The 42,744-nt window shown below is 30.4% G+C and carries 46 protein-coding genes; 22 read left to right on the top strand and 24 right to left on the bottom strand.

Annotated elements, in window-relative coordinates:
* The 6 genes from B4E95_RS03375 to B4E95_RS03350 all read right to left on the bottom strand — a co-directional run.
* Positions 1–886, bottom strand: an 886-nt coding sequence (locus B4E95_RS03375) for a mannose-1-phosphate guanylyltransferase (protein ID WP_291089934.1), incomplete at its 3' end; no start/stop codon positions are given.
* Between the two features lie 129 nt (positions 887–1,015).
* The gene (gene pyk, locus B4E95_RS03370; RefSeq protein ID WP_114998511.1) at positions 1,016–2,458 is read right to left on the bottom strand and encodes a pyruvate kinase; all 1,443 of its coding nucleotides are present in this window, start codon (positions 2,456–2,458) and stop codon (positions 1,016–1,018) included.
* 32 nt (positions 2,459–2,490) lie between these two features.
* The gene (locus tag B4E95_RS03365) at positions 2,491–2,949 is read right to left on the bottom strand and encodes an IPExxxVDY family protein (RefSeq protein WP_114998513.1); all 459 of its coding nucleotides are present in this window, start codon (positions 2,947–2,949) and stop codon (positions 2,491–2,493) included.
* 4 nt (positions 2,950–2,953) lie between these two features.
* Positions 2,954–3,706 carry a ribonuclease III gene (gene rnc, locus B4E95_RS03360; RefSeq protein WP_221854049.1) on the bottom strand — a complete coding sequence of 251 codons (753 nt, stop codon included), beginning with the start codon at positions 3,704–3,706 and terminating at the stop codon, positions 2,954–2,956.
* On the bottom strand, positions 3,706–4,959 hold the full coding sequence (gene fabF, locus B4E95_RS03355) for a beta-ketoacyl-ACP synthase II (protein ID WP_114998517.1): 1,254 nt from the start codon (positions 4,957–4,959) through the stop codon (positions 3,706–3,708). The genes rnc and fabF overlap by 1 nt, the downstream gene beginning before the upstream one ends.
* A gap of 13 nt (positions 4,960–4,972) precedes the next feature.
* On the bottom strand, positions 4,973–5,209 hold the full coding sequence (locus B4E95_RS03350) for an acyl carrier protein (protein ID WP_038336002.1): 237 nt from the start codon (positions 5,207–5,209) through the stop codon (positions 4,973–4,975).
* 228 nt (positions 5,210–5,437) lie between these two features.
* Between B4E95_RS03350 and pckA the strand changes: the two genes are divergently transcribed.
* Entirely contained in the window at positions 5,438–7,009 is a 1,572-nt protein-coding gene (pckA, locus tag B4E95_RS03345) for a phosphoenolpyruvate carboxykinase (ATP) (RefSeq protein WP_291089931.1), read from the top strand.
* A gap of 50 nt (positions 7,010–7,059) precedes the next feature.
* On the opposite strand, the gene B4E95_RS03340 is transcribed toward pckA, so the two are convergent.
* The 7 genes from B4E95_RS03340 to B4E95_RS03310 all read right to left on the bottom strand — a co-directional run bounded on the left by B4E95_RS03340 (position 7,060) and on the right by B4E95_RS03310 (position 15,243).
* Positions 7,060–8,067: a class I SAM-dependent methyltransferase gene (locus B4E95_RS03340; protein ID WP_188319451.1), complete on the bottom strand. Its 1,008-nt coding sequence runs from the start codon at positions 8,065–8,067 to the stop codon at positions 7,060–7,062.
* Position 8,068: 1 nt separating this feature from the next.
* Positions 8,069–8,776 carry a tRNA1(Val) (adenine(37)-N6)-methyltransferase gene (locus tag B4E95_RS03335; protein ID WP_291073153.1) on the bottom strand — a complete coding sequence of 236 codons (708 nt, stop codon included), beginning with the start codon at positions 8,774–8,776 and terminating at the stop codon, positions 8,069–8,071.
* Positions 8,769–10,217 carry a sensor histidine kinase gene (locus B4E95_RS03330; RefSeq protein ID WP_291089928.1) on the bottom strand — a complete coding sequence of 483 codons (1,449 nt, stop codon included), beginning with the start codon at positions 10,215–10,217 and terminating at the stop codon, positions 8,769–8,771. Before B4E95_RS03330 ends, B4E95_RS03335 begins: the two co-directional genes overlap by 8 nt.
* Before the next feature lie 2 nt (positions 10,218–10,219).
* The gene (locus B4E95_RS03325) at positions 10,220–10,807 is read right to left on the bottom strand and encodes a riboflavin synthase (RefSeq protein ID WP_291062665.1); all 588 of its coding nucleotides are present in this window, start codon (positions 10,805–10,807) and stop codon (positions 10,220–10,222) included.
* A 104-nt stretch (positions 10,808–10,911) separates the two neighbouring features.
* Entirely contained in the window at positions 10,912–12,759 is a 1,848-nt protein-coding gene (glmS, locus tag B4E95_RS03320; protein ID WP_291062667.1) for a glutamine--fructose-6-phosphate transaminase (isomerizing), read from the bottom strand.
* A gap of 45 nt (positions 12,760–12,804) precedes the next feature.
* On the bottom strand, positions 12,805–14,415 hold the full coding sequence (locus B4E95_RS03315; protein ID WP_291089925.1) for a DUF4270 family protein: 1,611 nt from the start codon (positions 14,413–14,415) through the stop codon (positions 12,805–12,807).
* Positions 14,416–14,430: 15 nt separating this feature from the next.
* The gene (locus B4E95_RS03310) at positions 14,431–15,243 is read right to left on the bottom strand and encodes a glycogen/starch synthase (protein ID WP_291062671.1); all 813 of its coding nucleotides are present in this window, start codon (positions 15,241–15,243) and stop codon (positions 14,431–14,433) included.
* Between the two features lie 118 nt (positions 15,244–15,361).
* Here B4E95_RS03310 and panC point away from each other — a divergent pair, with 118 nt between their 5' ends.
* The 3 genes from panC to B4E95_RS03295 all read left to right on the top strand — a co-directional run bounded on the left by panC (position 15,362) and on the right by B4E95_RS03295 (position 17,680).
* Entirely contained in the window at positions 15,362–16,204 is an 843-nt protein-coding gene (gene panC, locus B4E95_RS03305) for a pantoate--beta-alanine ligase (protein WP_291089922.1), read from the top strand.
* An 85-nt stretch (positions 16,205–16,289) separates the two neighbouring features.
* Positions 16,290–16,637, top strand: a complete 348-nt coding sequence (gene panD / locus B4E95_RS03300; RefSeq protein WP_180905565.1) for an aspartate 1-decarboxylase — start codon at positions 16,290–16,292, stop codon at positions 16,635–16,637.
* Between the two features lie 23 nt (positions 16,638–16,660).
* Positions 16,661–17,680, top strand: a complete 1,020-nt coding sequence (locus B4E95_RS03295; RefSeq protein WP_291089918.1) for a lysylphosphatidylglycerol synthase transmembrane domain-containing protein — start codon at positions 16,661–16,663, stop codon at positions 17,678–17,680.
* A gap of 158 nt (positions 17,681–17,838) precedes the next feature.
* On the opposite strand, the gene B4E95_RS03290 is transcribed toward B4E95_RS03295, so the two are convergent.
* From B4E95_RS03290 to B4E95_RS03270, 5 genes are all read right to left on the bottom strand, one after another.
* Positions 17,839–18,615 (bottom strand): hypothetical protein, encoded by a 777-nt coding sequence (locus B4E95_RS03290; RefSeq protein WP_291089915.1) that lies wholly within the window; start codon positions 18,613–18,615, stop codon positions 17,839–17,841.
* A complete protein-coding gene (locus tag B4E95_RS03285; RefSeq protein ID WP_291089913.1) occupies positions 18,608–19,390 on the bottom strand; it encodes a hypothetical protein in 783 nt (260 codons plus the stop codon). Before B4E95_RS03285 ends, B4E95_RS03290 begins: the two co-directional genes overlap by 8 nt.
* Positions 19,383–20,171, bottom strand: coding sequence for a hypothetical protein (locus tag B4E95_RS03280; RefSeq protein ID WP_291089910.1), 789 nt, complete (start codon positions 20,169–20,171; stop codon positions 19,383–19,385). Before B4E95_RS03280 ends, B4E95_RS03285 begins: the two co-directional genes overlap by 8 nt.
* Complete coding sequence (locus B4E95_RS03275) at positions 20,164–20,538, bottom strand: hypothetical protein (protein ID WP_291089907.1); 375 nt, start codon at positions 20,536–20,538, stop codon at positions 20,164–20,166. The genes B4E95_RS03280 and B4E95_RS03275 overlap by 8 nt, the downstream gene beginning before the upstream one ends.
* Positions 20,539–20,605: 67 nt before the next feature.
* The gene (locus B4E95_RS03270; RefSeq protein ID WP_291089904.1) at positions 20,606–20,971 is read right to left on the bottom strand and encodes a hypothetical protein; all 366 of its coding nucleotides are present in this window, start codon (positions 20,969–20,971) and stop codon (positions 20,606–20,608) included.
* Between the two features lie 198 nt (positions 20,972–21,169).
* Here B4E95_RS03270 and radA point away from each other — a divergent pair, with 198 nt between their 5' ends.
* From radA to B4E95_RS03245, 5 genes are read left to right on the top strand one after another with little or no spacing between them, the layout of a single operon-like run.
* Positions 21,170–22,534: a DNA repair protein RadA gene (gene radA / locus B4E95_RS03265; protein ID WP_291089901.1), complete on the top strand. Its 1,365-nt coding sequence runs from the start codon at positions 21,170–21,172 to the stop codon at positions 22,532–22,534.
* Positions 22,535–22,539: 5 nt separating this feature from the next.
* Positions 22,540–23,196 carry an acyltransferase gene (locus B4E95_RS03260; protein ID WP_291089899.1) on the top strand — a complete coding sequence of 219 codons (657 nt, stop codon included), beginning with the start codon at positions 22,540–22,542 and terminating at the stop codon, positions 23,194–23,196.
* A gap of 54 nt (positions 23,197–23,250) precedes the next feature.
* Entirely contained in the window at positions 23,251–23,628 is a 378-nt protein-coding gene (locus B4E95_RS03255; protein ID WP_291062690.1) for a CD225/dispanin family protein, read from the top strand.
* Between the two features lie 4 nt (positions 23,629–23,632).
* A complete protein-coding gene (locus B4E95_RS03250) occupies positions 23,633–24,043 on the top strand; it encodes a DUF2752 domain-containing protein (RefSeq protein WP_291089896.1) in 411 nt (136 codons plus the stop codon).
* A gap of 5 nt (positions 24,044–24,048) precedes the next feature.
* Positions 24,049–24,579: a hypothetical protein gene (locus tag B4E95_RS03245; protein ID WP_291089894.1), complete on the top strand. Its 531-nt coding sequence runs from the start codon at positions 24,049–24,051 to the stop codon at positions 24,577–24,579.
* A gap of 18 nt (positions 24,580–24,597) precedes the next feature.
* Here the strand turns inward: B4E95_RS03245 and B4E95_RS03240 are convergent, their stop codons facing one another.
* Together B4E95_RS03240 and B4E95_RS03235 are read right to left on the bottom strand one after the other, a co-directional pair.
* Positions 24,598–26,355, bottom strand: coding sequence for an Ig-like domain-containing protein (locus B4E95_RS03240; RefSeq protein WP_291089891.1), 1,758 nt, complete (start codon positions 26,353–26,355; stop codon positions 24,598–24,600).
* 27 nt (positions 26,356–26,382) lie between these two features.
* A complete protein-coding gene (locus B4E95_RS03235; RefSeq protein ID WP_286495686.1) occupies positions 26,383–27,048 on the bottom strand; it encodes a ComF family protein in 666 nt (221 codons plus the stop codon).
* 34 nt (positions 27,049–27,082) lie between these two features.
* On the opposite strand from B4E95_RS03235, the gene queD reads away from it, so the two are divergent.
* Both queD and B4E95_RS03225 read left to right on the top strand, forming a co-directional pair.
* Positions 27,083–27,535 carry a 6-carboxytetrahydropterin synthase QueD gene (gene queD, locus B4E95_RS03230; protein ID WP_291065407.1) on the top strand — a complete coding sequence of 151 codons (453 nt, stop codon included), beginning with the start codon at positions 27,083–27,085 and terminating at the stop codon, positions 27,533–27,535.
* On the top strand, positions 27,511–28,338 hold the full coding sequence (locus tag B4E95_RS03225) for a UDP-2,3-diacylglucosamine diphosphatase (RefSeq protein ID WP_291062699.1): 828 nt from the start codon (positions 27,511–27,513) through the stop codon (positions 28,336–28,338). Before queD ends, B4E95_RS03225 begins: the two co-directional genes overlap by 25 nt.
* Here B4E95_RS03225 and B4E95_RS03220 read toward each other — a convergent pair.
* A complete protein-coding gene (locus B4E95_RS03220; RefSeq protein ID WP_291089887.1) occupies positions 28,273–29,163 on the bottom strand; it encodes a DUF6427 family protein in 891 nt (296 codons plus the stop codon). The two genes, B4E95_RS03225 and B4E95_RS03220, sit on opposite strands and share 66 nt — an antisense overlap.
* A gap of 93 nt (positions 29,164–29,256) precedes the next feature.
* Between B4E95_RS03220 and B4E95_RS03215 the strand changes: the two genes are divergently transcribed.
* The 9 genes from B4E95_RS03215 to B4E95_RS03175 all read left to right on the top strand — a co-directional run bounded on the left by B4E95_RS03215 (position 29,257) and on the right by B4E95_RS03175 (position 37,063).
* The gene (locus tag B4E95_RS03215; RefSeq protein ID WP_286486631.1) at positions 29,257–29,445 is read left to right on the top strand and encodes a hypothetical protein; all 189 of its coding nucleotides are present in this window, start codon (positions 29,257–29,259) and stop codon (positions 29,443–29,445) included.
* 139 nt (positions 29,446–29,584) lie between these two features.
* Entirely contained in the window at positions 29,585–30,514 is a 930-nt protein-coding gene (locus tag B4E95_RS03210) for a hypothetical protein (RefSeq protein ID WP_291062702.1), read from the top strand.
* An 11-nt stretch (positions 30,515–30,525) separates the two neighbouring features.
* Positions 30,526–31,074: a hypothetical protein gene (locus B4E95_RS03205; protein ID WP_159154756.1), complete on the top strand. Its 549-nt coding sequence runs from the start codon at positions 30,526–30,528 to the stop codon at positions 31,072–31,074.
* A gap of 29 nt (positions 31,075–31,103) precedes the next feature.
* Positions 31,104–32,426: a flippase gene (locus tag B4E95_RS03200; protein WP_159154757.1), complete on the top strand. Its 1,323-nt coding sequence runs from the start codon at positions 31,104–31,106 to the stop codon at positions 32,424–32,426.
* An 11-nt stretch (positions 32,427–32,437) separates the two neighbouring features.
* A complete protein-coding gene (gene glf, locus B4E95_RS03195; RefSeq protein ID WP_159154758.1) occupies positions 32,438–33,550 on the top strand; it encodes a UDP-galactopyranose mutase in 1,113 nt (370 codons plus the stop codon).
* Positions 33,543–34,319, top strand: coding sequence for a DUF4422 domain-containing protein (locus B4E95_RS03190; RefSeq protein WP_159154759.1), 777 nt, complete (start codon positions 33,543–33,545; stop codon positions 34,317–34,319). The genes glf and B4E95_RS03190 overlap by 8 nt, the downstream gene beginning before the upstream one ends.
* A gap of 7 nt (positions 34,320–34,326) precedes the next feature.
* Positions 34,327–35,127, top strand: coding sequence for a glycosyltransferase family 2 protein (locus B4E95_RS03185; protein ID WP_291089882.1), 801 nt, complete (start codon positions 34,327–34,329; stop codon positions 35,125–35,127).
* 7 nt (positions 35,128–35,134) lie between these two features.
* Positions 35,135–35,812 carry an acyltransferase gene (locus B4E95_RS03180; protein WP_291089879.1) on the top strand — a complete coding sequence of 226 codons (678 nt, stop codon included), beginning with the start codon at positions 35,135–35,137 and terminating at the stop codon, positions 35,810–35,812.
* 3 nt (positions 35,813–35,815) lie between these two features.
* Positions 35,816–37,063, top strand: a complete 1,248-nt coding sequence (locus B4E95_RS03175) for an O-antigen ligase family protein (protein ID WP_159154762.1) — start codon at positions 35,816–35,818, stop codon at positions 37,061–37,063.
* Between the two features lie 71 nt (positions 37,064–37,134).
* Here B4E95_RS03175 and B4E95_RS03170 read toward each other — a convergent pair whose 3' ends face one another.
* Complete coding sequence (locus tag B4E95_RS03170) at positions 37,135–38,259, bottom strand: glycosyltransferase family 4 protein (protein ID WP_291089876.1); 1,125 nt, start codon at positions 38,257–38,259, stop codon at positions 37,135–37,137.
* A 107-nt stretch (positions 38,260–38,366) separates the two neighbouring features.
* Here B4E95_RS03170 and B4E95_RS03165 point away from each other — a divergent pair, with 107 nt between their 5' ends.
* Together B4E95_RS03165 and B4E95_RS03160 are read left to right on the top strand one after the other, a co-directional pair.
* Positions 38,367–39,449 carry a DUF1972 domain-containing protein gene (locus B4E95_RS03165; protein WP_159154764.1) on the top strand — a complete coding sequence of 361 codons (1,083 nt, stop codon included), beginning with the start codon at positions 38,367–38,369 and terminating at the stop codon, positions 39,447–39,449.
* Positions 39,430–40,704 carry an O-antigen ligase family protein gene (locus tag B4E95_RS03160; protein ID WP_171622939.1) on the top strand — a complete coding sequence of 425 codons (1,275 nt, stop codon included), beginning with the start codon at positions 39,430–39,432 and terminating at the stop codon, positions 40,702–40,704. The genes B4E95_RS03165 and B4E95_RS03160 overlap by 20 nt, the downstream gene beginning before the upstream one ends.
* Here the strand turns inward: B4E95_RS03160 and B4E95_RS03155 are convergent.
* Entirely contained in the window at positions 40,697–42,124 is a 1,428-nt protein-coding gene (locus B4E95_RS03155) for an exopolysaccharide biosynthesis polyprenyl glycosylphosphotransferase (RefSeq protein ID WP_291089873.1), read from the bottom strand. The genes B4E95_RS03160 and B4E95_RS03155 overlap by 8 nt on opposite strands.
* Before the next feature lie 327 nt (positions 42,125–42,451).
* The coding region (locus B4E95_RS03150; RefSeq protein WP_291062717.1) for a hypothetical protein at positions 42,452–42,744 on the bottom strand (293 nt) is incomplete at its 5' end.

Raw genomic sequence — 42,744 nt, 5'->3', positions numbered from 1 at the left:
TAGTATTTTGCAAACCTACAAAAGAAGTATACACATCTGTTCCAATCACCATGTTTCCATTACGATCGACATAATGGCCGTTCATCACAAAATAATCATACAAGGATTCGAAAGAACCTAAATCATTCCAAACAAATTTTGCTGGAACTACTTTTATCTTCTTGCTTCGTTCCATTACGGCATAATCGATACTATTTGATGGAATATTCATTGAAAGTTCTTCGTTCAATTCTCCGTTGATATTTTCAGACCAAGCAATTTTTGAAGCTTCGTAAATTTCTTTTTCAAATTTCTTTAGTTCTTTCAATAAAACACGTGCTTTGAAACAAAACATTCCACTGTTCCACAAAAAATTCCCTTGCTCGATAAAATCTTGCGCCGTAATATGATTGGGCTTTTCGCGGAAAGAGAGCACATTATCTCCTTTGTGCTCAATATAACCATAACCTGTTTCTGGACGAGTTGGATGCACTCCAAATGTGACGATATAGTCATTTTGTGCTAATTCGATTGCTCTATTCATCGCTTCTTGATAGGCTTCCATATCTTCAATCAAATGATCAGATGGTGTCACAATTAGAATATCATCATCCTCAACTGCTAAAGCTGCAAATGCAATTGCCGCTGCAGTATTACGTGGAACAGCCTCTACAATTTTCGTGTATTCAACATTCATTTTATCAAGTACTTCTTGACTTAAATGGTCATTATCTTTATTCCCAATCACCATTAATTTATCAGCAATTGGACGATTACGTTGAATCGTTAACTCAAATAAAGATTGCCCATTAAACAAAGGTAAATATTGTTTGGGATGACTTTTTCGTGAAAGTGGCCATAAACGACTTCCTACTCCTCCAGATAAGATCACATTATAAATACACATAAATTCTTCTAATTCGAACTTGTAAAGTTATTAAAAACTACTATATCATAGCATTCTATTATGATTTTTCTTTTAAATACAAAAAAAGCGTTCAAAAATGAACGCTTTAAAGTATTAGTATTGATTTTATTAAATCATCGAAATACGTAATGTATTGGTAATTCCTTTCTCAAATGCTGGCATTGCATTCAGATTGATGATATAATCACCATATTCTACATAACCCGCATTTTTCGCTAAGATATTGACCTCTGTAACCGTTTGATCCGTAGATGTATCGCGAGGATCGTAATTAATTGCTTTTACTCCCCATAATAGGTTCAACATACGGTTAATACGTTTACTTGGATTGAAAACCAAAATAAATGAATTTGGACGATGTGATGAAATTTGGAAAGCGGTATAACCAGAATACGTCAACGTGGCAATTGCTTTCGCTCCTGTATCTTCTGCCATTTTAGCTGCATTGTAACAAACCATATCAGTTACGAAACGTTCGTTTTTGATCTTTGGTTTGTGTTCTGGTACATGTACGTGCTCATCATCTTCGACTGTTTGAAGAATCTTCGTCATTTTCTCGATAACTTGTACAGGATATTGTCCTACAGAAGTTTCTCCAGATAACATTACTGCATCTGCTCCATCAAAAACTGCATTTGCAACGTCAGAAACTTCCGCACGAGTTGGTGTTAAACTCGAAATCATAGTTTCCATCATTTGTGTTGCAACAATAACTGGCTTACGCGCTAATTTCGCTTTGTCAATTAATTGTTTTTGCGCTTTTGGAACGATTTCAAACGGAACCTCAACACCTAAATCTCCACGAGCAACCATTAATCCATCCGAAAATTCTAAAATATCATCGATATTTTCTAATGCTTCAGGTTTTTCAATTTTAGAGATAATTGGAATTTTTACTGTTCCATGTTCTTTGATAAAATCAGATAAATCTTTTACATCTTGTCCAGAACGAACGAAAGATAGTGCAAACCAATCGACACGATTTTCGATTGCGAATTTTGCATCTTCTTTATCTTTATCTGTTAGAGCAGGTAAAGAAATATTGGTATTTGGTAAGTTAACTCCTTTTTTAGAACGTAGCGGACCTCCTTGAATCGTTTCTGCTTTTACAGTATCTGTTCCGTTTGTCTCGATTACTTTGAAGATTAATTTTCCGTCATCAATCAAAATATTTTCTCCCACTTGCACATCTTGCGCAAACTTTTTGTACGTCATAAAAACTTTTTCTTTCGTTCCTACAACATCCTCGTTTGTAAATGTTAAAATATCTCCTGGATTGATGATAAAATCTTCGTGTTCCATTTTTCCAATACGCAACTTAGGTCCTTGTAAATCCGCTAAAATTGCTGTATTGTAGCCATGATCGTTATTTAATTGATGAATTGTTTCAATCTTACGTTTCACATCCGCATAGTCTGCGTGCGAAAAGTTGATACGGAACACATCTGTTCCTTTTCTCATCATTTCTAATAAAATCTCTGGACTATCGGTTGCCGGACCTAAAGTCGCGACAATTTTTGTCTTTTTAAGATATTGTCTATCGTAAATCATAATTTTTCCCTTTTTTTATGCACAATATTTTGTTAGAAAACCAATTGATCTGCATTGCTAATCAAATCGATATCTATTTTTTTGATCGTTTTTATAAAATCTTTTTCTACAAATGGTAGTTGAAGATATTGTAGTTCATCTTCCCAACCAGAGATTTTTACAACATAATTGCAATCCTTGTAATTTGGCACAAGAATAACGCTCCCTTTGAAAAGATTTGATAAATCTACTTCATTTTTTTTAAAATCGTATTGATTTGGCGTATTTTTAATGATATGATAATCTATTTTATTTGCTTCATCTAACCATTGATAGGTTTCGAAAAAATAAGTATGCTCATCTAACCGAATATCCAAATCCTGAATACGCTGAAAACGCGTATCAAAAGTAGAGTTGAGATGGAAAATAAATTGTGTAGAAGTGTTAAAACTAGAATTTACGCCTATGAGATGAAAATCTATCCAATCATCATATAAGAGTAATTCTGCCATGTTTCTAAACTTTTTCTATTTTCTTTTGTAGCGAATAGTACGCACGTTTTGCTGCGCTTTCTTCGGCTTTCTTTTTAGAAGTTCCTCTCCCTTTCGAGATGACTTTATCATTGAGACGGATTACTGACACAAAAACCTGCAAATCTTCTGCGTTTTGCTCCTCAAATGTATTGAATCTTATCGTATTTCTCGTTTTTTGACTCCATTCCAAAATCAACGATTTGTGACTTGTAATCGTGTGCTCCAAACGATCTAAATCCGCATAAGGGTCAATAATTTTGACTTGAATAAATTTTTGTACTGCAGCTATACCTCCATCGACATAAATTGCACCAACCAAAGCTTCCAACATATCACCATTCACGTCTTCACCCAAATTGTTGTGATTGTTCATTGGATCCAAATAATCCAACAAGCCAAGTTGTTTCGAAACAGCATTCAATTGTTTACGCGAAACAATTTTAGAACGCATTTTTGTTAAATAACCTTCTTGTTGATCGGGCGCTTTGTAGTATAAGTGCATTGCTGCAGAAGCACCAAGTAATGCATCTCCTAAAAACTCTAATCTTTCAAAGTTTATACTGTTTCCATTTTCATCTTTTTTCTGTGCAGATCTGTGGGTAAATGCTTCTTTAAAAACCTCAACATTGCGAGGAGTATAACCCAAAATCGACTTCAAAAATTTCAAAAAAGGATCAGATGAATTTGAATCATCACGATGATTTTTAAAAGAAAATAATTTTTTTAAGAAAGACATTACTTATACTTCTTAAATATCACACAAGCATTGTGACCACCGAAACCAAAAGTATTACTCAATGCATAATCTACATTTTTCTCTTTTGCTTTGTTAAATGTATAATCGATTTTAGGATCAAGATTCTCATCATCCGTAAAATGATTAATTGTTGGTGGAACGATACTGTTATTGATTGCTCCAATAGCCGAAATCGCTTCAACAATCCCTGCACCACCTAATAAGTGACCAGTCATAGATTTTGTTGAATTGATTTGAATATTATAAGCGTGTTCTCCAAATAATTTTTGAATTGCTTTAGATTCTGCAATATCACCTAATGGTGTAGATGTTCCGTGCATATTGATATGATCCACGTCTTCTACGCTGATATTGGCATCTAATAAAGCCTCTCTCATCACATTTAATGCGCCTAATCCTTCGGGATGTGGAGCTGTAATATGGTGAGCATCTGCTGTCATTCCTGTTCCTACTAATTCTGCATAAATGGTAGCTCCACGCGCAATAGCATGTTCGTACTCTTCTAACACAATACATCCAGCTCCTTCTCCCATTACAAAACCGTCACGGTCTTTGTCGAATGGTCTTGAAGCAGTTTGTGGATCATCATTTCGTGTAGATAACGCATGTAATGCATTGAAACCTCCAATACTTGATGCTGTAATCGCAGCTTCTGAACCTCCTGTTACAATTGCTTCTGCTTTTCCAAGTCTTAATAACATATAAGCGTCAATAATTGCATTTGTTGAAGAGGCACATGCCGAAACAGTTGTATAATTAGGTCCCATAAGACCAAATTCCATTGAAATATGACCAGGCGTGATATCTGCAATCATCTTAGGGATAAAGAAAGGATTGAATCGTGGTGTTCCATTTCCTGTCGCGTAATTCGAAACTTCTTCTTCAAACGTTTTAATTCCACCGATACCAGATCCCCATATAACGCCGATACGCTCTTTGTTTACATTTGTATCTTCTAAGATTCCACTGTGTTTTATTGCCTCTCTAGCTGCAATAATTCCCAATTGGGCACAACGGTCAATTTTTCTTGCCTCTTTACGATCAAAATGATCTTCGATATTGAAGTTTTTGATCTCACAAGCAAATTGTGTCTTAAAAAGAGTTGCGTCAAAAAGCGTAATAGGCGCAGCGCCACTTACACCATTCACTAATCCATTCCAGTATTCTTGGTATGTATTTCCGATTGGTGTTAGCGCGCCTAAACCTGTTACTACTACTCTTTTTAATTCCATAAAATAGGAACTATTACTTGTTTAAGTCTTCGATGTATGTTACAGCTTGACCTACAGTTGAAATTTTTTCTGCTTGATCGTCTGGAATTTGGATATCAAATTCTTTTTCGAATTCCATGATTAATTCTACTGTGTCTAATGAATCAGCTCCTAAATCGTTAGTGAAACTTGCTTCTAGCGTAACTTCGCTTTCGTCAACTCCTAATTTATCTACGATAATCGCTTTCACTCTTGATGTAATGTCAGACATAATTTTCTAATTTTAATTGTTGTAAACTAGTGCAAAAATATAAAACTTATATTAAATACAAGCTTTTTTTTATATGCACGCATAAGAACTTGGAAATATATGGTGAAAAAACATGCACGAAAACGTTTAAGTGAATGACATAAGTCAAATTTTTTACGCTTCTTTTTATTGTAACTTTGTGCAAAGTTTTTACCTTTAATATTTTAAAATACTTTAAAAATCACAAAAATGAGCATAGAATTGGCATCTTACGGAATAAAAAATTCCAAAATTAACTATCAATTATATCCTGAAGAGCTTACAGAGAAAATGATAGAATTAGCACAGGGAGAAATTACATCTTCTGGAGCAGTAAATATGTTAACCGGAGAATTTACAGGACGTTCTCCTAAAGATCGTTTTATTGTTAAAGACGAAATCACTGCAGAAAACGTTTGGTGGGATGGAAACATCAATATTCCTTTCGATTCTGATAAATTTGACGCTTTATACGATAAAGTTGTTGAGCATTTAAGCAACCGCGAAATTTATGTACGTGATGCTTTTGCTTGTGCTGACGATGCATACAAAACAAAAATTAGAGCAATTACAGAAACTCCTGCTGCTAATTTATTTATTTATAACATGTTTATTCGTCCAACAGAAGAAGAATTAAAAAACTTTGGTGATGCTGAATGGACAATTATTAATGCACCAACTTTTGTTGCAGATGCAGACGAAGATGGTACAAGACAACACAATTTCTCTATCTTAAATTTTAAACGTAAAATCGTTTTAAACGGAGGAACTGGTTATACAGGGGAAATGAAAAAAGGTATTTTTTCTGCCTTGAACTTCATCATGCCCGTATTTAGAAATACTTTACCAATGCACTGTTCTGCTAACTCAGGTGAAAACGGAGATACAGCAATGTTCTTTGGATTATCTGGTACAGGAAAAACAACTTTATCGGCAGACAAAAACAGACGTTTAATTGGTGATGATGAACACGGATGGACAGAAGACAATACAGTTTTCAATTTTGAAGGTGGTTGTTACGCAAAAGTTATCAACTTATCTCCAGAAGGTGAACCAGAAATTTTTGCAGCGATCAAAGACGGAGCTTTATTAGAAAACTGTAAATTAATTCCAGGTACTAACGAGGTTGATTTTACAGATACATCTATCACAGAAAATACACGTGTTTCTTATCCAATTGATTATATCGAAAATATTGCAGTTCCATCTGTAGGAAAAAATCCTAAAAATATTTTCTTCTTATCGTTTGATGCTTACGGAGTTTTCCCTCCAATTGCAAAATTAAACCCAGATCAAGCAGCTTACTTGTTTATCTCTGGATATACATCTAAAGTTGCTGGTACAGAAGCTGGTGTTACAGAGCCTCAAACTACATTTTCTACATGTTTTGGTGCACCATTTATGCCATTACATCCAACAAAATATGCTGAAATGTTGAGCGATAAAGTTGAGAAAACTGGTGTAAATGTTTGGTTAATCAACACAGGTTGGAATGGTAAAAAAGAGCGCATGTCTTTAAAAGACACTCGCGCCGTTATCAATGCAGCATTAAATGGAGATTTGGATAACGCAGCGTTTAAAAAGGATCCATACTTCGGATTTGAAGTTCCAGTTGCAATAGATGGTGTTTCATCAGAAAAATTAAATCCTGCAACTTCATTTGCAACAGAAGAAGCGTATGAAGAAAATGCGAAAGTATTGGCAGCTAAATTCAAAGAAAACTTCAAAAAGTTCGAAGAATTTGCGAATGCTGATTTATTAGCTGGAGGACCAACAATTTAAGATTAAAATTAAATCATATAAATTCTGGATTGCAATTGTAATCCAGAATTTTATTTTGGAGCAAACTTTAATGTTATAAACGGAGATAAAATCAACCCTAATTGACTCGTTTTTAAAGCGCTGAAATTAACTAAAGAAACCACTTTTTTCTTAAAGCCTTTTTTATCAACATCGCAATAAAAACCGTTTTCTATCGTACAGCTAAAATTATATTTTTTTGCCAATTGATGGTAATCAGACAATGGTAATATACGTTCCATCCAACTACCAAAATCGGGTTCACAACAATTATATTGATCAACATCAACCTGCATCACAGCTTGGTTTTGTCGGTAATATTCCAAAAAATCAATCAAGTCCACATAACGCAAACCACGAGATTTAGTTGCTAATAATTCTAATTCCTTTTCTGTTAATTCTGGACCTATTTTCTTTAGATATTCCTTTCTCTTTGGACAGTACTCTTCAATTTCATCTTTCTCCATTAATTTTCTTAATCTTTTCGCTTTAATGAAATTTTTAGGATTAGAAGCTGTTGTAAATAACATTTTTATTGAAGAATTAAGCTGACTGAAATAATTAAACATTTCATCCAAATCATGAATATGTTCTATTGTATCTGTCGAAATCAAATAATCTACTTTGATATTTCTATCCTTGATAAATTGTAACAATTCTTGATAAGATCCTTCAATATAATAATCGGGACCAAAACCTATTTTTTGACTTATTTTCTGAATTGTTGAAACAGAACTCGGATTAAAATCGCAATAAATCACTTTAAATCCTTTTTGTTTTAAATACAGACTTAAAAAACCATGACCACCACCAAAGTCAACAATGTATTCACCTTTAATAGGTGCAAAATTGATCAGTTTTTGCAAAGAATAATCAAACATTTGAAAGTAATAAAATAACGTAGGTTGCATATTTTCGATATAATCTATATTATATTCATTAATTCCTAAATCCTTAAAATTAATCTGATTTATTAATTTTACTACTGATTTTATTTCTTCTGAACAAAAAGTATTTTGATATTGTTGATAAGCATTCATATTACATTTTCAAATAAAATTCTTTTGTTAAATTAATGTAATCTTCGGTATATTGATGACGTTCGACTTCGATGATTAACTCATTTTCAAGGCATTTCTTGTCATGAAAACTAAATTCTAATAAAACACGTTTGGTTGCAGTAGTTGCATTTCCTTTTACATAGACTGTTTTTGATCGTTTTAAGTTGTTTTGCGAAGCAATTTTACAAAAAGCACCCATTTGATCGTATGGAATTATAAAACTCGCTAATCCGTCTTTGTGTAGTAATTCAGCAGTTTTTTTGATTAATTCTTCAAATGTTAAGGTTTCTTGCTGCCGTGCTTGTTTACGCGCGTCAAAATCAACCGTATCATTCACCACAAAAAAAGGTGGATTACTGACAATCAAATCATATTTTTTATTGGTTGAATAATCTTGAAGCGATGAATTAAAAATGGTTAATCGATCTGAAAAAGGTGCATTCTCGTAATTTTCTTTTGCTTGTAAAAAAGCATCGTTATCAATTTCTATTGCATCAATCATAGAATGAGGAAAACGTTGCGCTAACATCAACGAAAGTAATCCAGTTCCTGTACCAATATCTAAAATAGTATTTCCACTTTTTAAAGTAGCCCATGCACCAAGTAAAACACCATCTGTGCCTACTTTCATTGCGGTTTTGTCTTGAAAAATTTCGAATTGTTTGAATCGAAAAGGTTTTCTATTCATTGCAAGGAATCAAAATGTAGAATGTTGTACCAACAGAAATTTCAGTTTCAAAACGAATTGTTCCATCATAATCGTCAATAATTTTTTTCACCATTGGCAAACCAATTCCCATTCCACTATTCTTTGTTGTAAACTTTGGAATAAAAATAGAATCTTGTGATTCGACAGGAATTCCATTCCCGTTATCTTGAATGGTTATATGCAAAAAACCATCCACTAAAAACACATCTACTTTAACTTTCGCAATACGAGATTTCGGAATAGATTGAAACGCATTCTTTGTAATATTGGTGATAATTCGATTCAAATATTGTTTATCAAAAGTCATCATGATGATGTTGGGAGAATAATTAAATTCGATAAACTCCAATGGAAAAACATATAGCGCATTTTTTATGACGTCTACCACATCAATTTTTGCATCTTTACGAGAAGGCATTTTAGCAAAATCTGAAAAAGCTTCAGCAATCGCAGAGATGGTATCAATTTGTTGCAATAAAATATTAGTTGTTCGCATCGTCTTTTCTTCAAGATTTGGATCATTTACATCAAATTTTCGCATATAATTCTGTAGCATTAATCGCATTGGTGTTAATGGATTCTTGACTTCATGCGCAACTTGTTTCGCAAAATCTCGCCATGCTTCTTCACGTTCTTGCTTAGCTAATAAATCTGATTGTTCCCGCAATCGGTACAACATATCATTATAAGAATCTACCAGAACTTTTATTTCATCGTTACCATCATAGCGAATAGGCATATTGTTCGCAATAACTTCTGTTTCACGAATACGATCTGCAAACGACCAAAGTTTATTCAATGTACGTTTAGTAACAAAATAGACCGCAAATGTTCCGAATAAAAGAATAACACCAAAAGCTAATCCATAACTCCCAATTAAGGTAAACATGTCTTGTTGTAAAAAATCTTGGTTAGATTGATAAGGTAGACAGAGAATAGCAATGTTTTCATTGTAATAATTTTTGATATGACTATAAGACGAATAAAGATTGTTATCATCAGCGGTATCTTTATTCGTTACAATAAAATCATTTGACTTTTGTAGTTTGTCTAATATTTTTTGAGGCAAAACATTATAAGTCGTTGAAACCGGCTGAGTGGTTAAAATTTTATTACCACGTAAATCATAAATTACAATATCGGTTTTATTGATATCACCGATGCGAAGAAAACCATCTTCTAAAATCTCGTGAATATTATCTTTGGTTGCAATTCCAGGATAATTATCCATTTCATAATCTATCGCAGACTCTACCGCTCTAACTTTTCGTTTGAGAATATCTTCGTGATATTGTTTAGTTTGTTCATTGAAATGATTGGCAGTAATCAGCAAGATAGCACCTGCTGTAAATAACAAAATCGTTACCATATAAATGATAATACGAACGGGTAGCGATAGGTTATTTTTTTTTCTAATCATTTTTATTGTTGGAATAATCTTTTGACGTATTTTCCTAAGATATCAAATTCTAAATTCATTGTATCGCCCACTTTCACTTGATTAAGGTTTGTAAACTCCCAAGTGTAGGGAATAATTGCAACCGAAAACTGTCCAACTTTACTGTCTACAACTGTTAAACTAATTCCGTTAAGACAAATCGAACCTTTTTCTACTGTAACATTTCCAGACGATACTTCATCATATTCTACAGTAACAAAAAAGCTACCATTTTGGTTTTCTATCGAAACAACTTTTCCGGTTTGATCTACATGTCCTTGCACAATGTGACCATCGATACGCCCATTGTATTGCAAACATCGTTCTAAATTAATTAAATCTCCGTTTTTTAATGTGTTAAAATTTGTTTTTCGCAAAGTTTCCTCTATAGCAGTAACTTTATAAAGCCCATCTTTGAAATCAACAACTGTTAAACAAACTCCATTATGTGCAACACTTTGATCAATTTTTAATTCATCACAAAAATCAGCCTCAATCCATAAATGTAAATTAGATTGATCTTTTTCCGCTTTAATAAGCTTTCCTACTCCCTCTACTATTCCTGTAAACATGATGTTATTTTTTGTGAAATTAATAATTAAATTAAACTTATAAAATGAAAAAGGGATGATTTTAAAACATCATCCCTTAATTATATAAACGCTGTAATAATTTTTTACTCTACAGTAACAGATTTTGCCAAATTACGAGGCTGATCTACATTCTTACCTAATTTAACGGCAATCCAGTACGATAATAATTGTAATGGAATAGCTGTTAGGATTGGAGAGAATTCTTCTGCTGTTTCTGGAATTACTACGTAATCATCTGCCATAGCAGTTACTTGCTCATCACCATCATTCACAATTGCAATTACTTTGGCGCTACGTGATTTAATTTCTTGAATATTAGAAACTACTTTTTCGTAATAACCTTTTTTCGTTGCAATAACAATAACTGGCATATTTTCGTCCAATAAGGCAATTGGTCCGTGCTTCATTTCTGCTGCTGGATAACCTTCTGCATGGATATATGAAATTTCTTTCAATTTTAATGCTCCTTCTAAAGCCGATGGATAGTTGTATCCACGTCCTAAATAAATTGCATTTCTGTTGTCTTTGTATTTTTCTGCGATTTGATCAACAACACCTTCACAGTTGTCTAAAATTTGTTGAACTAAATCTGGAATACGCTCTAATTCACGTGTTAACAATGTAAATTTCTCTGTTGATAATTCACCGTTTTGTTTTCCTAATTTTAAGGCAATCAACGCTAAAATTGTTAACTGAGCCGTAAATGCTTTTGTTGATGCAACACCAATTTCTGGTCCTGCATGCGTATAAGCACCAGCATCTGTAATACGAGCAATAGAAGAACCCACAACATTGTTGATTCCAAAAATGAATGCTCCTTTTTCTTTTGCTAATTTAAGCGCCGCCAATGTATCAGCCGTTTCTCCTGATTGAGAAATTGCAATAACCACATCGTGTTTATTGATGATTGGATTACGGTAACGGAATTCTGATGCATATTCAACTTCTACAGGAATACGAGCGAAATCTTCAATCATGTATTCTGCAACCAAACCTGCGTGATAAGAAGTTCCACAAGCAACAATGATGATACGTTTTGCATTCAAGAATTTTTCTTGATAATCCCAAATACCAGCCATTTTAATAACACCTTCGTCTACTAATAAACGTCCACGCATTGTATCACGAATAGAGCGTGGTTGTTCGTTGATTTCTTTTAACATGAAATGCTCGTAACCACCTTTTTCAATCGCTTCAATATTTAATTGTAACTCTTGAACATCTAAAGAAACTGCTTCATTGTTATGGATTGTACGTACATCAACTTCTTTATCTAAAGTAATTGTGGCCATGTCACCATCTTCCAAATAAACCGCATCTTTTGTAAACTCGATAAACGGAGAAGCATCAGAAGCAACGAAAAATTCGTTATCTCCAATACCAATTGCTAATGGAGAACCTAAACGACCTACAACAATTGTATTTGCTTCTTCTTTGTCTAAAACTGCAATCGCATACGCTCCAATCACTTCATTCAAAGCTAAACGAACTGCGTCAGTTAAGTTTAAATTTTGTTCTTCTTGAAATAATTGAATAAAGTTTACTAAAACTTCTGTATCTGTATCACTATGAAAAACGTACCCTTTGTCTTTTAATAATTGTTTGATTGATTCATAATTTTCGATAATTCCGTTATGAACCAATACCAAACGTCCATTATTAGACATATGTGGATGAGAGTTTACATCATTTGGAACACCATGTGTTGCCCAACGTGTATGCCCAATTCCTAAATGAGGTGTTTTATCTAAATTTGCTGATTTATCTTCTAAATCTGAAACTTTTCCTTTTGTTTTTACCAATTCAAAATCGGTACCAGTAGAAAGAACTAAACCTGCACTATCATATCCACGATATTCTAGTCTTTTTAGTCCATTAATAATAATTGGGTACGCTTCGCGATGTCCAATATATCCTACAATTCCACACATAATATTTTATAGTATTTTAGTTAAATTCGTTAAATATAATACGCCCTATTTTTGAGAGTAATATACCAGTAATTTCAATTTTTTATCCGCTACTTCCGAATTATTTCCATGTAAAACAATTCTGTATGGATTATAAGCTCTATCATTTTGATAAGGATTTGTACTATTAATCGTAGTTGCATCTCTAACAGATGTTATAAAATTACCCATTGTAATAAACATCGTTTGATCTTTAAACTCATTTCCTTTCTCTAACATGCTTTTTAGATGTTTCGTGATATCAATTGTATAATAATCCGTATCTCCTTTTACAATAGGATTAAAGTGAACTGATGTAGGGTAAGAATTATAGAATTCTAAAACGTCTGCATACAATTCATTTATAACTTTATCATCTTTTTTGTAGTTATTCCAAGCAACTAAATAAGGCGGTTTTGGAAAACTAGTTGAACCATCAATATAGAATTTTAATTTTGCTCCAAGAATCACAATATTACTTTTTGTCATCTCAGATTTTAATTCATCTAATTGCGTTTGATTGAATTTTAATTTTGCATAATTTCCACTCATTCCGCTTAAATACAATCTCGCATCACCATTCACTTCATCAGGTTTGATTGTAGAATAAGTTGAACCTACTGCATTATTCACAATTTGAGAAGCAATAATATTGGCATTATTTGCAGTACCAGAATTCCACTGATTTGTCATATCAAAAGCATAAGTAGCACTCAAACGTTCTTTATAATTTGTGTCTGAACTTGTTTTTGCTGTCGGATTTTTGTATGAATAATACATCTTCAAGTCAATTTTATTTGGATTAAAATTGACAATAAATCCATTTGATTCTTCAACAGAAAACTCTAAACCTTTGATATTTTCACGAATAAATGTTGCGTAATCAGAAAGCAATCCTGTTTTAGCATTTTTAATAATTTTTTCGTCAAAATAATCTGGATCTAAAGAAACTTTGTAACCAGGAACAACCTCAGAAATATTAGAAGTTCCAGTTTTTAGTTTAACAACTTTTCCTGTTACTGTTTTTCCGATTGTAGCTTTTCCGATTACTCTTGAATTAACAGAAATTGGAGATTCAAGGCCACTTAATGTTGAAAAATATTTCGTGTCTTTATATAAAACTGTATTAATGTCTTTAATTTTCAACGTCATTGTTAAATCCTTATTCCCATACAAAGAGTCAACTGCATACTTTGTTGTAATTTGGATTGTATCTGTATCTTTTGGTTTCTCTCCTGGTTTAGAAAGATTGATTGTATCTTTAGAAATTGGATCTTTAGTCGTGCTGTAATAAACTGGAATTACCAAATTCACAGAATCTACTTTAGGTTCAGTTCCAAAATCTTGATCTCCAATAGACGAAGGTCTAATTTGTGTATAAAACTTAGAAGATGTAGAACCAAAAATTGGCTCATTGTACACACCAAAAGCTCCATTTTGAAGTACAAACTTATCTGTACGAAGCGTGTCAAAATTGGCATTAAAAGCAATAACATCCAAGGATTTTACATTTCCTTCTGCCTCACCTCCAATCACGTTGTTATCTAATCCTAATGTTTCATTCTCACACGAAACAATTGCTCCCATTCCAATCATCATTGCAACAGACACAGAAAGGACATTCAAAAATTTTTTCATTAATCTAAATAGATTTTAATTAGAGTTCATTACTTCCTCAAGATAGAAGTTGTTGTAAACTTCTTTAGCTTGCTCTTTAGAACAATAGTCTAATAGAGGAATATTTTGTTGGTTGATATAGTTTTTCACATCTTCTGGAATCAAATCTTCCCCTTTCGCAACTGCATCAGCATATTCTAAAGAAGCTTGAATCATCCCTAAATGTGTAGGTTTTTCTAAATATGTTTGTACATCAGCTTCTACTTTATCAAAAGCTAATTTTTTAACTAATTCGTTATCTAATTCTCCTTCAAATCCGTTGTCAAATAAAGAAACAACAACTTTCGCATCTTGAAAGAAAGGATCGTCAGAATAATATTTTTTTAGATACAATGGTACTAAACTAGACATCCAACCCATTACGTGAACAACATCTGGTTTCCAATTTAATTTTTTTACTGTTTCTAAAACTCCTTTTGCGAAGAAAATAGAACGCTCGTCGTTATCAGAAAATAATCCATTATCTTCTCCATAAACTTCTTTACGTTTGAAATATTCTTCGTTATCGATAAAATACACTTGTAGTCTTTCTCCTGGAACAGAAGCGACTTTAATGATTAATGGTTGATCCAAATCATTAATAATCATGTTCATACCTGAAAGTCGTATTACTTCGTGTAATTGGTGTCTTCTTTCGTTAATTGCTCCAAATCTTGGCATAAAGATTCTTACATCTGCGCCACTACTTTGCATGATTTTTGGCAAATCTAATGCTTGTGAAGACATCGGATTTTCAGGAAAGTAAGGTACCATTTCTGTTGTTACATACAATATGCGCTTTCCTTCCATAATTTCTACTCTCTTTTCCTAATGAATAATAAGGCACAAATTTACAAAAAAATGTTGATATATTATTTGCTTATAGTAGCTTTGCAAGATATTAGTTTTTTTTTAACAAATCAGTGTTATGGTTATATTTAACGAAAAGGAAAAATTAACTCCCGCAATCGTCGAGTTAAAAAACCAAAACAAAACCATTGGCTTTATCCCTACAATGGGCGCTTTACACGAAGGTCACATGTCTTTGGTCAAAGCTTCTAAAGCTCAAAACGACTACACAATCGTCAGCATTTTTGTCAATCCGACACAATTTAATAATCCAGAAGATTTAGCAAAATATCCTCGAACTGAGGAAAATGATAAAGAATTGTTAATGAAAAACGGATGTGATTTTGTCTATATGCCTACTGTTGAGGATTTATATGAAACAAATGAAGGTGCAAAACATTACGATTTTGGCACAATAGACCAAGTGATGGAAGGCGCTTCTCGTCCTGGACATTTTGATGGAGTAGCTACAATTGTTTGCAAATTATTCAAAGCAGTTCAACCAACAAGAGCATATTTTGGAGAAAAAGATTTTCAGCAAATTCGTATCATTCAAGAAATGGTAAAACAAGAAAATTTAGATATCGAAATTGTTCCAATGCCAATTCATAGAGCAGATTCTGGTTTAGCATTTAGTTCAAGAAATGGACGTTTATCAACGCAACAAACTTCGGATGCACCACAAATTTATTCAATTTTATCACAAGCTGTAACGCTTAAAAAAGAAGGAAAAGATGTTCCTGAAGTAAAAGCTTTCGTCGAAAATGAATTCAAAAATTCACCTTTCGAATTAGAATATTTTGAAATCACAGATGAAGAAACCTTGTTGTCTATAGAACATTTTTCTGATGCCCAGCATATTCGTGGATTTGTCGTTGCTTATGCAGGCGATGTACGTTTAATCGATAATATTCAATTTTAATAAAATAGATCAAATCCTTCACTCCAATCGAAAAATATTGGAACGGGTTTTGAAATTTATAAGTTCAATGTAACTTTGCAAAATTATGATGATAGAAGTATTTCACTCTAAAATACATAGAGTTAAGGTAACAGACGCAAAATTAAACTACATCGGAAGTATTACAATCGATGAAGATTTGATAGATGCTGCAAATATGGTAGTTGGTCAAAAAATTCAAATTGTGGTTCAAGAAAACGGAGAACGTTTTGAAACTTACATTATTAAAGGAAAACGTGGAAGTGGAGAAATTTGTTTAAATGGACCAGCAGCGCGTAAAGTACAAGTAGGTGATACTGTCATTTTAATTACGTATGCGATGATGGAATTTGAAGAAGCCAAAACCTACGAACCAACAATTGTTTTCCCTAACGAGAACAATCGTTTAGATTAAGAAATTAATTTTCAATAATTTATATGAAGAGTAAGATCAAACAATCGCTCTTCTTAATCATTGCTTCATTGTTAGCCGTTTTTTTTGTCGTGGTAACAGTGAAGCAAATTGATTTCGAACGAGTTGCAAAAGTTTTAAAACAAACCAATTATTTTTGGATTTTTGCATCTATGGCAATCAGTATTCTCACGTATTGGATACGTGCCGCTCGTTGGAATCTTCTTCTAAAGCCGATGGGCTACAACACACAAACCTCATCTGGTTTTTGGGCTATTGCATTTGCATATTTTATGAATTTGACCATTCCTCGAAGTGGTGAAGTGGCTCGTGCAACAAGTTTCTATAAAATGGAAAAAGTGCCGTTTGAGAAATCTTTCGGAACAGTAGTTTTAGAGCGTGTAATTGACGTTTTATTTTTGGGATTATTTTTCAGTTTAACACTTATTTTCAATTACGAAACATTCCTCAAATTTGTTGAATTAGGAAACAAAGAAAAAGCGCACCAACCTACAACAGAACCTTCTTTCTTAAAATATTACATCGCAATTGGAGTTCTTGTTTTAGGAATTGGATTAATCGCTATTTTCTGGAAAAAAATTAGTCAATTAAAGTTTTTTGAAAAAATCAAAACCTTTCTATTTGGACTTTGGGAAGGAATAAAATCAATCTCAAAATTAGAAAAAAGAGGTTTATTCATTTTTTATTCTTTCGCACTTTGGATTTGTTATTTTTTAATGACTTTTCTTGTTTTCTTCGCTTTTCCGGACACCAAAAATTTTGGAATACCAGAAGGTTTATTCCTATTGATTGCAGGATCTCTAGGAATGATTTTACCTGTTTCGGGCGGTTTGGCTTATCCGTATATTATGTCGATTGCATTTTCGGCAGTTTATTTAGCAAAAGGCGGAGATCAGCACGAAGGACGAGCAATTGGAGATTATTTTGGATTAATCCTTTATATAGCTCAAGTTATATCAATGATTAGTTTTGGATTGATTGCTATTTACAAAATCGCACGAATTCGACGAGATTCTACACAATAGTTACATACCTCCAAAGCTACGATTCCAAAGTTTTACCATTTTATTGATTTCCCAAGGATTTATTTTATAAAATATTTTCATAATTATAAAGAAAATAAGATTGACTAACAGTACAAAAAGTAATTCCATAGCGAATAAGTTTTTATTAAATATACATTTTATTTCTTTATCATTTCCAAATATTTAGGTGCTTGTTCCTCTAAAATTTCTGTGATTTTATCGTATTTGTTTTCTTTTACGAGTTTCTCCAATTCAAAATTCGCATAACAATATCGCACATAATCGGTGACTTTATTTTCTGGAATATTTAAACTTTCGATGAAATAATTTGAGGTGAAATAATTCTCTAAATCCTTGATTTTATCTACCTTTTTGAAATATTTATCTACTTTTTTAGCTTCTTTCTTTTGTCCTGAAATCATAGCTATCCAATTAGAAGGATCCAATAATCCATTATTATTCAACATCGAAGAAGCATAAGGATCAATTTTTCTGAAACGCAAATTAGGATCAAAACCCAAGTTCAAATTATCATATAATTCATCTACTTTTCCGTGTTCTAACTTGATGTTATTCTTAAAATTTTTGTCTAACGTATTAATTCGCGCTTCAGCAAGTTCAATCGTTTCAATATTCAAGTGAATCGTCAGCATTCCTTTTGCTAAAATATCCGATGTAATTTTGATTTTTCGTTCGATATAAAAATCATGTGTAATCACCAATTCATCTCCAACAGAAGCTTTAATTGAAAACATTCCGCTCGCATTTGTAAACGTTTTCGCATTCGTCGATTCGTTTGTCACCAAAATATTGTCTACCGCATCTTGCCCAGCAACACCATCATCAATTACCACTTTTCCAGTAATCAAGGTTGTTTGCGCAAAAGAAAATGTGCTTATCAAAACAAAAAATATAACGTATAAAATTTTATTCATTCTTTTTGATTTTTGACAAATAAATCGGCGCTTGTTCTTGTAAAATCTGAGTTATTTTTTCGTAATTATTTGCTTTGACCAATTTATCTAATTCAAAATTAATATAACAATACTTAACATATTCACTAACTTTATTTTCTGGAATATTTAATGTTTCGATGAAATAATTTGGGGTAAAATAATTCTCCAAATCTTTTATTCTATCTTCTTTTTTGAAATATTCGTACTGATTTTTTTCTCGCTTCCGTTGACCTGAAATCGCAGTAATCCATGCCGCAGGATTCAATAATCCAAAACTTCCAATATTTGAAGTAGCATTAGGATCAATTTTTCTGAAACGAAAATTAGGATCAATTCCTAAATTCAACTGTTTGTACATTTCATCAACTTGGTCATATTTGAGCTTGATATTGTTCTTAAAATTTTTGTCTAACGTATTAATTCGCGCTTCTGCAAGTTCAATCGTTTCAATATTCAAGTGAATTGTCAGCATTCCTTTTGCTAAAATATCCGATGTAATTTTGATTTTTCGTTCAATATAAAAATCATGTGTAATCACCAATTCATCTCCCACAGATGCTTTGATCGAAAACATTCCATTTACATTTGTAAACGTTTTAGCATTCGTCGATTCGTTTGTCACCAAAATATTATCCACCGCATCTTGCCCAGCAACTCCATCATCAATCACCACTTTTCCTGTAAGCAAAGTCGTCTGTGCAAATGTGAAAACGCTCAACAAATTCAATAATAAAATGTATTTTATTCTACTCATTTTTCTTCATTTTTGCTAAATAAATAGGCGCTTGTTCCTCAATTATAAATAAAATTTCATCAAAATTATTATCTCGCAATAATTTCGGAAAATCAAAATTTGAGTAACAATAATCCAAAAACTCGTTTATTTTTCCTTCTGGTATTTTCAAATCATTCACAAAATAATACGTCGTAAAAAATTTATGCAACGCCAATAATTGATCTTCTTTCACAACTTTTATCGGAACTGGATTTTTCATTCGTTTTTTTGGACTTTTAAACACATTTAACAACCCAAGTAAATTAACTCCACCAACTTGTTTAATCGTTCTATTCACTCTTTCCTCATCATATTTAAGATTCAGTTCCGCTTTAAATTCTAGAGAAGTAAAACCCGCTTCATCATTCAGTTTTTCTTGAAATGATTTTTCTTTTCCCAAATTTTTTAGCGAATTTTTATCCAATTTCGAGATATTTGCTTCTTTCAATTCAATCACTTCAATATTTACATGAATCGTCACAAAACCTTTCGCAATCATGCTTTCCGAAACTTTCAATCTTCTTTCTTCGATTCCCGTATGCTTGATTAACAATTCATCATTCAAATTCACATTTATCGAAAATAATCCAACATTATTTGCTTTTGTTTTGGCTTTTGTCGTTAAGTTTTCAATCGAAGTTCCTTCCAAATCAATAACTTCTTCTGCATCATCCACAATAATTTTTCCTGTGATTAAAGTGCTTTGTGCTTGAAGATAACTTGATGAAATGATGAATAAAAAGAATAAAAATTTACTCATGTTCGATTGTTTTTTGGTTGATAATTGAAAGATAATTTGGTGCTTGTTCTTCGAAAATTAAAGTGATTTTATCATAATTATTTGCTTTAAAAAGTGGTTCTAACTTAAACTCAACAAAGCAATAATGAATAAAATCAAGAATATTTCCTTTTGGAATTTTCAAATCATGTGCAAAATAATATTCGGTGAAATAATCTTTGAGCTGAATGATTTTATCATATTTATCAAGGTTTTTCTTTTTCAGAAAATGTTTATACGTCTGCACTTCTTTGTCCGAATATTGCTCTATCAAACCCATCACATTTTCATAACGAATGGGAACTCTTAATTTTCGAAGATATTCCGAAGCAAAATAGGCTTTCACCATATCATTTTTAAACTCTTCATTAATACCTAAACTTTTATTGATTTTTTCGCTTTGCGTTTCGTCTTTGCTAATATTTTCTTTCCAATTCTTTAAGCGGTTTTATTTTCGTTTCGGATAATTCTATCACTTCAACATTTAGATGAACGTCTATAAAACCCTTTCTAATCATTGATTCAGAAATCTTAAGCTGACGTTCTTCAATTCCAATTTGTTTGAAAAGTAAAACATCGTTTGGCTGAACTCGAATCGAAAAAAAACCTTTTTCATTTGATTTTGTTCGTGCATTTGACGTTAAATTTTCGATTACAAAATCATCAAGATTAACGATTTCATCCGCATTATCTACCATAATTTTCCCCGAAATTAAAGTCGATTGTGCATTGGCAGAAATACAAAAAATATAAAAAAAGCTAAGAAGTAAAGTTCTTTTCATTGGCATTTTAAAATATGATTAAAAATAATCGAGAAAATAATTGAAAATCAATATTTAACTCAACTTTATCTAAAGTTGATAATTTGTTAAAAAAGTAAATTATTGTTAACGTTTTTTGATTATTGTATTAAAATTTTTCACACTTATAACTCCATATCTTGTCGCGATAAAACATTATTTTTGTCTAAATTTAAAGCTATGGCTAAAACAAAAACTACATATTTCTGCCAAAACTGTGGCACGCAAACCGCGCAATGGATGGGACAATGCAAAAGTTGTGGCGAATGGAATACCATTGTTGAAGAAATTGTGGACAAAGGCGACGAAAAAAAATCGTGGAAAGATAAATCGGACAAAAAAGAGAAAACGTTTGCCCTGAATATTCGCGAAATAAATCCATTAGGAGAAATAAGAATTTCAACGAAAAACCAAGAATTAGACCGAGTTTTAGGAGGCGGAATTGTTCCTGGATCAGTGATTTTAGTTGGTGGAGAGCCCGGTGTTGGAAAATCGACATTGATGTTGCAAGTAGCCTTAAAGTTAGATACGATTAAAATCTTGTATGTATCTGGAGAAGAATCTGTTTCGCAAGTAAAACTTCGTGCTGAACGAATTGGAATTGAATCGGATCAATGTTTTATTTTACCTGAAACCAATACGCAAAAAATATTTGCTCACGCCAAAGAAATTCAACCTCAACTGATTGTTGTCGATTCTGTGCAAACGCTTCAAACCACTTATGTAGAGTCTTCTCCAGGAAGTATTTCGCAAATTCGAGAAACAACTTTTGAGCTAATTCAGTACGCAAAAGAAACCAACACACCGATTATTTTAATTGGACATATTACGAAAGAAGGTGTGATTGCTGGACCAAAAATCTTAGAACACATGGTAGATGTTGTGTTGCAATTTGAAGGCGATCGCAACCATATTTATCGAATTTTACGTGCAAATAAAAACCGTTTTGGCTCAACTGCAGAAATCGGAATTTATGAAATGCAAGGAGCGGGTTTGCGTGAAGTCACAAATCCGTCAGAAGTATTAATTACCAAAAAAGATGAATTACTAAGCGGAAATGCAATTGCAGCAACTTTAGAAGGTGTTCGCCCGATGTTGATTGAAATTCAAGCTTTGGTTTCTACGGCAGTTTATGGAACTCCACAACGTACTGCTACTGGTTTTGATGCCAAACGATTGAATATGTTGTTGGCAGTTTTAGAAAAACGTGCTGGGTTCAGACTGAATATGAAAGATGTTTTCTTGAATATTACAGGCGGAATTCGAGTGGATGATCCTGCAATTGATTTAGCTGTTATTGCGGCAATTCTTTCATCAAGCGAAGATTCTGCCGTTCCAGATAATTGTTGTTTTGCGGGAGAAGTTGGTTTGAGTGGAGAAATAAGAGCTGTAAATCGTGTTGAACAACGCATTACCGAAGCTGAAAAATTAGGTTTTGATGCAATTTTTGTCTCAAAATACAATAAAATAAAAGATATAGATTTTGGAATTCGAATCGTTAGAATATCTAAAGTTGAAGATTTATATCGTATGTTATTTCAATAATTTTTATGAAGAATATTTTTAAAATTAGTTTTATCAAAACTATTATTTTCAATTTTGTCTATTTTAAATTTAGTCAAGCAATTAAATTCCCTGTAATAATTAGCTCTAATTTTCGTTTAAAATCTCTCTCTGGTAAGGTTAATATTCCTGAAAATTCTTCTTTTGGGTTGATTAAACTTGGTTTTGGTGATATTTCTATTTTTGACAGAAAATTATCAAAAGGAATTTTGGAAAATAATGGAATAATAAATTTTAAAGGTCGTACAAATATTGGTCATGGTTCAAAAATTTCTGTAGGAATAGAAGGTAAATTAACTTTTGGAGAAAATTTTAATATTACTGCTGAATCATCTATTGTTTGTTATAATGAGGTCTCTTTTGGTCATAATTGTTTGTTATCTTGGGACATACTTATTATGGATACTGATTTTCATAAAATTTACAACCAAAATAATGAAATGATTAATCCTGACAAATCTGTAAAAATTGGTCATAATGTTTGGGTTTGTAACAAAGTTCAAATTCTGAAAGGTGTATTAATTGCTGATGGATGTATTGTTGGAAGTAATACTGTTGTAAGTAAGTCTTTACCAATAAAAAATGCCATATACAGTGGGAATATAAATTCTCCTATTAAAGAAAATATTTCTTGGAAAATTTAACACATTGATTAATCATAATTTTCATATTTTTAGACAAATAAAAACACTCTAATTATGGATTATTCATATCAATCTAATCAAGATTTTAATCAACCACAACAATCTTCTTTTGAAGAAATTAAACCGAAACCAGAAAATAACCTTGTCTTGGCCATCATCGGAACTATTTTAGGGCTTTGTTCTCCTTGTTGCATCGGTACTATTGTAGGTATTATTGCAATTGTTTTTGCAAATCAAGTGAATACAAAACACAATATTGGCGATTATACAGGTGCTGAACAAGCAGCTAAGAATTCTAAATTATTAGCTTATGTTGCAATTGGTTTAGGCGTAATTGGTGTTATTATAAATGTTGTGATGTTAATTACAGGAGGTATGGATGCTTATATGGAGCAATATAAAAGTATTTTAGAAAGCTCTAACGGAAATTAATCATATGATAAAACGGATTTTGGTTTATGGATTAGCTACGCTTTTGCCAATTTTGGTAATCGTCTATTTTTATAGTTATTACAGCAACCAAAGTCCGTTTTCTATCAAATGTATGTTTCATGAAATAACAGGTTTATGGTGTCCTGGCTGTGGTGGTCAACGTGCTTTTTCCTTGCTTGTTAACGGGCATTTTTTACAATCGTTACGCTACAATCTTATTTTGCCTTTTGCACTTTACATTTGTGTACAATTGTATTATGCGATTGTTGGAAATATTTTTTTAGGCAAACCAATGTCAGGCAAATTACATCTTCCCGAAAGTTTTGCTAGAAATTTCTTAATCTTCCTTTTGGTTTATTCTATTTTGAGAAACATTCCTCTTTCACCTTTTATATATTTGGCACCAGAAAGTTAGAAAATATGGGATTAGATACTGTTGAATTAATCATGGAATTTGAAAATCATTTCAATATTCGTTTTAAAGATGAAGATATTCAGCAAATAAGTCGAGTTGAGGAAATTTCAAACCTAATTTGTCAAATGATTGATATTACTTCCGAAAACAAAGAAGAATTTAATTCACTTTATGCTTTATTTCAGGATTATTTTGGAAATCATATTCAACTAGCAAATAAAATATCAAATTACTTACAAATAAATAACTTTCAAGATTTAAGCAATTTTTTAAATCTAAAAATTAAAAATTATTCTAATATTTTAAAATATATTTTCTTAGATTATCATTTTATTAAATGGGAAGAACTTACTGTTGAAGAGTTTATCAATGCAATTTTAATTACAAATTGTAAACATCTTTTTGATAACAATTCACCTAAAACTCAATATCAAGTTTATTTAATTGTAGGAAGTATTATTTTGGACAGAATAGGTTGTCCAGTTTATGACATACAACCATACGCAAGTATTACGAGAAATTTGCGAATTGACTAAATAAAAAAAATCAGAGAACTATTCCTCTGATTTCTTATTTGCTGTTCGTGAATTTTGACGCTCCTCGCCTTCTTTCAATTCTCCTCGACGTATTCTATTTTTGTCCGAATCTTTATCATCATTTGGTAAAGAAACGGGTTGATTTGCCTCTCCTAAAACCCATGTTTCGGTCGCATCCCACATCGCTCTAATTTTGATTGGCTCTGGATACAAATAAATTGGTTCGGGTTGTTTACCTGATAAATAATCGCCTGTATCCCATTTTCCATTTTCGTTTTCATCAACCAATAAGCGGAACAAATATTCTCCTGGCTCAATAAAATTGAACTCAAAATAGTTTTTATTTGCTGGATTATAGATTTCTTCAATCACTGTAAAATCTTTATCAGTCTTTAAAAACTGTAAAATAAATGGTTTGGATGGTGTATTTTGAAGCGTTAATTTCAAATGTCCGAAATCGCCTCGTGTTCCCATTTTTATAGGATATGCAAGTGTATCATTCTTCTCTCCCAACACATCTGTCAATGCATTTGGATAGAGATTTACTTCAAATTTTTCATCTAAATTTTTCTCAAAAGCAAAATTCAAGTTCTGTGCATTCACTGTATCAATCGAAACTTTGAATGGAATTGAAACTGTATCCTTAAACACATAAATTTTAGATAAATCTAATGATTTTATTGGCGCATTTGCCTGAATTTTAAACGGTTTATTTGGTGCTAATTTTTGATCATTTAATGCTTTAAATTCTAATTTTCGTTCTGTATTCGATTTTGAATATAATGCACTTACTTCATCAATTTGATCTTTATGTTGAACCTTGAAATTCAATTTTGCACTTCTTCCTGTAATGGTATCAACCTTTGGATTGAACCAAAAATTAATCGAATCTTGTTTTGGAAACTTCTGAATATAAGCCGTTTTAAATTCTTTTCCTACCGGTGTTATCGTAACATCATCCGTTGAACCTGTCGTTTTAAAAACAATTAAACCTTCTTGTTTAAAACTCGCTTCAGGTTTACGATAAGCTGGTTTTTGATTGAATAAATTCAAGTTGATTTGTTGATTCGAATTCAGCTCAATTGGTTCGTTATGAAAAGCCAAACGCTCTTTCCCATAATCGTACATCACATTTTCTACCTTATCCTCAAAAGCAATTAATTTATACTTACCCGAAGCCAAATAATTTAATTGATATTCTCCTTTATCATTGGCTCTCGCAATGTAATATGGTTTCTTTTGCAGAATGATACTGTCTTTGTATGCACTATCAACTTTATATAGCCCGACCAATATCTTTTCTGGCCCTTTGAAATCATAAGACGAATTTACACGACCTGTTACCTTCAACGAATCAATAAAACTACCTGTCGAAAAAACATATTGAAAATTGGACAACTTATTATTTTCGTTAAAATCTTGAATCGCATCACCAAAATTAAAACTATACGTCGTATTTGGTAACAATGGTTCTTGAAATTTAATCGAAATATATTTCTTCGCTAAAGCTTGCGGCGTCACAATTGGGGGAATCTGAAACGATGGCGAAACAACCACATTTTTGCTGTATTCTTTCAGAAGAATGTACTCATCAAAGTTGATTGTAGCCTCTTGCAAATTAAGATCTACATTCGTAGCCAATGTATCTGGATCAGCTTTTAGGAAAACTGGCGGAGTTTCATCTTTAGGTCCTCCCGTTGGTGAACCTTGTCTTGCACAAGAAATAACCGTCAAAATGGTTAACATCAAAAGCGAAAAACGTGTCGTCTTATTCATGGGCGCAAGTTAAGAAAAAGCTTGTTATTAAGCACAAGCAATGGTAATTACACTTATCTTAAAATTTTCTGAAAGATTAAACTTTTTTATTGCCGATGCAATTGTTGCACCAGTTGTTAAGACATCATCAATCAAAATATAATGTCCAGGTTTAAGATTTGGATTGATTTCAAACGCATCTTTCAAGTTATCCAATCGGTGTTTTTTGTCTTCATTTACTTGAGATGAATTGTATTTAGTTCGGATTAATCCATCCGAAAAATAATTTATCTGGTTGATTTCTGCCAACGTTCGTGCGAAATTTTCTACTTGATTGTAGCCTCTTGTTTTCAATCGTTTTGAATGCAATGGAATCGGAATAATTCCGTCATAATCACTCAAATCAAACTTAATCATCTGCGCTAAATCAATTCCAATTTCTGGGCGATTTCTATATTTCATTTCATGTAAAATAGCTTGCGTGGTGTTATGATGTTTAAATTCTAACAAAGAAAAAGCGTTTTCAACTTCGCAAAAATTTCTCAATTTATCATAAGCTCGATTATTTTGATCGAAATTAAAATGTGTGAAAACGAGTTTTGTTGAACACGAAACACACAGAAATTGCGAAGCTTGAATGACGTCTTGGCAATCCAAACAACGCATCGGAAAAAATAAATCAACCAAAGAATTTACGATTGTTTTGATTTCCATTACCTTTGCAAATTAAAGTTTAGTACTAAATTTAATGAAAATCATTCGACTTACAAAAGCTTTTACGTTCGAAACTGCACATGCATTGCATGGTTATGACGGAAAGTGTAAAAATATACATGGGCATTCGTACAAATTATTTGTAACTGTGAAAGGAACACCTTCTGAAGACACAACCGATGTGAAACTTGGAATGGTGATGGATTTTGGGGATTTGAAAAAAATTGTGAACAAAGAAATTGTTAATCTTTTTGATCACGCTATTTTATTGAACGAAAATTCACCTCACAAAATATTAGGTGAAAAATTATTAGCAGAAGGACACAATGTTGTTTTTACAGATTATCAACCGTCTGCTGAAAACATGATTTTGTGGATTGTGGATAAAATCAAACCTCTTTTACCAGCGAATATCGATTTGGTTGCTTTGAAATTACACGAAACTGAAAATTCTTATGCAGAATGGTTAGCGGAGGACAACCAATAAACATTCAGTTAGAACCTGGTAAAAAAGCCTATTTTTCTTCGGATCATCATTTTGGTGCTCCGAATGAAAAAGATAGTTTGGTGCGCGAAAAATTGTTTGTAAAATGGCTTGACGAAATAAAAGACGATTGTGGTGTTTTGTTTTTGATTGGCGATTTATTCGATTTTTGGTTCGAATATAAACACGTTGTTCCAAAAGGATTTGTGCGTGTTTTAGGAAAATTAGCCGAAATTTCTGATCGCGGAATTCCAATTTATTTCTTTGTTGGAAACCATGATTTATGGATGAAAGATTATTTGGAAGAACAAATAAACGCAATTGTTTTTCGAGATAAGCAGGATTTTATCATCAATGGAAAAGAATTTTTTATTGTACATGGAGATGGAAAAGGACCTGGTGATAAAGGCTACAAACGCATGAAAAAGGTTTTTACAAACAAAGTTTGTCAATTCCTTTTTTATCTACTTCATCCCGATTTGGCAATGTGGTTGGGAATTACAGCTTCGCGAAAAAATAAAATGATTTCAGGAGACGAAGATGTTAATTTCTTAGGCGTTGACAACGAATGGTTAATCATGTATAGCCGCAAGCAATTGCATCGAAAATACTACGATTATCTAGTTTACGGACATCGACATTTACCAATGGAAATTGCTATAGGCAAAGCACGTCACATCAATCTTGGCGATTGGATTAACTACTTTACTTATGGTGTTTTTGATGGAAAAGAATTCGAATTAAAAACTTACCTCCGTAATCAAGGAGAAGAATCTCGGGATTCTATCATAAAAATTATAAATTAGCAAGCAAATCATAAAAACCCAAAGAAATGCCTCTTTTAGCCATTCTATTTTGGGTTTGCTTTCGCTAAAGTATCTTGTCAACATCAACATAATGCTAAAACCTAAAAAAGCAAGATAAGCATCGTTATTTCCTCCGTAAAGAATATACGTAATCAGCATTGTTCCAAACATAAAATGCATCAACAAAAAGATACGTTTCTTTTGTGCTGTCAATTTATTCACATTCTTGAAATGATTGATAATTGAATAAATTAGAATAATTGCAATTGGAACTAAAAACAATTGTTTCCATTCGAAATGCACCATTGTTAACATCAATTGTTCTTTATAAAAATCGAACATAAAGTAATAATCGAGCAGAAAACTAACTTGAGCAACGATTAATATTGGAAGAATAAATCCTAGAAAACCAAGAATAGGAATTTTTGGTTCTACAACTCTTAAAGTCAAGAAATAAGTAAAAACTACAATTCCTAAGAAAATAAGTGGCGGACTTAATAAAATTGCAAAGCTCATGAAAACGCCTATGTCAAAAGCGTTGTACGTATCGTTTTTTTCGGACTCAAAATAGAGTAATTGCACTGTTACATAAGTCACAAGCAACAAACTTCCAGCAATTCGATAATCTGATAATCCTGCAATAAAAGGCATTATCCACAAAATATAAGTAAACGTTGGATACGAAGAAGTCGAAATTAAATCATTTGTATTGTCGATATACCCTACAAAAGCAATCGTCAAAATTGTCAGGACTACGCCTAATTTTTCTAAATTACTCAGATCAATACTGTTAAAATTAGTAACTCCAAGTAACGTAAACAGCACAATGATAAAAATCTGTATAAAAAAATTCCTTTTGTCAAGTAGATTAACCAACATTTTATTAACTTTGATGCAAATTAAGCAATAAACTAGAATATGGGAGTTATAACTGATTTATTTTTTGCGATTGGTGATATTTTCAAATGGACTTTTGAAAACTTATTATCTCCAATTGGTGTTATCTTTGGATGGTTATTTACATTCATCGGATGCGCATTACTGGGATGGTGGTTATATAAAATCGCTAGCTTTGGAACCGAAAATGAAAAAAGATACGAAAGATAATTTATCTTATATTGTATAAAATATATTTTCGAATTAATTCGAAAAACCTCTTATAAAATTTATAAGAGGTTTTTTTATAGGACTACAATAATATATTAAAAATATCGTTTTAAATACTCACGTAAAATAATATTATAGAATGTCAAATACTAATTTTGATAAAGAACTAGATTTAAATAATATAATCACTTCATTTAGAAAAAATATTCAATCTTGCATATATAATTTTATAAATATTATATTCACTAATATATTAAAAGTATTAATCTTAATTATTTTAGGTATTGGTATAGGGGTTTTTCTTAATCATTACTTTACTAAACGAGTTTCAAAACTTATTGTTTTATCAAACAATAATAGTGTTGAGTACTTATATTCAAAAATTCAAAATTTACAATCTAATCTTAGCGATCCAAAAGCCAAGAAGTTTGTTATGAACATTAATCATGTTGAGATTACACCAATTGTAGATGTATATAAATTTACTGGAGCGAGGGAAAGTAATCTAGAAACCTTAAAAATGTATGCTGAGGATGGAGATATCATGAAAATGACAGAGGATAAGAATTTCATTAAAAATTATGACTCACATATTATTTCAATCAGTAATGGAAAAAATTTAGTTAGTGAAAAAACGATTAATGAGATCATTCATTATTTAAATAATGACCTTTTTTACAAAGAGTTATTAAAAATTTCTAAAGAAAATTATTTAAATAAAATTAAGCAAAATGAATTGTTAATTCAACAAATAGACATATTAATTGCTAAGTATAATACACAAGACAATAAAGGAGGACAACTTCTATATAATAATGAAAATTTACAATTAAATGATTTACTAAAAACAAAGGTTGATTTATTTAATGAAAATAATAATATTAAAATAAAATTAGTCGAAACAAAAAATACGATTAATTTATTGTCTTATGATTTGAATACCATCGTAAAACCAAAAGTAAATTTTATTTTATTCCTACCTATTTTATTACTATTTTTTTACTTTACGTTTATTTACATTTCGTTATTTTATAAAAACTTTAAAGAAACAACAGTCGCACAAAATTAATATATAATACAATGAATACTAAAAGATTAGTTATACTAGCTTCTTTTTTCTTAGCAACATACTCTTGTAATGATAAGAAAGAAAGATCAAAAGAATCAGATGGTTCAACAGAAGCTGCAGCCATTGTGCCTGGAATAAAAGTAACTGTTAATGCAATTGTTCCTCAATCAGATACGTTACAAATATATTACAGGTTGAATCCTACAGAAGATTATATCTCAAAACAATCTGTTAATGCAATTGTAAATGGAAGTGATTCTGCACAAAATATAATTTTTAACATTCCTGGCAATGATAAAATTACTGATTTTAGATTAGACATTGGAAATAATAAAAATCAGGGAAATATTCAATTCAAAAGTTTCAGAATGGAGTTAAACGGGAAATCATTCGTCACAAATGATACTATGTTTATTCAATACTTCAATCCTAATGATCAAATTGAATACGACAGAAAAACTTCCACAGCTAAAATAGTAAAAGGAAAGTCGGAGACTTACGATCCTCTGTTTATCCCAAGAGCACCCCTTAGTGAAGAAATTAACAAATTGTACAAATAATATTGACCTCCTGATGGAGGTTTTATTTTATGCGAAATAATAATAAAAAATTAGCAAAAAATGCTTCTTACTTAATAATCGTACAGCTTGTAAATCTTGCTTTACCATTTATTTCTTTACCTATAATTTCTCGAATTTTAGGCGTTGAGAATTTTGGTCTAATTAATTATGCAATAGCCTTTGTTAATTATTTTATTTTGTTAATAGATTATAGTTTTAATTTTACTGCAACTAGGCTAGTCATACAAAAATTGGATAAACCAAAAGAAGTTGAGAAGATTTTTAATCAAATACTTTCTACTAAAATTGTTTTATTTTTAATATCAACCTGTTTGTTCCTCATTATTATATACCTCGTTGAGCTTAATCACACTACAAAAATATTAATGAGTATAACATTTTTATATACAATTTCTACTGTTTTGAATAATAACTGGATGTACCAAGCTTTCCAAAATTTAAGTAAAGTAGCAATTTTTAGTCTTATAAATAAATTAACGTTTACAATATTAATATTATATTTCGTTCAGAAAAAAGACGATTTAATTATTTATTCTCTTATTTATAGCCTTACAGCTATTATAACTTCTGCCTTATCGTTTTACTACATTGTCAAAAATTATTCAATAAAATTTTCCTTTGTACGTGTAAAGGAAATATTGAACATTTTACAGAAAGAACATCTCGTTTTTCTTTCTCTCATCGTCATAAGTTGTTATACAACATCTAATATTATCATTTTAGGCATTACATCTTCAGCAACTGAAATAGGCTTATTTAGTTCTTCTGAAAAGATAATTGTCTTAATTACTACTATTCTAAATATTTCCTTTTCCCAAGCATTGTACCCTTATATTACCCAATCTTTTAATACAAGTAAAGAATTAGGAATCAACAAAGTTCAAAAGATTCTTCCCATCACAACCTCAATGGTTGCCATCTGTTGCTGCTTTACATTTATTCTTTCAGATTTTATTGTAAACATCCTGTATGGAACAGAATTTACTTCTGCAATCTTTTTAATTAAAGTCATGATAATAATCCCTATATTTATTAGCTTTAGTAATATGTTTGGTATACAGCTAATGTTAAATTTAAAATTAGATAAACAATTATTAATAATTACTTGTATAGGAGCATTTTTAGGAATTACATCAAACTTTATCTTAAGCAGTAAATTTCATGCGCTAGGAACATGTATTAGTTGGATTATTTCTGAATTCTTTATAACATTATTCATGTATATAATTTTAAGAAAGAATGGTATAAATCCTATTAATCTAAACTACTATCATCCGGCTTTTATCAAAACACAATTTAAAAGTTTATTGATGACTATTGTAAAAAAATGAATTAATATATCATGAAAAAAATTTTAATTGTTGGCGCTGGTTTTTCAGGAGCTGTCGTTGCAGAAAGATTATCACAACAAGCAAATTATAAAATACTGATCTTAGAATCTAGAGATCATATTGGAGGAAATTGTTATACAGAAAGAGATTCTGAAACAAATATTATGGAGCATAAATATGGTCCCCACATTTTTAATACGGATAATAAACATGTCTGGGACTATATTCAAAATTTCTGCGAAATGAAGCCTTTTGTTAATAGAGTAAAGTCTATTTATAATGGTAATGTATATTCATTACCTATTAATTTGCATACTATAAATCAATATTATAACAAAACGTTAAGTCCTGTAGAAGCTAAATTGTTTATTGAAAAAATTGCTGACAGATCAATTGAGAATCCATCAAATTTTGAAGAACAAGCGCTCAAATTTATTGGGAAAGACCTTTATAAAGCCTTTTTTTATGGTTATACAAAGAAACAATGGGGGTGTGAACCAAAGGATTTACCTGCTTCCATCTTAAAAAGATTACCCGTTCGATTTAATTACGATGATAACTACTACACAAATCCATATCAAGGAATTCCAAAAGACGGCTATACATCCATTTTTGAAAAAATGCTTACTCATCCAAGCATAGAAATTAAAACAAATACAAATTTTAATACAACTGATGATTATTCTGATTTCGATACAATCATATACACAGGTCCAATAGATGCATACTTTAATTTCAAACATGGGCGTTTATCATACCGAACTGTAGAATTTGAAAAACATATAACAACAGGAGATTATCAGGGAAATGCTGTCATCAATTATGCTGACCCTGAAGTTCCTTTTACAAGAATACACGAGCATAAACATTTTACTCCATGGGAAAGTCATGAAAAAACCATCTACTTTAAAGAATACAGCAAAGAAACCGGAGTAAACGATATTCCTTATTATCCAAAACGATTGAGTGATGATCTTCAAAAATTAGAATTGTACCAAGCCGAAATTGAAGAATTAAAAAATATCCATTTCATTGGAAGATTAGCTACATATCGTTATATGGATATGCATCAAGTGATTAAAGAAGCGTTGGATTTAAGTGAATTATTAATTAAAAATGGATAAAATAACAATATATACTGTTACACATAAGCAAGCACCTATTGTAGAAAATGATGTGTATAGACCTATACAGGTAGGAAGAAAAATTAATACAACCTTACCAGAATATATTGGAGATGATACTGGCGAAAATATTTCAAGTAAGAACCCTAATTTCTGCGAACTAACAGCTTTCTATTGGATTTGGAAAAATGATAAAGATTCTGATATCATTGGAATATCACATTATCGTCGATATTTTGATTTTAATTCGGCAAAACTTCAAAAACACATTACAGAAATTAGTAAAGACGATTCTAAAAAAGGTTTAAAACATATTTTTGAAGAAGCAAATACTAAGCAGATCATTTTATCCTTATTGCACAAGTATGACATTATTGTACCGCAAAAAAAACTTTGCAAAATAAATAGAATAACTCCAGCGTCCCTTGCTATGGATTACAAATTTACTCATCTTATAGAAGATTATAACATTATGATTGATGTTTTAAATGATCTTTTCGGAAATGATTTTGATTATGATATGTATTTCCGTAGACATTACTTTATCATCCATTACAATATGTTAATTGCAAAAAAGCAAGTTTTTATTGATTATTGTGAATGGTTATTTAAAATAATGGATGAATTAGAAAAAAGAATTCATATCAGCAGCTATACTTATCAAGCAAGAGTTTTTGGGTTTCTTTCTGAACGATTATTTACGCTTTACCTTCATCAAAAAAAATTAAAAACAAAGCACTTACCCATCTTATTTATTAACAATATATAAAATAATTATGTCGATATTATTATCTGTGATAATTGTAAACTATAACGGAAAAGATTATTTGGATAACTGTATACAATCAATTTATAACCAATTTTCTACCAAAAATATTGAAATTATAATTGTTGACAATAATTCTACAGATCAATCCGTTGCATTTATAAAGAATAGGTATAAGGATATTGTTTTAATAGAATCTAAACAAAATTTAGGTTTTGGAAAAGGAAATAATCTAGGTGTCAAAAATGCACAAGGTAAATACATTTTGTTACTGAATAATGACACCATACTTTTAGATAAAATCGATGATTGTATAACATATTTAGAAGATAATCATGACGTTGGTGTAATCGGAATAAATATGCTAAATGCGAAAAAAGAGTATTTACTAGCTGCAGGTAATTTTCCGAACGTTTTGAATTTAATAAGATTTAAAAAGCTTTTTAAATCAACTCCTGAATTTATTTCTGGAAATTTTTCTCAAAAATATTATGATGTCGATTGGTTAACTGGTTCTTTTTTAATGATGAAAAAAAATGTATATCAACAAATTAATGGATTTGATGAAGATTATTTTATGTATGTAGAAGACATTGACATTTGCAAAAAAATAGCTTCCATTAATTTAAAACGAATATTTATTGCGAACAAGAGTTACATCCATTTTGTTGGTTTTAACAGAGAAAAAAATAAATTTATTATAGAGGGGCTTAAGATATACATCAAGAAACATCATAAAAACTTTTTTGAGAATAGAATCCTTTCTTGTGCACTCATTTTGAGTAAAGTAATTAAATTTATTAAAAAGTAACAACAATATGTTTAAAAGGATATATCAAAATTTATTATTAAAATTTGGAAAGAATTATAAGCTAGATCCAAATATACCAGATCAATTAATCATTCAATTTTTACTGAATCGTCTAATCATGATTTTAAGAGGAATGATTATTTTAAGAAAAAAAACTTTTGTAGGTAAAAATTGTGTGTTTTTAAATAAAAAAGGGTTAAAGCTTGGAAAAAATATCACTTTTGAAGATTATGTAAAAATTGATGGATTTGCAAAAGAGAATGTAATTATAGGAAACAACTGTAAAATAGGAAAATTTTCATCAATTAGTTGTACAAGCCACATGTCCAAATATGGAAAAGGAATAATAATAGGAGATAACACATCATGTGGACAATTTTCAGAATTTGGCTCTGCCGGAGGTATTGTTATAGGTAATGATGTTATTATGGGGTCTTATATCAGTTTTCATTCGGAAAATCATAATTTTGACAACTCGAGTCTATTAATTAGAGAACAAGGCGTAACATCTAAAGGAATCGTTTTGGGGAACAATATTTGGGTCGGTGCAAAAGTAACTTTTTTAGACGGTGCAAAAGTAGGGAATAATTGTGTGATTGCAGCAGGAGCTGTTGTGAACAAAGAATTTCCTGATGATGTTATTATTGGAGGTATTCCTGCAAAAATTATAAAGCAAATCAATTAAAACATGTCTACAATTAGAATCAATAATTTATTCACTCAAATTGCCTTTATTATCTATCTATTTGCAAGTAAGTATTTGTTTCTTGAACTATCTTATTTGATCGGATGTTTTTTTTTAATCATTTCCATATTGATTTATAAAAAAATAAATCAAACTATATTATTTACTGTTCTAGGGCTTATTACTATTGTTTGTATTGGTCTAATTTCTGGACTCCTGAATGATAACATTATACCGACGAAAGCATATTTGAAAGACTTTGTCTATTTTACAAAGCCAATTATTGTTCTAACGACCTCATTTATTTTAATAAAAAATACTTCTGACATTACTTTTTTTTCAAAAGCAATTATCTATTTTGCTATAATCACAGCTATTATTCATTTACTCGGTGTTTTATTTTATATTCCACAAATTGGATTTAGTGTCGCAGGATTAAGAAGTAGATTAGGATTAGGAAATAACATTGAAGTTTTTGCTTTTATTTTACTTTTAATCAATGATAAAAATTCTATTCTTTATGTTAATATTAAGAATAAATTGATCTTAATATTAATTTTATTTTTCTCTATCGCTTTCTATTTTTCACGTACTGATTTTATATTGTTAATCATTTTATGGATTGGCTTAAAAGGATATTATCGCCCTAAACTAAAAACTTTTTCCTTTTTAGCAATTTTCATCATTTTCACCAGTGTATTATTTTATTCATTAAGTTTTGTAAATGTTTCATATAAAAATCAAAATGGTATAAATTCTTTTATCTACAAAATAAAAAATACACCTAATGAAATGTTTCAATCCAAAATTGATAAAAATGATTTACGAGATTTATGGCACAATTGGCGCGCTTATGAGGCAAAAATGGCAATTGATCAGACCAATGGATTTAGAAATCAAATGATTGGTAATGGATTTGGCTCTTTAGTAGATTTAAAAATTGAAGCGGAATTAGGCGAGAGAATTAGGCGAATACCTATTCTTCACAACGGTTATATTTATATCTATTTTAAAACAGGTTATCTAGGCATTATTGCATATATCATGATTTTTATTCACCTGTTTATGATTGGTTTTATAAAAAAAGACAGTGAAAAGGAGCTACACTATTTTATAGCCTCACTAAGTTTATGTATATTTTTCACAACATTTGTAATTACTGGAATATATAATTCTTTTGATTTATTGCTCTTATATCTTGGAGGTATTCTCGCTCTTTACAGTAAAACTAAGTCTCTTGTAAAAGCTTAGAGGGATATCTAATAATGAAATCCTTCCGATATTTACAGATCAATTATTGTCAACTAAAATCACTTAAAAAATCAATAAATCTTGAAAATACTACTCCTATGCAATAGAGAATGTAACTCAACAGCAGATGCTTCCCATGTATATTTTTTAGATATTTCTGATTTTATTGATTTTAAATCAGATTGATTGTTCATAACAAATTCTTCAAAAATAGAAGATAATTTCTCCGTGTTAAAATCAATTAAATATGTTTTAAACATTCCAAAATCACTCAGGGCTGTTGCATTATTACATAATACTGGAATTTCAGCAGCTCCAGCTTCTAAAGGAGGTATACCAAAACCTTCGCATAAAGATGGATAAACAAAAAAGTCCGCCGCTTTATAAATATCAACTAAAAATTCGTTTTCTATTTGTTCAAAGTACTTAATTTTATTTTTTATAGAATGATCTAGAGAATTAAAATAAGTAGAAAACTCATCTGCTTCTAAAGACTTTTTTCCAACAAAAACTAATTGATACTCTTGATTTACTTTTTTAGTATTAACGAAAAGTTTTAATAATTGTAATTGATTTTTTCGAGGTTCTATCCTACTTACATAAAGGATATACTTCTTGATTTTATATTTGTCCTCTATAATTTTTTGGACCTGTGATTTATTATAATTCTTTAAAAATTTTTCATTTACTCCATTTGGAGTCGTATAAATATCTTCAAGATTTAAATTAAAATGAGTTGAAATTCTTTTTTTAGAATATTCGGAAACGGTTAATAAGAGATCACATTTTTTTGCGCTCCAGCCAAACAATATTCTTCTTGATAATCGATAAAAAAAAGGAAAATCTTTTTTAAAATCTAAAAATAAAACATCATGAATGGTATTGATGTATTTACATTTTTGATTAGCTTTTCTAAAAGGTATAATGTACTGAAAATGCATATAATCATAATTCCTTGATAATTCTGCATATTCAGTAAACATACGTTTCCATTTGTTTTTCTCTTTAAAGACATAAAAACCCATCGTTGGAAAATCTCTGAATTCATTTTTTAATTCATCCGTCAAATCATCTATTCCATAAGTTATTTTTATACTTTTATCTAAAACTGATAATGCTTTATACAACTCGGTGATATATGTTCTTGTTCCCTGATATTCTCTATTTAGCAAATATCCATCAACAAATATTTTCATTCTTTAAACTTATTCTGCTAAACTATGACATTTTATTTAAACTCTTCTTTTTATCATTATTCTACTTTATAAAATTTACTTACTTTTATACACTTTTATACATAAAAATGACTAAAATAGCGATCTTTGGAACAAGAGGAATTCCGAATTACCATGGTGGATTTGAACAATTTGCAGAATTTTTTGCCGTTTATTTAGCCAATAAAGGAGAGGATGTTTATGTTTATAATTCTTCCATACATCCATACAAAGAACAGACGTATAATGGTGTCAAATTAATTCATTGTAAAGATCCTGAAGATAAAATGGGTACTCCTGGTCAATTTATCTATGATTTGAATTGTATTTTAGATGCTCGTAAGCGAAATTTTGATGTTATTCTTCAACTCGGCTATACAAGCAGTACTATTTGGTGGTGGTTAATGCCTAAAACAGCAAAAATCATAACCAATATGGATGGACTAGAATGGAAACGGAGTAAATACTCAAAAAAAGTACAGCATTTTTTGAAATATGCTGAAAAATTAGGCGCTAAGCATTCAGACCACCTTGTAGCAGATTCTTTAGGCATACAAAGCTATCTGAGAAATAAATATAACAAAGCATCAACTTACATTGCTTATGGCGCAGATGTTTTTACAACACCTGATGAATCTATCTTGAATAAATATCAAATAAAAAAAGGGGAATATAGCTTATTGATTGCGCGGTTCGAGCCAGAAAATAATCTCGAGATGATTTTAGACGGTGTATCAATCTCTTCGAAAAAAGAAACCTTTTTAGTCATCGGAAAACACGAAACGGCTTATGGAGAGTTTTTAAAAAACAAATATAAAGCCTTCTCAAATATTATTTTTACAGGAGGAATATACAACTTCGAAGAATTAAATAATATTCGCTATTATTCACGTTTGTATTTTCATGGACATTCCGTTGGAGGAACAAATCCGTCTCTTTTAGAAGCTATGGCTTCTAATTGTTTAATATGTGCTAACGATAATCAATTTAATAAAGGAGTACTGAAAAAAAATGCTTTTTATTTTTCTGATTCAAAAGATGTTAATCAGCTTTATACACATTTAGAAAAAGAGAATGAATTAGAAAAAATTCATCAAAATATAAATGCAATTCAAAACGAATTTAGTTGGGAGATAATAAATGAGAAATATTATGAACTTATTAAACAATAATATAATTACTAAAAGAAAATTTATAATTTTCGCCTTTTTATTGTGCCTTATTACTTTACCCTTTAAAAAATTAGGTTTTAATAATGTCGCCACTATTTTATTTGTTTTGGCATGTATTATAAATTATAAAGATTTAAAATTTACAAAAAATACTTTACTATTTCTTCCTATATTCTACTTCATATTATGTGTTTGTTCTTTATTTTGGACCATTGATATGTCCTCTTCATTAAAAGCTATTCCTAAAGAAGTAGGCTTATTTATTTTCCCTTTACTTTTTCTTTTTATTAAAAATTTTAGTCAAAAAGAGATACATAGAATAATGCTGTACTTCAGTTATTCTATGGCTATATATTGTATTTATTTACTTCTGAATTCTTTGATAAAGTATTTAGATGTTCATGATATAAATGTCTTTTTTTACCATGAATTAGTTACTCTAGAAGTCAATGCAATTTATATATCAGTTATCTTGGCTTTTGCATTTTTGTATCTTATTGTGAATCATCTGAAACGATGGTTTGATTTTGCTTCTGCAATATTACTTTTTATTCTAATTGTTTTACTCTCTTCAAAAAACATTATTATTATAACCGTATTCTTATCAATTTTAAGTTTTTTCCTTTTTAAAAAGAGAATACAAGTAAAAAAATTAACCCTTTTTATTGGGCTTGCTAGTATTTTATGTGTCCCATTTGCAAGTAAAATTATAGAACGTTTCAAAGCAGAATTCGTTGATGTTGATAATAACATTATTATGGAGGATGGAGTAGAAAATATTTCAATAAAAAATGCGTGGATACAAGAAGATTTTTCTAAAAACAGTTATTTTACCGGAACATCAATAAGGGTTTACCAACTTCGATTACTAGTAGAGTTTATACAAGAAACTCCTGTCGTCTTTTTTTCCGGTATGGGCATTAATGCTACTCAAGAAAAAATTAGAACAAAACAACAAGAAAGAGGTTATCTCGAGTATTTTGGTAATTTAAATTTTCATAATCAATTCCTACAATCTCATGCAGAATTAGGAATTTTAGGACTTATAATACTTTTGTCAATGTTAGGAAGTTCTTTTTATATAGCTATCAAAAATAGGGATTATAACTTTTTTTGTTTTGCAGTTCTAATGAGCAGTTTATGCATAACAGAATCTATTTTTAGTAGAAATAGAGGTGTGATGATTTTTATTCTTTTTTATTCTTTATATCATCAGCTTTATATAAAAAAAATATCCGATAAAAAATTTAAATAGCATTTTCATCTCCTTTAACAACTAACATAATTGTTTGGTAAATGATCTGTATGTCCAATAAATATGACCAATTACGTACATAATACACATCTGTTCTAATTCGCTTTTCCATGTCCTCATCAGAATCTATAGCTCCTCTATAACCTTTTATCTGAGAGAGACCTGTAATACCGGGCTTCACATAATGTCTAATATTATATCGATTGATTATATCTCTATAATAATGGTCTTGAGAAATCATATGCGGGCGTGGTCCTACAATAGACATATCTCCTTTCAAGACATTTATAAACTGAGGTAACTCGTCTAAACTTGTTTTCCGTAAAAACTTACCAATTTTTGTAACACGGGGATCATTTCTTTCGGTAGCTTTTATAGAATTATACTTCGTATCTATCATTGTACGGAATTTATAACAATCGAATTCTACTCCATTCAAGCCATTTCTTTTCTGTACAAATAATATATCTCCTTTAGAATCTAGATAAATCAATAATGCAATAATAGGAAACAGCCAACTCAACAAAAAGACACACACTAAACTTGCAAAAATAATGTCAAAAATATTTTTGATGATTTGATTAAATTTCAAATCAAGAGGAAACCTCTTCACTTCAAAAATAGGCAGAGTATCTATATAGACCACTTTCAATTCAGTAATTCCATTATATATTGAATCTGGAATATAAGATACATTTATTAGGTTCAATTCAGATAGACTCGCTATCTTATAAGTTAATTCTTTGCTCATTTCCCCTTTCTGTGAAATAAAAATCTTATTTATTTTATTTTCTGTAATATATTTTCTAAAATCTACTCCTTTAATCTTCAAGCAAAATTCATTATAGTAAATATCACTATTTCTTATCTCTTCATATAGTTTTATTCCTAAATCACTTCGTTCTTTCAAAAGACTGATAAACTTATTCGTATTATCATTTTTATCAATGATTAATATGTTCGCTAAATTTTGCCCTTTAAGGTGCAACTTTCTATAATAAATAAAAATCAGCAGGCGGGAAACTATTCCTATTGAAAAAAGTGCAAAGATATAGGCTATTCCTAATTGAGGAGAATATAAATCAGATGTTTTCAAACCAGAAATTGCAAATACAGCTACCGAAAAAAATAAAATTTGATAAATTATTTTTTTAAGGATGTCAACAAATTTTATCCTTCTTTGCACTTCATATAAAGAAACATTCTTTGCTATTAAAAACCAAATGACTAAAAATAACAAAAGTGCTTTATAATGAGATTTAAAAAGTTCAAAAAAAGTTGGTATTCTTTCTAAAGAATAGTCTTCCGTCCAAAAATATTGATATTGCAATTTCAAAAAAATGAAAAAGAAAATAATTAATGTTCCAATATCAATAAACTCTTGAAAAAAATAAAATTTTACATGTTTTCTTTGTTGCATTTCATTAATTAAATTATAGAAAATTTTCAATTAATACAAATTCTATAATAGATAGAATAGTTTTTTGTCTTAAGAACGCAAAAAAATCTCTTTTCTTATAAATTCTATTGCATAAATTATAATTCAATAATTCCCTACTTCTAGCTTTAAAAATATATTTTTCTTAATTCTTGTACATTTTGAATTATAATTCGTCAGTTTGAGTAGTTTTAAGAAATAATACTTTGATAAACTCAGTACAAGAATGAATAAAAATAGTATCGAGAATAGAATTTTATCTGTTCATTTGTAATAGATAGTTTGTTGCATAAAAACACATATGATACACTACCCCATATTCAAAAGATAAATATTATTTACTTTTTTTAAAATTTTAAACTTAGAGTTAAACCATTTATCTTTTATTATTTCATCATCTAAAACAGATAAATAGATGATTTTATTAGGTTCATCAAACATCCAATCTTCAAATTTATAAACATATAGGTATATTCCTTTTTTATAAGGGTTATATAAAGTATATTCTTGAGATTTTAAATTATTATTTGAAATGTAATAAATAGATTCTTTTAATTGAATCACTTCTTTAGCTGTTAATCCTGGATATCCTAACGAAAGTT

The organism is Empedobacter sp. UBA7494, from assembly GCF_002478465.1.
Lineage (GTDB): Bacteria > Bacteroidota > Bacteroidia > Flavobacteriales > Weeksellaceae > Empedobacter > Empedobacter falsenii_B.
Note: the sequence above shows the minus strand (reverse complement) of the source record. Positions and strands in the feature narration are given on the sequence as shown.

Bases quoted from the DNA above. Each gene is read 5' to 3' on its own strand.
- B4E95_RS03180 (WP_291089879.1), top strand. From the start codon at position 35,135: ATGTTTAAAAGGATATATCAAAATTTATTATTAAAATTTGGAAAGAAT.
- B4E95_RS03350 (WP_038336002.1), bottom strand. From the start codon at position 5,209: ATGTCTGACATTACATCAAGAGTGAAAGCGATTATCGTAGATAAATTA.
- B4E95_RS03245 (WP_291089894.1), top strand. From the start codon at position 24,049: ATGGGATTAGATACTGTTGAATTAATCATGGAATTTGAAAATCATTTC.
- B4E95_RS03285 (WP_291089913.1), bottom strand. From the start codon at position 19,390: ATGAGTAGAATAAAATACATTTTATTATTGAATTTGTTGAGCGTTTTC.
- B4E95_RS03185 (WP_291089882.1), top strand. From the start codon at position 34,327: ATGTCGATATTATTATCTGTGATAATTGTAAACTATAACGGAAAAGAT.
- B4E95_RS03240 (WP_291089891.1), bottom strand. From the start codon at position 26,355: ATGAATAAGACGACACGTTTTTCGCTTTTGATGTTAACCATTTTGACG.
- B4E95_RS03175 (WP_159154762.1), top strand. From the start codon at position 35,816: ATGTCTACAATTAGAATCAATAATTTATTCACTCAAATTGCCTTTATT.
- B4E95_RS03340 (WP_188319451.1), bottom strand. From the start codon at position 8,067: ATGAATGCTTATCAACAATATCAAAATACTTTTTGTTCAGAAGAAATA.
- B4E95_RS03325 (WP_291062665.1), bottom strand. From the start codon at position 10,807: ATGTTTACAGGAATAGTAGAGGGAGTAGGAAAGCTTATTAAAGCGGAA.
- B4E95_RS03275 (WP_291089907.1), bottom strand. From the start codon at position 20,538: ATGGTGAAAGCCTATTTTGCTTCGGAATATCTTCGAAAATTAAGAGTT.
- radA (WP_291089901.1), top strand. From the start codon at position 21,170: ATGGCTAAAACAAAAACTACATATTTCTGCCAAAACTGTGGCACGCAA.
- B4E95_RS03260 (WP_291089899.1), top strand. From the start codon at position 22,540: ATGAAGAATATTTTTAAAATTAGTTTTATCAAAACTATTATTTTCAAT.
- B4E95_RS03295 (WP_291089918.1), top strand. From the start codon at position 16,661: ATGAAGAGTAAGATCAAACAATCGCTCTTCTTAATCATTGCTTCATTG.
- B4E95_RS03205 (WP_159154756.1), top strand. From the start codon at position 30,526: ATGAATACTAAAAGATTAGTTATACTAGCTTCTTTTTTCTTAGCAACA.
- B4E95_RS03365 (WP_114998513.1), bottom strand. From the start codon at position 2,949: ATGGCAGAATTACTCTTATATGATGATTGGATAGATTTTCATCTCATA.
- B4E95_RS03290 (WP_291089915.1), bottom strand. From the start codon at position 18,615: ATGAATAAAATTTTATACGTTATATTTTTTGTTTTGATAAGCACATTT.
- B4E95_RS03270 (WP_291089904.1), bottom strand. From the start codon at position 20,971: ATGAAAAGAACTTTACTTCTTAGCTTTTTTTATATTTTTTGTATTTCT.
- B4E95_RS03160 (WP_171622939.1), top strand. From the start codon at position 39,430: ATGAACTTATTAAACAATAATATAATTACTAAAAGAAAATTTATAATT.
- B4E95_RS03155 (WP_291089873.1), bottom strand. From the start codon at position 42,124: ATGCAACAAAGAAAACATGTAAAATTTTATTTTTTTCAAGAGTTTATT.
- pckA (WP_291089931.1), top strand. From the start codon at position 5,438: ATGAGCATAGAATTGGCATCTTACGGAATAAAAAATTCCAAAATTAAC.
- B4E95_RS03170 (WP_291089876.1), bottom strand. From the start codon at position 38,259: ATGAAAATATTTGTTGATGGATATTTGCTAAATAGAGAATATCAGGGA.
- B4E95_RS03190 (WP_159154759.1), top strand. From the start codon at position 33,543: ATGGATAAAATAACAATATATACTGTTACACATAAGCAAGCACCTATT.
- B4E95_RS03330 (WP_291089928.1), bottom strand. From the start codon at position 10,217: ATGATTAGAAAAAAAAATAACCTATCGCTACCCGTTCGTATTATCATT.
- glmS (WP_291062667.1), bottom strand. From the start codon at position 12,759: ATGTGTGGAATTGTAGGATATATTGGACATCGCGAAGCGTACCCAATT.
- rnc (WP_221854049.1), bottom strand. From the start codon at position 3,706: ATGTCTTTCTTAAAAAAATTATTTTCTTTTAAAAATCATCGTGATGAT.
- B4E95_RS03215 (WP_286486631.1), top strand. From the start codon at position 29,257: ATGGGAGTTATAACTGATTTATTTTTTGCGATTGGTGATATTTTCAAA.
- B4E95_RS03310 (WP_291062671.1), bottom strand. From the start codon at position 15,243: ATGGAAGGAAAGCGCATATTGTATGTAACAACAGAAATGGTACCTTAC.
- B4E95_RS03225 (WP_291062699.1), top strand. From the start codon at position 27,511: ATGGTTAGCGGAGGACAACCAATAAACATTCAGTTAGAACCTGGTAAA.
- B4E95_RS03210 (WP_291062702.1), top strand. From the start codon at position 29,585: ATGTCAAATACTAATTTTGATAAAGAACTAGATTTAAATAATATAATC.
- B4E95_RS03235 (WP_286495686.1), bottom strand. From the start codon at position 27,048: ATGGAAATCAAAACAATCGTAAATTCTTTGGTTGATTTATTTTTTCCG.
- glf (WP_159154758.1), top strand. From the start codon at position 32,438: ATGAAAAAAATTTTAATTGTTGGCGCTGGTTTTTCAGGAGCTGTCGTT.
- queD (WP_291065407.1), top strand. From the start codon at position 27,083: ATGAAAATCATTCGACTTACAAAAGCTTTTACGTTCGAAACTGCACAT.
- B4E95_RS03255 (WP_291062690.1), top strand. From the start codon at position 23,251: ATGGATTATTCATATCAATCTAATCAAGATTTTAATCAACCACAACAA.
- B4E95_RS03280 (WP_291089910.1), bottom strand. From the start codon at position 20,171: ATGAGTAAATTTTTATTCTTTTTATTCATCATTTCATCAAGTTATCTT.
- pyk (WP_114998511.1), bottom strand. From the start codon at position 2,458: ATGATTTACGATAGACAATATCTTAAAAAGACAAAAATTGTCGCGACT.
- B4E95_RS03250 (WP_291089896.1), top strand. From the start codon at position 23,633: ATGATAAAACGGATTTTGGTTTATGGATTAGCTACGCTTTTGCCAATT.
- B4E95_RS03165 (WP_159154764.1), top strand. From the start codon at position 38,367: ATGACTAAAATAGCGATCTTTGGAACAAGAGGAATTCCGAATTACCAT.
- panD (WP_180905565.1), top strand. From the start codon at position 16,290: ATGATGATAGAAGTATTTCACTCTAAAATACATAGAGTTAAGGTAACA.
- panC (WP_291089922.1), top strand. From the start codon at position 15,362: ATGGTTATATTTAACGAAAAGGAAAAATTAACTCCCGCAATCGTCGAG.
- fabF (WP_114998517.1), bottom strand. From the start codon at position 4,959: ATGGAATTAAAAAGAGTAGTAGTAACAGGTTTAGGCGCGCTAACACCA.
- B4E95_RS03315 (WP_291089925.1), bottom strand. From the start codon at position 14,415: ATGAAAAAATTTTTGAATGTCCTTTCTGTGTCTGTTGCAATGATGATT.
- B4E95_RS03200 (WP_159154757.1), top strand. From the start codon at position 31,104: ATGCGAAATAATAATAAAAAATTAGCAAAAAATGCTTCTTACTTAATA.
- B4E95_RS03335 (WP_291073153.1), bottom strand. From the start codon at position 8,776: ATGAATAGAAAACCTTTTCGATTCAAACAATTCGAAATTTTTCAAGAC.